A 55570-nucleotide genomic window follows, 5' to 3' on the forward strand; every position below is an offset into this window, starting at 1 on the left:
CTGGTGGTGGAGGCACTGGCGGATGCATTCCTCCTTCTATTTGTGAAGAACAGCCTTATTAAACGATAAGAAACCGGGAGCATTACTGCTTCCGGTTTTATTTTTCACCTTAAAACAGATCCTTGTCAAAGCATCTCTGCCATTCATCAAATAAAATTTAATTCCATCCTTCATCGTTGTTGTTTTGCATCAGATTTTTAACAATAATAAAATTATGAAGCAGCAATTTTTCGCTTTAAGTGCATTGCTATTATGTATTTTTTGCAGTATGGAAACTAAAGCACAGCAGACTCCGGCTTTTCACATTGGGGTAAAGGGAGGGGCAAACTTTACAAAAACCTCCACGGAATCTTCTTTAGAAGGGAAATACGGATTCGGTTATCAGGCAGGTGTAATGACAAGAGTGGATATCGGAAAACTGTATGTGCAGGGAGAAGCTCTGTTCAACAAAAGAAAAACATCATACCAGTCCCAAGACGGAAGCTCTTCAAAACTTTCATGGAACGCTATTGATATTCCAGTGGTAGTAGGATATAAACTGATTAAAGCAGATGACTTTAATGTAAGGGTATTTGCCGGAGGTGTTTACAGCTATGCTTTCAACAATAAAGTGTCTGCGCCTCAGGCCCTTCAGGAGGGATTTAAAAAGTTTGACAAATCCAATATTGGCATTACGGGAGGTGTAGGATTAGATTATAAGAACTTCACGGTAGATTTGAGATATGAAACCGGCCTTACAAGCATCAGTAAAGAATTTAAGTCCAAACCCCACAGTTTCTCCCTTGGGATAGGTTATTTCCTGTTCTAAAAAACTTAAATTATCTTTACCATTAGAAACTGTTTTCCCTGCAGTTTCTAATTTTTTTATCAACCTATTTCCAATTCCATGACAAAATCTTTTATTGTAAAAGAATACATATTTACTTTTATTTTCTGGCTTGTATTAGCGATTGTATTGTGGTTTAATTTCCAGAGTACAACAGAAAGTTACCTTGCGATGACCCAGGCTGCGATCATTGCGGCATTCTCGTTTACATTTACTCACTTTTTAACCAATAAGCTTCTTCCTAAAGCACTTCGGGAAAAGAAAATGAAACTGTTCCTGATACAGCTGGTCATGGTAATTTTCATGCTTAGTCTGGTTTTCTCTGTTATATTCACCTATCTTGAAGTGGAACCCAAAGATGAGCTTCCGGACAACTTCAGAGATCATTTACCCTTTTTGTGGAAAGGCTTTTATATGTCCCTGCCTGCCTCTTTTCTGATCAACGGAGCAGCGTGTGGTGTAAAATTTTATAATGAACATGGAAGAATAGAGCGTGATCATATTCTCCTTCAGCAGGCTCATCTGGAAAACCAGCTCAAGCTTCTGCAGGATCAGATCAACCCGCATGTGGTATTTAATATCCTGAATCATATTCATATCCTGATGAAAACGGATACCCAGCTTGCCGATTTTTTACTGATGAAATTTTCGGATATTCTACGGTACCAGCTGTATCATTGCAATCAGCCACTGGTTCCTTTGGATAAAGAGATTGAGTATCTCCAAAACCTTGTTGAGGTAGAAAAACTGAGGTGGGGAAACGAGCTGGACGTAAAAGCCCAATGGCAGATCAATAACAGAAAAGCTTCTATTGCTCCACTACTTTTGGTACCTTTCATAGAAAATGCATTTAAATACGTTTGCAGGCTTCCGGGACATAAAGGTTATGTGAAAATCTCCTGTAAAGAAAAGAATAACAGTCTGTATTTTTATGTCGAAAACTCCTATTCGGATATGGCAACCTATAAAAAGAAGGACGGAACGGGCGGAATCGGTCTTCAAAATGTAAAAAAACGTTTAAAATTACAATATCCGGACTCTTATGATCTGAAAATCGAATCCGATAATCACATCTTTAGAATAACATTAATACTAACATTATCTGACAGTTATGAGCTCTAATATTCCTAAAATGAAATGCCTTATTATTGATGATGAGCCTCTGGCGAGATTCCATCTTAAAGAACTGGCCGGTCAGATTGATTTTTTATCGGTTGAAGGAACATGCGCAACAGCATTGGAAGCCGACGCGAAGGTAAAGGAGAGTGAAATAGACCTTCTTTTCCTCGATATAAATATGCCTTATCTTACGGGCCTTGAATTTCTGGAACAGCTTGAAAATCCTCCTTTATGTATTCTCACTACCGCTTATTCCGAATATGCGCTGGAAGGATTTCGGCTGCAGGTGGTTGATTATCTGTTAAAACCCATTGCCTTCAACCGGTTTTACCAGGCGGTAAATAAGGCTCAGCAGCAATTTATCATCAGTGAAAAGCTGAAAAAAAACACTTCACTGGATGATCCTTTTCTGTATGTGAGACAGTCTGATACTTTCATTAAAGTTTCCTGGGTTGATATTCTGTACATTGAGAGTATGCAGAATTATACCAGGCTTCATTTTAAAGATAAATCATTGATTATCCATCAGACGATGAAAGCAATTGAAGAATCACTTCCTTCGGATCATTTTTTCAGGATTCATAAATCATACCTCATCAATATTACCCATATTGATATGATTTCCGGAGGACGTCTTTTTATTAATAAAATTGAGCTTCCCATCTCCCGGACCCGCAAAGAAGAACTGCTTAACCAAGTGGTTTACAAGAAATTAATCAGCAAGTAACTGAAAGAAGCCGGAAACCGGAATTATTACATTCCCCGTTTCCGGCTTTTTTTAAGGCAGATTCCAGCGTAATGATACTGCAGCGTAAAATGTGCTCGAAAATCTTGGATCGGCTATTTTTTTGTCTCTGAAAATGCTGCTGATTTTCCGGTCATTTTCACTAAAGCTTCTCAATATTGCTGTTCCTCCCGTGAGACGTACGGTGAGCCTGTCATTGATTTTTAATTCCGGCCTGAGCCCTGCGGTGATCTGCTGATACCCTAACAACATCGATTTTCCGTTTATATTTCTCTCTGCCGTCATTCCGTTCAGTTCCACAACAGCTTTTAAAGCAAATTTATCCGAGAAAAGATATCCGGCTTCCATGCCTTCCGGGAAGTTGATCTTGAATTTAATCTTTCCGTTGGTTTTCCAGTCGAAATAAATCCATGGTAAAATCATAGGGACACCAAAAGCAGTGGTAAGCACCGGCCCGGCTCCTAACGAAAGATTTGGATTAAAATGCCTGATAAATAAAATTCCACCCTGCCCCAGTACATCATCGAAATCTATTTTCTCAAGGTCTGTATACACTCCTACGGATGCCGTCATCATCATACTCCACTTTTTACCTATAGGTCTCATATGCTGTATGCCGACCTGTGCGTTCAGCATCTGATCCGGAAATAATGCTGTTTCATAATTTTTGTGATTCATCTTTGCATACGATCCGCTCAGCAGCATAGACCATGCTCTTACTTTTCCATCAGTATCTTTTTTTACAGATAAAGGAATGCTTAGATTCAGATCTACTCTTTTAAAATCACTTTTGGAATTGGTCTTTGTACTGTCTTCCGGACGGATGTAATTGGACGCAGGAATATACTCGGTTTTAAGCTCTGCAGAGAGCCCGGACTGTGCATTTACCCAGTATCCTAATGGCAATATACAGCATAAAGCTGTCGAAAGGGTTCTTTTCATATTTTAAATTTTATGCAAAGAGAACCCTTTGACCATTTTTTACAAAAATTACTTGATTAAGTGCCCGGATTGTATGACAACAGGATCAAATACGAGGATTAATTTCCAGGTTGGGCAACCAATGCCGCAGTCACTTTTTGAGTCTTAAAAATACGATACCCGAACCATACAGCAATCAACGCCATAGCAGAACGCGTTACCACCATTGGAATAATAGAATCCGCTTCCAAAAAGCCAAGTAAAGCTGACATTAAAAATGTAACCATCAGCTGCATAAAACCAAGTAATGCAGCAGCTGTTCCTCTTCCCTCTTTGAATGGCGATAAGGCATGAGCTGATGTGATGGGAAATAATATACCAATGGCCAGTAATGACAGATACAACATTGCAATTTCCAATGCTACAGAAAGGTTTTCAGCCGTAATAAAAATATGAAGAGTACATACTACCAGTAAAACAATGGTAGCAGCAAACAAAAGGGTGGAATTGCTTATTCTTTTGATCAGTTTGGGTGTAATATAAGCTGCCGTTATCAATGCTAAAGAATTAAAAGCAAAAATAAAGCTGAATGTACTGCTCGAAAATCCATGAATCTTCATGAATAAAAACGGGGCATTGGAAATATAAATAATCAAAGAGGCAAAAGCAATGCTTCCTACCATCGTACTGTTGATAAAATCCCTGTTGGAGATGATCATTTTCAACTGATCTTTTAATCCTTTTTCATCCGGTATCTCATCATCAGAAAGCTTGATTCTGGTATTAGTTTCAGGCACATACTTGTAGACCATGAAAAATGTGATCAGTCCCATGATGCATAAAAAGGCAAAAGAACTGTTCCAGCCCCAGAATTTAAGGAATACACTTCCCAACAGCGGTGCCACAATCGGTGCTATTCCACTGATCTGCGACTGCTGTGAAAAGATAGTAACTGCTTTATGCTTATCATAGAGATCAATGATAATAGCCCTTCCGATCACAATCCCGGCACTTCCACCAAATGCCTGCAGAAAACGCATCCCCCACAAAACATAAATATCTGAGGTAAAATAGATGGCTGTAGCTCCAATAATAAAAAGCAAAAGCCCGCAATACAGCATTGGTTTACGCCCTTTTTTATCAGATAAAGGCCCCCACAAAAGCTGCCCGAATGCAAATCCGGCAAAGAATACCGAAATAGAGATCTGAATATGCCCGATATCCGTTTTAAAGATTTCGGCCATACTTGGGAAAGCGGGAAGATAAAGATCTATACTTAACGACTCCAGTGTGTTGAGCAGTGCAAGAATAAACACTACAATACTTAAATTCTTCTTCATAAATAACAATAAGCCTTCGCAGGCGATTTTTTCAGCTGCAAAATTGCTGTAAAAAGCATCGTTTTTCAATAAAAGAACTGAAGGAAGTATAGGACAAACTGAAGATTTAAATAGAATAACAAATGAAAAATATCAGTTTTACTCTATTATTGTAGTAAATATTGAGGATTACCCTTTTTCATTATTCTTAAAATTGTCGGGATTTTGCCCCGTATGTTTCTTGAAAAACCTTGAAAAATATGAAGCATCGTTAAATCCTAGTTTAAAAGCAATTTCCTTCACCGTGAGCGCTCCGAAGCTAAGCTCTCTTTTCGCCTCGAGGACAAGACGCTGAGAAATCATCTTTTTTACAGTCGTTCCTCTCAGATGGCGCACAATATCATTAAGATGATGGGTACTTATCTTTAACTGATCGGCATAAAAACCAGTCTCTTTATGCACGATATAATGTTTGTCAATAAGTCCCACCAGCTCCTGAATACGCTGGCGGTCATTCAATAAAGGCTCCTGAGGAATAATCTGCTCCCCGATGATGATACAGAATGCTTTCAGATAAGCCTTTAAAAGCGCTGTTCTTGATGTTGTTGTATACTCCTGCTCCATCAGAGATATGATTGTACTGCAGGTTTTTTCATTTTTCGGATGTAAAAAAAAGGGAAGCTCACCTCCGTTAAGTACTGATTCTATATCACATACTTCGTTGAAAATTTCCCTGCTTATTGCCATTGCATACCCTTCCTCTCCTTCCAGCTTCATATTAAAAGCCTGCCCTGGTGCAATGATACAGATTTGATTATTTTCCAGTTTATAGCTTTCAAAATCCAGTTCTAAGCGGCTGTTTTCATACACTTCCCTGAACCAGATGATTTCAAAAAAGTTATGTCGGTGAACATCATGAAAATTCTCCGGGCCTGCTGCACTCAGTGTACTCATCTGAAACTCTTCAGAGGTCAGATGGTGAACGGGAATTTCTTTTTCAGGCATAATCATTATTATGGTGTAAAATAATTAACTGGAAACAAAAACCACAGCAAAAAAGGTGCTGCGGTTCTCTTACAATATTTAAAATTAAATATAATTTTTCAATTTTATTGGTATGCTTTTCCAGCCTACCTTTCGTTCAGCTGAAAACAAAATAATAAATTAAGGTCCAGATGCTCACAAAAAATAAGACAAAAACGAAAGACTCTTTCAAGTTCTGATTTCGTTTTTTTATGTAATGTTTATATAAAGTAACTATTACAAACGTTATAATTACTAAACATGGTAGTACTGTAAAAGTATACATTTTATTGGTTTAAAAAAGCATCCCATCCCTGAGCGGTGAGCGCTACCAGCTGGTTTGATCCTCTAGCTACCATAAAGTTTCCATCTTCTTTTTCTACGGCATGTCCTATAATGGTAAAATCCGGGTGGTTTTTAATTTTATCAAAATCATTCGGTGAAATCGTAAACAGAAGTTCATAATCTTCACCACCGCTTAAAGCAGTCATTACCGGGTTTAAATTCATTTCATCTGCCGTAGAGATGGTAAGATTATCCAACGGAATTTTTTCCTCATACAATCTGAAACCTACCTTTGACTGGTCTGAAAGGTGAAGGATTTCGGAAGCCAGACCATCTGAAATATCAATCATAGAAGTTGGTTTAATATCCAGTTCTTCCAGGATCTTTTTAACGTCTGTTCTTGCTTCAGGCTTCAGCTGTCTTTCAAGGATATAATCATAGCCTTCCATTTCAGGCTGCATATTGGGGTCAGCAAGGTAAACCGCATGTTCTCTTTCCAGAATCTGTAGCCCCATATAGGCTCCACCTAAATCTCCTGTTACAACAAGAAGATCATTTGGTTTTGCACCGCTTCTTTTTACGATGTTTTCTTCATTTTCAATTCCTACAGCCGTAATGCTCATCACCAGCCCTGAATTGGAGCTTGTTGTATCACCTCCAACCAGATCAACTTTGTACCTTCCGCAAGCAGCCTGAATTCCGGAATAGATTTCTTCTAAAGCTTCCACAGGAAAACGGTTGGATACCGCAAGGGAAACCAATATCTGTGTAGGTGTCGCATTCATCGCAGCAATATCACTTAGGTTCACGACCACCGCTTTATATCCTAAATGCTTTAAAGGAACATAACCCAGGTTAAAATGAACTCCTTCCGCCAATACATCTGTTGTTAGAACTACTTTTTTGCTGCCCGGATTAATGACCGCCGCATCATCTCCTACTCCAAGTTCTGAAGATTCATTGGATAACGGAAAATACTCTGTCAAATGTTTAATAAGACCAAATTCTCCTAATTTTGAAATGGGCGTCAGCTCCTGTGATTTATCTTCAAACATGATTTTTTGTATTAATGTCCAATGTAAAAAGTATAAATGATGTAAAAATTGCTTCTCAAACTTTAAACATTAAACCTTGAATTTTAAACTTTGAATTATTGGGTAAGTTCTGCCGGGTCAATATTGTGCGGATGGAAAGGAAACTTTTTGAAGTCTTCTTTCGATAATACAACAGTGTCCGCGGTCTTATACTTATTCATTGCTTCCACTACATCATCCGGTGGTGTGGTCATTTTTCTAAGCATCATATCAATCCATACGCCTGTAGCTTCTGCCGTGGCACAGTGCATTCCGTCAGGTGTATAGAATTTGTGTACGAAACGGTAGATGGAAGAATCTTCTGCACATCCGTCTATTTCCACACTTACGATTACCGTCTGATCAGCATAGATCTCTTTGAAGAAAGAATATCTTTCATGCAGGATCACCGGGCCGATTCCCCATCTGCTCAGCTGGGTAACCCCCATTTTTTCTTTAGTCATAAAAGCCATTCTGGCCTGTGCACAATATTGTACATATGATGAATTGGCAAGGTGCTTGTTGGCATCAAGATCGCTCCATCTTACTTCAAATTTATGGTAGAAAATCATATGAAAATCGTTTTTATATAATTAAAATTATAATCTTCAAAAATACTCAAATAAGATGGTTTATAAAAATTGTACTTTTGAAAAAATAATCTTCCGCATAGGATTACCCATACATGAAACAGATCATTATTATCGGAGGCGGTGCTGCAGGCTTTTTCTGCGCATCTAATCTTGACGAAAAGAAATATACAATTACGATTTTAGAACAGAACTCAGATGTCCTTCAGAAAGTTAAAATTTCCGGAGGCGGACGCTGTAATGTGACGCACGCATGCTTTGATCCCAGAGAACTGGTTCAGTTTTATCCCCGTGGAAATAAAGAATTGCTAAGTGTCTTTACTAAATTTCAGCCTGGTGATACCATGGAATGGTTTGACCAGCGTAATGTTCCGTTAAAAATTGAAAATGATAGCAGAACTTTTCCGGAAAGCAATTCTTCCCAGACTATCATCAATACTTTCCTGAATGAAACTCAAAAGAAAAATGTCACTGTGCAGACAAGATGTACAGTAAAAGAGATTGAAAAACAGGACGAAAAATATATAGTGAAAACCAATTCAGGTGATTTTGAAGCCGATTATATTGTTTATACAACCGGAAGTTCGCCAAAATCGTTGAAAATTTTAGAAAATCTGGGCCATAAGATTGTAGACCTTGTCCCTTCACTTTTTACCTTCAATATTAAAGATGAATTGCTGAAAGACCTTCCGGGAACAAGCTTTGAAAATGCAGGAATTTCAATTCCTAAGCTGAAAACTGAAGAAAGCGGACCTTTGCTTATTACTCATTGGGGGCTTTCCGGGCCTGCTGTTCTGAAAATTTCTGCATGGGAAGCGATAAGCCTGGCAAAGTTGAAATATAACTTTGAAATTGAAGTGAATTTCGTTTCTATTGAAATAGATGAAGCGGAAGAAATGTTCCAGAATTTCAAGCAAAGCAACCCTAAAAAAACCATCGGACAATCAAAGATCTTTGATATTACCAACCGGTTCTGGCAGAAAATTTTAGAGATCTCAAAGGTTGATCTCAACAAACAGGTAGCTAATATTTCCGGAAAAGAAATCCATAAAATACTGGAAAATCTTTGCCAAAAAAAGTTTCAGGTAACCGGAAAATCAACATTTAAGGATGAGTTCGTAACGGCCGGAGGCGTTGATTTAAAGGAAATTAACTTCAAAAACATGTCTTCAAAATTACTTCCCAATTTCTATATCGCCGGAGAGGTTTTGAATATAGATGCCGTGACCGGAGGATTCAATTTCCAGGCATGCTGGAGTGAAGGATGGCTGATTGCACAGGATCTCAACAGCTTATAAAAAATTATTACTTTTAATAAAAACTAAATACATGAAAAAAAATTTCGGTTTCTTTCTTTTACTCTGGTTCTTTTTAGGATACAGCCAGAAAAAAACAATCGTCTCTGACTGGACATCATTCACACAAGTTGTCAATATAGAGCATAAACAGAATTGGAACTTCCGTATAACGGCAAAAATCAGAAAAGATAATGAGGATAATGGCTCCAATTGTGGATTATGGTGCAGAATAAATAATAAAGATAACTCTACAAGTTTCTTTGAAAATCAATATTATGGAATCCAGGTAACCCATGAATGGAAAACCTACGAAATAAAAGGAACCATCAATCCATCTGCGAAGACCATGACTATCGGAGCTTTTGCACAAAACAACGGCGATTTTTATTTTGACGATTTTAAGTTGGAAGTCAATGATGGAAAGTCAAAAAAGTGGATTGAAATCCCTTTGGAAAACTCAGGCTTTGAGAAAGATCTCACATCCGGCGGCTGGTTTGAAGGAATCTATTCTCAGAACATAAAGCACGTAAAACATTTTACCATTGAAGCTTCGGATTATCAACCATTCAGTGGCAGCAAGTCTTTGTTGATCAAAGGTCGTGGCATTATCGGAACAATGTCGGAAGGAAAATTTATGGATGTTAACGGTATCAAATTATATTATGAAACCTATGGAGAGGGAGAACCTGTACTTATGCTTCATGGTAATGGCCAATCTATCAGTGCTTTTATGAATCAAAAAGACACCTTTGCTAAAAAATATAAAGTGATCATTGTCGATTGCCGTGAAAGAGGAAGATCTACTTATGACAAAACGAAAGAGCTTACTTTTGATATTCAGACAGAGGATATTAAACAGTTTTTAGAGAAGCTGAACATCAAAAAAACAAAGATTCTGGGCTGGAGTGACGGAGGAATTCTCGCACTGTCTATGGCCATGAAATACCCCGAAATGGTAGACAAAATTGCCTGTTCAGGAGCCAATATTTTTCCGGAAGGAGTGAAAGATCATGATTTAAAATCCATGAAAGAAATGCTTGTAAGCCTTACTAAAGACAATAAAGACCACAAAAATGATATCTTTATTGATCTTCTGAATCTGGATTTGAAGTATCCCCAATGGAAGTATGAAGACCTGAGTAAAATTCAGTGCCCATCATTAATCATTGCTGGTGATAATGATCTTATAAAAACAGAACATACGGTAAAAATCGCAGAATCTATCCCAAAAGGACAATTAGCTATTATCCCCAATGCCAATCATTATGTTCCCGAAGAAAAACCGGAATTATTCAATGAATTAGTCATTGATTTCTTTGAAAATAAATAACCTGAATACGATAATATTAATCATGAAAAAAACACTAGCATTCATTTTGTGTCTTGGATTTGGGTTCGCCTTCTCACAAACGCAGAAAACCAAAACACCACCCACAGAAGATCATTCCAGAGATAAGTTTATTCCTGAACAAAGTAAGCAGGCAGAATATCCCGGAGGACTTTCAGCATTTATGCGTGAGGTATCTCAAAAAATAAATACGAACCGAATAAAAGGAGCCAAAGGAAGAACAAGTTCACAAGCAAGGTTTTCTGTCAATGCTAAAGGTTATATTGAAACGATTATCGTAACCGGAGACAATGAATCCCTTAATCATGAAGTAGAAAGAGTGATGAAATCAATGAAAACCCAATGGAAACCCGGAGAATATAAGGGGAATACTGTAATGATTTGGTTTAATCTTCCTTTCGTTATTAATTTTGAATAATCAGAATGCTTTCTGCTAAAAGAAATACATCTATCTTTTTTAAAACCCTTTTAGTTTTAGGGTTCGGGTATTTCTTTTGGCTGATGCTTAAGATTACATTAGAATATATTCCTTATAATCCTGAAGTCAGCTTTCTGATGATTAAACAGACAGAAGTATCGGAAAGACCGGAATATCTTTCTTTTTTCTATACTCATGTTTACACGAGCATTTTTGTGCTTCTTTCTGGTTTTCTTGCCATGCTCAGAAAGAATTTTGGATTCAAAAATTTCCACAGGAATATGGGAAAAGTTTATATTTTTCTCATTCTGATCTTTGCAGCACCTTCAGGAATTTACATGGGAATTTTTGCCAACGGAGGACTTCTTTCAAAAATTTCTTTTGTTATTTTAGGATTTTTATGGTGGTTTTTAACATTGAAAGCGTATCAATTAGCCAGAAAGAAAAGGTTTAAAGAGCACAAACAGTGGATGTGGCGGAGTTTCGCTTTTACGTTATCTGCTGTTACCCTGAGAATGTGGAAGGTAATTATTGTATATTTATTTCATCCCAATCCTATGGATGTTTATCAGATCATTGCATGGCTGGGCTGGATTCCCAACATCCTTATTATTGAATATTTAATCACAAAAAAACTTATATGAAAACTCTAAATTACACATTGATTTCCCTGCTTACAGTTTCTCTGTTAAGCTGCAAAAAAGAGGGAAAGACTACTGAATCAGGAAAAGATTCTCTGACTGCAAAGAAAGACTCTGTGATAATCCCCGAGGTTCACAAAGAATATTACGGAATTTATACCGGTGAATTTGCCGGCATGGAAAAGGTTGTTGACCCAACAGACGGCTCAGAATATGATGTCAGCAACTACAAAAGAATTTCTTTAAAGATCAACAGAATCACCAAAGACAGTGTTTACGGACAAAGTATTGTAAATGGGAATCAGCGCCCGTTCAGAGGTGTTTTCAATGAATCCACGGCATCTTTTGTACTGGATGAACCCGGCAATGACAAAACAGACGGAAGGTTTGAGGTAAAATTAAAAGGTGACAGCTTAACCGGAAAGTGGAATGCTTTTGATAAAACAAGTGTTAAAGCACCTTCAAAAACACTTAAACTGACCAAAAAAGAATTTGTTTACAACCCAAATTTCATGCTGGATAAGGATTCTGACCTCGTAGACTGGTCAAACCCGAAAGAGTTTACCGAAAAATATACCGATGAGGAAACCGGAAAAACAGAAAGCTATAAAACCTCTAAAAACCGTATAGCCTCTGAAGCAATTTTCAGGCTGAATGCATCCAAGCAGAAACTCACAGAAAAAGATCTTAAAAATTTAAGAAAACTGGATCTCGAGATCATCAAAAACTCTGTATTTGCAAGACATGGTTACTCTTTCAAAAAAGAAACCTACAGAAATTTCTTTGAGCAGACAGATTGGTATATCCCTGTTTTTAATAATGTGGACAATGATCTTTCTCCTCTGGAAAAAGAAAATGTGGCTTTACTGAACCGATTTACCAAATATGCAGAGGATAAATATGATAGTTTTGGGAGATAGAGAATAGGTTTTAGGAATCAGGGATTAGGGGTTGAGGTTAAGCCATCATTGTTTGTCATTTTTACGAAAATATAGAGAATGAGGCAGCCTATGGCATAGCAAAGGTTATCAATCCAGGAAAAAGAGTTTCCAATGACAATATACATCAGGCTTCCAGGATGGAAGCCTAATTTTTCTGCAATATTGAAATATTGTGCAAATTCTACCATCAATGAAAAAATCAGAATTCCAAAAATCAGTTTCTGATCATTTACTTTTATAAAACTCTTTACAAAAGTATAAAGAAGCATGACCACAATAACATCTCCAAGATAAGCTCTCACAAAGAAAATATCACTGAGCTTGGTGGCAATCAGCACTTCCACAAGAAAGAGAAAGAGGGTCAAAAGAAAATATTTCAGACTGAATTGGATTTTCATTTCAAATTGGGATTAGCCATAAAAAATCGGTGTTTAAGGAACACTGATTTTTTATACAGACAAATATATTATTTCTTTACTTTGATTGTACATCCGATGGCTACAGTTTTCACTGTTTTTATCGGTTCTCCTTTGATCAAAGCATTGACGGCATCCTGTGCATAGTATTCTGATACATCATTCGGGTTATCATAATTATTGTCGATAGCACCAATGTATTTTACGATATTCTTTCCGTTTTCTTTTTTCAGTACAAAAACATGGGGTGTCTTTGTTGCTCCGTACTGCGGATAAACTTTCTGTCCTTCATCTACAAGATAAGGAAAAGTGAATCCTTTCTGCTTTGCTCTTTCAATCATCTGCTGATAACCGTCTTCCGGCTGTACATTTGGATCATTAGGATTGATGGCAATTACAGGATATCCCTGAGCTTTATATTTTTTATCCAGCTCAATAATCCTGTCTTCATATTTCTTTGCGTACGGGCAATGATTGCAGGTAAATACTACAATGAATCCCTTTGCGCTTTTGAAATCACTTAACGAAACCATTTTCCCGTCAATATTTTTAAGCTTAAAATCAGTGGCTTCATCCCCTATTTCGTAGCCTTTTACAGATGAAACATTCACGCTCTTATCTGTAGTCTTATGATCATCTTTCGTTGTAAAGCTCAGTAATCCCAGCCCAACGACAAATGCGGTCATTACAATTTTCAGGTTTTTCATAATCGATTATTTATTACAGGTTTTCTTTAATTGTTTTTTCGAGATCTTCTTTGCTCATTTCACCGCAATTGAAATAGATTTTTGATCCGTTTTTATAGAACAGCGTTACCGGAATATTCCCGTCCCAGTCTTTTTCAAACCTTGGAATCCAGGTATTCATTCTTTTGATATCATCCAACAGAAGTACTTCTGCAGTAAGGTTTTTATTTTTAATGAATTTTATTACTCTTTCTTTATCAGCCAGCCTGTCTAATGAAACCAGAATCATCTTATACATCTGATTACCTGCATATTTAGTATTTACTTCCATAAAGTGAGGCAGCTCTTTTACACATGGACCGCAGGTTGTAGACCAGAAGTTCACAACAAGCAATTTATTTTGTTCCAGCTCAATACGCTTCTCCAGATCTTCATATTTTACGACAGAAACTTCCATCTGCTGGGCTTTGAAAACCGAGCAGCATACAAACAGGGCTAATATTTTTACTATATTTTTCATTTTTAAAATACAAACAACTACAAATCATCAATATACGAAAATAAAATTCACCCATTGGATCAATTTCTTATAAAAGAATAATTTATTTGTCCATTGATTCATTTTTTTGATATTTTTACGGCTTAAATTAAAACCATGAAAAAAGCTTATTTACTACTGCCAGTATTCTTTTTGGCATCCTGCTCAAGCAGCAATGATGATACAGATTCATCCAACAACAATCAAAACAATAATGATAACAGCCCCGTTTTAGTAACAAAAATGGTTGCTGACGGCGAGACCTCAACCTATACTTACAATGGCTCAAAAATTTCCCAGATTAAAAACATTACCAATGGTGAAGTGACCTCTTTCAGCTATTCAGGAGATCTGATTACCCAGCAGGTAACAACGGGTTCAAGCACCAGCTATAAAACAACATATGTTTATGATGGAAGCAGCAGATTGAGCAAAAAAACATACAGTGAGACTTACCTTACGTCCGGAACTATTTCTACGGTAGAAACCAATTATAACTATCTTTCCGGTAATAGTGTAAAGATCACCTATACAGCAAGCTTTACCGGATCTTCAGCCGTAAGAACAGGCAGCAAAACGGCCACATTAAATGCCGACGGTTCTCTTAGCAGCTGGACAGAAACGGCATCAGTACCCAGTAATACAGGCGGTTTTCACAGTGCAACAGGTGCTTTACAACCTATTGTGTATGATACCAAAAATGTCCCTTTTAAAAATATAACAGGGTTTTTAAAAATTATTGATACGGAAGATGAAAACGGGTCCGTACACAATATACTAAGTTATAATCATGTTCTTAATTATAACAACGGAGCAGGAAGCGGGGAATGGGGAATCTTTAAATGCGTTTATGAGTATAATAGCAGCGGATATCCTACAAAGAATGTCAAAACGTACTATAATAAGACAGGAACGGGGGTAACAAATAGTGAAATGATCACTTACGAATACAATCATTTATAATACAAGTGAGCGCTTAAGGCGCTCTTTTTGTTTTCATTAACACATATGTTAATTTTATCACAATTGATGGAATTATATGAATGGTTTTGTATATTTGGGTTGAATCAAAAACTAAATTACCATGAAAAAACAAAACATTCAGCCCAAAAAGCTTACAAAAAGTGAATTAAAAAGAATTAACGGAGGAGCATTTTCTCCAAGGTGTCTGCGCGGATTCTGCATGCTGCCTGACTCTGTCGAACCGGTACCGGGTCTTGTAGGAAAAGACGGTTTCTGCTGTTAATGCATACAAATTAAATAAAACAACAACCCTAATCAAATCATCATGAAAAAATCAAACGCTCAGAAAAGAAAATTAACAAAAAGCGAACTGAAAGAAATTAACGGAGGTAACGGACCTATTGTATGCCCGGAAGGACTTTGCGACAGAGGGGACGGTGAATATGTAATCGGGCCCGTAGGAAGAAACGGATACTGCTGTTAATAGCAAAAGCTTTGTTAGATACTAAAGATTGAGGTGCGGCCTCAATCTTTTTTTGTGAAGGAGGAATCTTTTGCAAAAAGTTAACAATTTGAATCACAATATTTTGTAGCTATTAAAATAACTTGTAAATTAGCTTTTACCAAATTAAAATTATTATGAAAAATTCAAAAAATCAGAAAAGAAAATTGAGTAAAAATGAGCTGAAAGAGATCAGCGGAGGAACCAACAGACCAATCTGCCCAAGAGTGATAAGCTGCACAGATCCGAATACCGGAGAAGAGCGATACGGAGTTCCCGGTATGCAGGATGGATTTTGTTGTTAACCAGGTTTATACTATTTAAACAAGGAATATGAAAAATTCAAACCTGAAAACGAGGAAACTCAACAAAGCTGAGCTCAAGAAAATCAACGGAGGGGCAGCTGCCTGCGCTGAAGGTTTATGCAAACTAAGAGGAGTCAGCCACTTCCTTATTATCGGCCCGAGGGGCAATGACGGTTACTGCTGCTAATCAGACTTTTAGCATTAAAAAAAAATGATTGGATTACCCTCCAATCATTTTTTTTATCGCATTCAGCTTCATTAAAGCTTCAATCGGTGTTAACGTATTAATATCTATTTTTGTCAGTTCTTCACGAATATTCTCCAGAACAGGATCATCGAGCTGGAAGAATGAAAGCTGCATATTTTCTTCTGTCACTCTTTTGATACTTTCAGAAGTACTTCCACTTCCCTGAGTTCTGCTCGCTTCAAGTGTTTTAAGAATTTCATTGGCCCTGTTTACCACTTTAGCAGGCATCCCGGCCAGTTTTGCGACGTGGATACCGAAACTGTGTTCGCTTCCGCCCGGAACAAGCTTTCTCAGGAAAATGATATTTCCTTTATTTTCCTGAATAGAAACGTGGAAATTTTTCACCCTTTCGAAATTGACGGTCATCTCATTCAATTCATGATAGTGCGTAGCAAATAATGTTTTTGCCTGCGTTGGATGCTGATGAAGATATTCTGCAATCGCCCATGCAATAGAAACTCCGTCATAAGTAGAAGTTCCACGGCCGATTTCATCTAATAAGATCAGGCTTCGTTCTGAAATATTGTTCAGAATATTGGCTGCCTCGTTCATCTCCACCATGAAAGTAGATTCTCCGGCAGAAATATTATCGGTAGCTCCTACCCTTGTAAAAATTTTATCCAGCATCCCGATCTCCGCATGTTTTGCAGGGACAAAACTTCCGATCTGTGCCAGAAGGCATACAATAGCTGTCTGACGCAGAATTGCCGATTTACCGGCCATGTTAGGCCCTGTTACCATAATAATCTGCTGGGAGTCTTTATCCAGGAAGATATCATTCGGGATGTATTTTTCTCCTAACGGAAGTGCATTTTCAATGATCGGGTGTCTTGCTTCTTTTAAATCGATAGCATAACCGTCATTCAAAACAGGCTTTGTATAACTCTCAGATACAGCAAGTTCAGACAATCCCGCTGCCACATCAAGCTGGGCAACGATATTGGAATTCCCCTGGATCTGATCGATGTAAACCATTGTTTCTGCGCATACATTTCTGTACAGTGACGTTTCCAGAACGCCTATTTTTTCTTCGGCACCAAGAATCTGGTTTTCATATTCCTTTAATTCTTCGGTAATATATCTTTCAGCATTTACTAAAGTTTGCTTTCTTACCCAGTCATCGGGAACTTTATCTTTGTGAGTGTTCCGAACTTCAATATAGTATCCGAACACATTATTAAAATCAATTTTAAGGCTGGTAATTCCTGTTCTTTCAATCTCTCTCTGGCACATTTCATCTAAGAAACCCCGTCCTTTGCTCTGAAGATTTCTCAGTCGGTCCAGTTCTTCAGAAACCCCTTCTTTGATTATATTTCCTTTGGCTATATTTACCGGAAGTTCTTCATTAAGATGATTCTGCAGGAATTTAATCAATTCTTCCAGATCAAATAAAGGCTCTAACCACGCCAGCACATCTGCATGAGGATGCAATAACGCTTTGATTTTATGGATATTAATTAAACTTTGGCGTAAATACCCAAGTTCTTTAGGTGAAATTTTCTCTGCGGCCAGTTTTCCCATTAACCTGTCAAGATCTGAAATTGATTTCAGAAGCTGGCAGATTTCATATTTCAGAGGATCATTTTCGTTTAAGAAGTCAATCAGGGAAAGTCTCCTCATAATCTCATCCACAGATTTTAAAGGAAGGATAATTCTCCTTCTCAATAATCTTCCTCCCATCGGAGTAGATGTTTTATCAATGATATCCAGCAGAGATTTCCCTTGAGGATTGCTTGGATAAACAATTTCAAGGTTTCTCAGGGTAAAATTATCCATCATCAGATAATCTTCCTGAGGAATGATCTGTAGTTTCGTAATATGAGCCAGCAGATTATGATGGGTATCTTCTACGAGATATGCAAAAATAGCTCCTGCTGCTGTAATCGCCAGCGGAAGACCTTCCACTCCAAAACCTTTTAAAGAATTGGTTTTAAAGTGATTTGTTAATTTTTCGTAGGCAAAATTATATTGGAAAGCCCAGTCTTCAAGCTTAAAGGCATTTTTATTTTTGATCTGCTCCGGAATCTGGGTGCTTCTCTGGAAAATAATCTCACTCGGATCAAAAGTATTGATAATGTGCAAAAGCTTTTCCAGGTTTCCTTCGCTTACCAGAAACTCTCCTGTGGAGATATCCACTAAAGCAATTCCGTACTTCTCTTTTTCCTTGTGTAATGAAAGAAGGAAGTTGTTCTTTTTGGAATTCAAAACCTGATCATTGAAAGTAACGCCAGGCGTAACCAATTCAGTAACACCACGTTTTACAATCCCTTTCACCATTTTAGGATCTTCCAGCTGATCACAGATTGCAACCCTCATCCCGGCTCTTACCAGCTTGGGAAGATAAGAATCTATTGAGTGATGCGGAAATCCTGCAAGCTCCACACTTCCTTCGCCGTTATTTCTTTTGGTAAGAACAATACCCAGAATCTGGGATGTTTTCACGGCATCCTGCCCAAAAGTTTCATAAAAGTCTCCCACTCTGAAAAGTAAAAGCGCATCCGGATATTTACCCTTGATGGTATTATACTGAGTCATTAATGGAGTTTCCTTCTTCGTTTTTGCCATAGTAAAAAATGAGCCCCAAATTTAAAAAAATAAATTCAGGGTAATAGAATTGTTTAAGGGTTAATCTTCCCGACTTTTCTTTATCAGTAATTAATCGTACTTTTCGCCTGTCAAATCACATTATCTATGGAATTTCCTGTCTTAGAGACTGAAAGGCTTATTTTGCGCCAGCTTACTTTTAATGATACCCAGGACCTGTTTGAATACTTTTCTCTGGATGAAGTTATGGAATATTATGACCTGGAAACCTTCAAAACCGAAGATGATTCCCGGCGCATTATCCAGCATTTTAACAGTGAATTCGAAAAAGGAAAAGGTTTCAGATGGGCTCTGGAACTGAAATCGAATGGAAAAGTTATTGGAACCTGCGGGTATCACAACTGGTACAAAGAACATTTCCGGGCTGAAATTGGTTATGAACTCAATCCCAAATTCTGGCTGCAATCCTATATGAAAGAAGCGATTCTTCCGATTCTGACCTATGGATTTGAAATTATGAGGCTCCACCGTGTAGATGCTTTCATAGATCCTTCCAATATTTCTTCTGAAAGACTGTTGACTTCTTTAAATTTCAGCAAAGAAGGGACGTTGAAAGATTATTTCTTTGAAAAAGGGAAATTTGTAGATGCAACCATCTTCGGCCTTATTAATAAATAAGCTGGAAGCACGAAGCTGGGAGATGGAAGTTTCTATTCGTCATGTAATGACTGATCATCTTTTAAAAGGCATTTAAGTTGTAACAAGGCTGTCAAGAGTCTTCCAACTTCCAGCCTCCCTCTTCCAGCCCATTTTATTTTCCTGCTTTCATATATTTCTCCAAAGCTTCGGAGCTTTTTCTGTAAGCCCATTTCTGCTTGTAATTCACCCATTTAGCTTTGAAAAGTTTTCGCATCAGCTTATCTGTATACCTCATAATGAAAACATGATAGAGCATATTGGCAAAAACGTTTGGCTTATTTGGAAGCGCTCTTAAAGAAAGGGAAAACCCAGGTTCAAGATATCTGTTGAAGTGCCAGAATGCTCCTGGAATAAAGAGGGCATCACCATGCTCCATGAAAATTTCGTATCCTTTGGCATATTTCAATGCCGGAAACTTTTCGTAATCCGGATTTTCATAATCAACCTCGTAAATGGTATGAACGGATAAAGGAACTTTATATAAAAAGGGCGACTGCTTCTGATCAAATAATAAAATCCTTTTCTTTCCTTCAAAATGAATATGCATAAAATCACCTAAATCCACATCATAATGCATTAAAACATGAGCCTCACTTCCACCGAAAAATAAAGTCGGCAGTCTTTTAAAGAACTTTATTCCAAGATCAGGATAGGTGAAATTTTTCAGTAACTCGGGAAGCCTGTCTGTGATGATATAGAAAAAAATTCGCAGATCTGAAGGTTTGCTTTTGATGGTATCAATATAGTCCTTCATTTTCATCCGAGTCACCGGAGCATCGGAACTTTTGGCGGCATCAGCCGGTTTGTTATCATATAAAGGAACTTCCTGATCTCCTGCTTTTTCTTTGATATAGGCAAGATTCCATTTGTCAAAAGCTTCCCACCGGCTGGCAAAATTCTTAATTAAAAGAGGTTTCTGCTTTTTAAAATAATTTTTCTGAAAATCTTCTTTACTGATATCATCTACAATATCTACGTTTTCGAGGATCATTTACTTTGTATTTAATGCGAAATAAAAATAGTGTTTTTTTGAAACCTGAGAAAATTTAGATTAAAATCGGGGGAAGCTGGAGGATGTATGCTGGAAGTTAATATTTGTTTGTAAACGCCTATACATCATTTCATAAAAAGATTTTATGAAATGACTTAGACCTTCGGCTTCAATAACTTCCCTCTTCCTGCTTCACACTTCCTTATTTTATTGGCAGAGCTCATATGAAAAATTTATATTTGTAGTAATAAGTGAATTTATGAGAGTCTACAATACCAAACATTTCATTAAAATCCTTTTCAGCTTACACAAAAGTGATACTTTAAAAATTCTTTTTCCGAGTATGGTTCTTGTAGGGCTGTATTCATGGGGAATTCAGTATCTGGAAGTTGAATATTTGCACCTTACCACAAAATCTGGAGTGAGCAATGTAGGTATGATCCATTCTTTGCTGGGTTTTGTGCTTTCACTTTTGCTGGTTTTCAGAACGAATACGGCCTATGACAGATGGTGGGAAGGTCGAAAACTTTGGGGAAAACTGGTGAATGACACGAGAAACTTTGCGATAAAAATCAATACTATTCTTGGTGATAACCGCCAGGATGCTGAGCAGATTGCCAGATATTTAAAATATTTCCCGCACTTTTTAGCCAAACACCTTTCCAAGGAATCTACAAGGCTGGCTTTGGATGAAGATTATTCTGAAATTGAAAGCTCGTTGAAAAACCATGGACCAAGTGAAATTGTTATTCTATTAAGCCATAAACTGAATCAATTAAAAAAAGAAGGAAAAGTTTCTGAAGTTGAAATGCTGTACTTAGATACCCAGCTTTCAGGATTTCTGGATGTATGTGGAGGTTGTGAAAGAATCAAAAATACTCCGATTCCTTACTCCTATTCTTCTTTCATCAAGAAGTTTATTATTCTGTATGTTTTTGCGCTGCCAATTGCGTACGTTATTACGATCGGGCTTTTTATGATTCCGCTTACTGTTTTTGTGTATTATGTTTTGATGAGTCTGGAGCTTATTGCAGAAGAAATTGAAGACCCGTTCAATAATGATGAAAATGATATTCCTATGGAAACCTTAGCTCAGAACATTGAGAAAAATGTACAGCAGATTATGATCAGAAAATAAAAAATCAAGCTTTTAAAGCTTGATTTCTTTAAGTTCGCCATCCTGTTTTATCTCTACAAATTTGCTTTCCCTGTTGGCAGCAGAATATCCGTAGAAAAATGTGCTGTATATAGGAGTGGAATACAGATAGGCTCCATAGCCGTTATAAGCATCTGAGGTTCCTGTCTGCTGCTGGTAACTTGCCGTTGCCGTAAAGTTGACAATGGTTTCAAGATAATATTTACCGGGTTTGAGTTTTTCAAATTTAAATCTCCCATGGTCATCGGTTAAAGCTTCCACTCTGTATTTAAAAGCCTCTTCTGACATATATACGGTGGTTTTTTTATTTTCATATTTCTTTCTCATGTTATAAAATTCCTCAAAATAAGGAGTAACAGGAAAAAGCATGACAACCGTACCTTTGGGAGCATAATGCTTTTCTCCAAGTAACGGTTTGATTCCCCAGTTGTTTTTTTGTTTGGTAGAAGCCACTCCTTCAATGGTAGAGTTTCCAAATCCAAGCATGTCTCTTGCGAGCTTTTTATCAAAAAAAGCTTGAGGATAATAAGTATTTTGTGCACTCAGGTAAATAAATCCCCATATTAATATGAATAATGTGAATAATTTTTTCATAGTATATTTTTGAGTCAAATATAAGTATTTTACTATTTTTGAATTAAAAATAGCTATGAAGTACATGTTTCTATTGTTTTTTTCCACTTCTGTCCTGATCACGGCACAGAAACCTTGTGGATATAAAGACGGATTACAGGAAGGGGCCTGTAAAGAATTTTATGACAATGGCCAGGTAAAAAATACCGTGGAATGGAAAAAAGGGAAACTGGATGGCGATGCTGTTTTTTATTATGATAACGGAAAAGTGCAGTCGAAAGGAGAATATAAAAAAGGATACAAAGTAAAAGAATGGTCGTATTTTGATAAAAATGGAGTTCTTACTTCCAAGGAAGTTTTCAGAAATGGGGAGAAGAATATTTATGATAACAGTCTTACCGCCACTTTTTATTCTCCTGCAGGTAAAATAACTGAAATTTCCAATTATAAATTCAATAAATTACAGGGTGAAAGCAAGACCTTTCATGAAGATGGAAAATCAATAAAAGATATTGGCCATTATGACAACGGGCTGGCTACCGGAAAGTGGAAAGTTTTTTATCCATCTGGAAAATTACAGCGTGAAACTGAACTTGCCAACGATAAAAGAAACGGCAACAGAGTTCATTACCGTGAAGACGGAAGCATAGAAAAAACAGAGGTCTATAAAGACGGAAAATTAATCTCAACAAAATAATACAATTGGTACAGAAACTAAAACTGGAAGAACTTAACAGAATAGATGTAGAAACATTTAAGAAGGTTGAAAAAATTCCGTTGGTCATCATTTTAGATAATATCAGAAGTATGCACAATGTAGGTGCAGCTTTCAGAACGGCAGATGCGTTTTTAATTGAAAAAATAATCCTTTGCGGAATTACACCGCAGCCGCCCCATCGGGAGATTCATAAAGCGGCATTGGGAGCCACGGAAAGTGTAGACTGGTCTCATGACGCAGATACCAATAACGCGATTGCTGATCTGAAAAGCAAAGGATACGAAATTATCGGGATTGAGCAGACTACAGGAAGCCGGCTTATTACCGATTTCACCATCGACAGATCAAAAAAATATGCCTTAATTTTAGGAAACGAAGTGGAAGGAATCAGCGATGAGGTTCTCCCGAATATTGATGTATTTTTAGAAATTCCACAGCTTGGAACAAAGCATTCTCTTAACGTAAGTGTGTGCGCCGGAATTGTGATGTGGGAATTTGCAAAAGCATTAAAATAAAAAAACTGCATATGTCCTTAGTAGACAGTGCAGTTTGAAATAAATCTAATAAAAAGTAAAAATGAAAGGCGACAAAGGTACTTTATTTTTTTTTACAAACAAATTTTGACGGCACTTTTTTTGTTTCATCTTAAAAAAAGTCGTGTTTTCAGAAAAAGTTTCATTTAATTTTTTATAAATTAGCACAATGTTTATCAAGGACTATATCTCAAAAGACTTTCCGTGTTTTAGCCTGTCTGACTCTATAGAGTCGGCCAGAAATATGTTGGAAGACTTTGGATATTCCCATGTTTTCATCAAAAAATCCCATCACTTCTACGGAGCTCTTGCCATGGATTTCCTGTATGAGGAAGATGGCGGAACACTGAAGGATCTGGAGCACCAGATTGAACGTTTTGCCATTCTGGAGGACAATAATATTATGGACAGTATCCGTCTGTTTTATACCTTCAGCAGCAATGTGATTCCGGTGATTAATAAAAATGAGAAATATCTTGGGTATATTACCTGTGAAGATGTTTTTCAGGACCTTTCCCGTTATCCTTTATTTTCAGAAACAGGAGCTATTCTCACCGTAGAAACTCCGGCCAGAAAATATTCTATGACGGAAATTACCAACATTGTAGAAAGCAACAATTCGAAGTTTTACGGAGGGTTTATAAGCTTTATGTCTGAAGAGGTAGTTCAGGTCACCATAAAGATCAGCAATGAAAACCTGGCCTCGATAGACGCTACTTTTGACCGGTATGACTACAGAATCGTTGAAAAATATTATTCTGATGAGAAAACCGATCTGTTTAAAGACCGTTATGGTTTTTTACAAAAATTCATAGAAATATAACATGAAGGCAGCCATATATTCTCAGAAAAAGGATCTTGATACTTTTCTATATTTAAGTAAGTTTATCTCTGAACTTGAAGCAAGAGATGTAAAATCTGTTCTGTATGATGAAATGGCTGAAGCACTTCAGTTTTCAAAAATATTCGAAACTTTCAATTCCAAACAGGATCTTCTGGATAAGGAAGTGGATCTGTTTTTCACTTTTGGTGGAGACGGAACCATTGTCAACTCTCTGACATTTATTGAAGATCTTGAAATTCCGGTGGTAGGAGTGAATACAGGAAGACTTGGATTTTTAGCTTTTTTCACAAAAGAAGAAGCCTTTAAGGAACTGGATTCCATCTTAAAAGGAAATGTAAAAACAAGCCGCCGTTCTGTCATTGAAGTGGTTTCTCCAAAACTGGAGGGAGTTTTTCCTTACGCATTAAACGACGTTACCGTTTCCCGAAAAGAAACAACCTCCATGATTACCGTTGACTCATATATCAATGACGAATTTTTGAATGTATTCTGGGGTGACGGCGTGATCATTTCAACACCTACAGGTTCTACCGCCTACTCTCTGAGCTGCGGAGGCCCTATCATTTCTCCCAATAATGAAAATTTTGTCATTACTCCTATTGCTCCTCACAATCTGAATGTGAGGCCGTTGGTTGTGAATGATAAAGTAGAAATAAAATTCAGGGTGGAAAGCCGTGTACCACAATACTCTCTTTCTTTAGACTCCCGACTGATACATATAGAAACCGACAAGGAAATCATCATTAAAAAGGCAAAATTCCAACTTCTTCTGGTGCAGCCCAACAGTTTGAGTTTCTATGAAACCATCCGTCAGAAGCTCCTTTGGGGCAGAGATAAAAGAAACTAGTAATTTCTTAAAAATGATTACCTTTACACGAAATTAAAACACCTAATAAATTTATAATAAAAAGTAAAACATGAGCAGAATTTTTCCGGCAGGAGTTGCCACAGGTCAGTTAGTTACTGATATCTTTCAGTATGCTAAAGAAAACAAATTTGCATTACCTGCAGTAAACGTAATTGGATCAAGCAACGTAAACGCTACGATGGAAACTGCAGCGAAATTAAACGCTCCTGTAATTATTCAGTTTTCAAATGGAGGGGCTGCTTTCAATGCAGGGAAAGGATTAAGCAATGACGGACAAAAGTCTGCAATCTTAGGAGCAATTGCTGGAGCAAAACATATTCACACTCTTGCAGAAGCTTACGGAGCAACGGTAATTCTACACACAGACCACTGTGCAAAGAAATTACTTCCCTGGATCGACGGATTGATGGATGCTAACGAAGAATTCTTCAAGCAGACAGGAAAATCTCTTTACTCTTCTCACATGTTGGACCTTTCTGAAGAGTCTTTAGAAGAAAACCTTGAAATTTCTGCTAAATATTTCGAAAGAATGGCTAAGCTTCAGATGACTCTTGAAGTAGAAATCGGGGTAACAGGAGGTGAAGAAGATGGTGTTGACAACTCAGATGTTGATAACTCAAAATTATATACTCAGCCTGAAGACGTAGCTTATACTTATGAAAAATTAAAAGCTATTTCTGATAACTTCACAATCGCTGCTGCTTTTGGTAACGTACACGGAGTTTACAAACCAGGTAACGTAGTTCTTACGCCGAAAATCCTTGACAATTCTCAGAAATATGTTCAGGAAAAATTCGGAACAGCTGCCAAGCCTATCAACTTTGTATTCCATGGAGGTTCAGGATCTACTTTAGAGGAGATCAGAGAGGCTATCGACTACGGAGTTATCAAAATGAACATTGATACTGACCTTCAGTTTGCATACACAGAAGGTATCAGAGATTATATGGTAAACAATATTGATTATTTAAGAGCTCAGATCGGAAACCCTGAAGGAGAAGAAAAACCTAACAAAAAATTCTATGACCCAAGAGTTTGGGTAAGAAAAGGTGAGGACACATTCTCTGCAAGATTGGTGAAAGCATTTGAAGATTTAAATAACGTAGATACTTTAAAATAAGAACTGTACATTTGTACCAATGTAAAAAGTATTCATAGAAATGCATTTACATTGGTACTTTTTACATTTATACATTAATACAAGCAAAAATGGCATTCGACTGGTTTAAAAGAAAAGCAAAAAACATTACCACTTCTACTGATGAGAAAAAAGACGTTCCCAAAGGCCTTTGGCATCAGACTCCATCCGGAAAAGTAGTGGAACATGATGAACTAAAGAGAAATAACTATGTTTCTCCTGAAGACGGATTTCATGTAAGAATAGGAAGTGCAGAATTTTTTGACATCCTTTTTGACGGTGGTAAATTTACCGAACTGGATGCCAATGTTGAAAGTATTGATATCTTAAACTTCAAAGATACAAAGCCTTATAAAGACCGTCTGAAAGAAGTAAAAGCTAAAACAAAGCTTACAGACTCTATCAGAAACGCTGTAGGAACCGTAAAAGGAACTGAAATGGTAGTTTCATGTATGGATTTTGCTTTCATCGGTGGATCATTGGGTTCTGTAATGGGTGAAAAGATCAGAAGAGCAGTAGATTACTGTATTGCACACAAACTTCCGTATATGATTATCTGTCAGTCTGGAGGAGCAAGAATGCAGGAAGCGACTTACTCTTTGATGCAGCTGGCAAAAGTTCAGGCTAAATTAGCTCAGCTTTCTGAAGCTGGACTTTTATACATCGCTTACCTTTGCGACCCTACATTCGGAGGAATCACTGCTTCTTTCGCAATGACCGCTGATATTATTATGGCAGAACCGGGAGCACTGATTGGTTTCGCAGGACCAAGAGTAATCCGTGAAACGATTGGTAGAGATCTACCGGAAGGATTCCAGACATCAGAATTCTTACAGGAAAAAGGATTTGTAGATTTCATCGTAAAAAGAACTGAAATTCAGGATACTGTTGCCAAAACAGTTAATTTATTAACTGTAAAAGCATAGCATCTGTAACAAAAACAATACAATCTCTCTCTAATTAGGGAGAGATTTTTATTTATGAGGACTTTTAAGATATTTTTCAATACCATCAGAAGCATGAGTTTTAAAAAGATTATCCGTCTTTTATCACTTGTTCTTCCCCATCCTCTTTTCGCTTTACTGAGTTTTTATGCAACAGTAAAAGCGTTTACCATTGCACAGAAAAAATTTCCTGATACAGCCTCCAACAATGGAATTGGAAACGCATTCAGACATGCGCTTTGGTGCTGCTTCATTATGATGTACTGCTGTAAAATTTCTTCTCCGAAAAAAGCACTTGATTTCTGCAAAAGAATAACAGATATGCATGAAGAGCTTTTCCCGAATGAGCCTTTGGAAACCAAAATGGATCTCCATAACAACAAAATCGGAATGGATTATTTCATGGAAATTTTACCGGGAATTCACCGCCAGTTTTTTGAAAAAAGCTTCTTTGTAGATGCATTAATCAAAAAAATGGATGAAGCTAAGGTTCTGAAAAATCTGGATGATGATTTTGAAGGACACCTTGTTTACCTGAAGGAGTAAATAAATCATCTTATCTTAAACGCTGAGGATCGCAAGGAAAATTTAAAAACTTTATGCATATTTCCGTCCGCAAGGGCATTTCATTCAGCAATATTACTTAAATCAATGCCTTTGCTTAGGGCGAACGCCTTTGCGAACGAAAAATCAAACTTCATCATTAAAAACCTTTGCGTGCATTGCGTTAACAATATACTTTAAGATTAGAAGCCATCATTATTTCTCTTTGGCAACAGAATAACAAAAGACTTTAGTTATTTTTGTGGTTTAAAGTATTTTTGATAAGTTTAAACAATTAAATCAATCAGATGGTTCTCAGCAGAATTTGGTCGGCTTTCATTATCATTGCCATTGCCATTGCCAGTATAAAATACGTTTCGTCAGGTAACTACAAAACCATTTTCAATGATATGGTGGTGGGAAAAGGAGGTGATACAGTGAAGATTGCATCACAACCTGTGAGCAGCCTCTCTCCTATTGTAAGAGACAGCCTGATGAAAAAGAATGATTTTGCAGACAGCAGAATTCACTATAAAACAGATTCTTTAAAACAAAATGTAAATGTTTATCGTGTTCAGGAAGCCGATGGTGTCATCGGAACCTCTGAAACGGCGGTGAAGATCTGTCTTGGTCTTATCGGAATCATGACTTTATTTATGGGATTCATGAGCATTGCTGAAAAAGCAGGTGGCATCAATCTTCTAAGCCGTCTGATTCAGCCGTTTTTCTCTAAGTTATTTCCTGATATTCCTAAAAATCACCCTGCATTCGGGCATATGCTGATGAACTTCAGCGCCAATCTTCTGGGATTGGATAATGCAGCAACCCCTTTTGGTTTAAAAGCCATGGAAAGCCTTCAGACCTTAAATCCCAATAAAGATACCGCCAGCAATTCACAGATTATGTTTCTGTGTCTTCATGCCGGAGGGATGACATTGATCCCGGTCTCGATTATTGCCATCAGAGCCTCTATGGGATCAAAAACCCCTACAGATATTTTCCTGCCATGTATGATTGCCACTTTTGCCGCTACACTAGCTGCGATGATTATTATTTCTTTATACCAGAAAATCAATCTTCTCCGTCCGGTAGTAATCGCTTATGTAGGCGGAATTTCGGCTATTATTGCCCTTTTGGTACTGTATCTTGTACAATTGAGTAAAGATGAACTGGATGATTTCAGTAAAGTATTAAGCAATGGTCTGATTCTCTTTATCTTCCTTGCGATTGTATTAGGAGCCGTTTATAAAAAGATCAACGTTTTTGATGCCTTTATTGAAGGGGCAAAAGAAGGTTTTACAACTTGTGTTAAAATTATTCCTTATCTCGTTGGGATGTTAATTGCGATTTCGTTATTAAGAACTTCCGGTGTATTTGATGTCATCATTGACGGAATGAAGTGGGTAGCCAATATTGCCAATATGGACCCGAGATTTGTGGATGGACTTCCAACTGCATTGATCAAACCTTTATCCGGTTCAGGAGCCAGAGGAATGATGGTAGATACGATGACAACATTCGGAGCTGATAGTTTCCAGGGGAAATTAGCCGCAGTGCTTCAGGGAAGCTCAGATACGACGTTCTACGTGATTGCAGTATATTTTGGCGCCGTAGCCGTTAAGAATACAAGATACACGGTAATTGCCATGCTTATGGCCGATTTAGTCGGCGTTATCACTGCCATTGCATTAGCTTACTTATTCTTTGCTTAATGAAATCTGCAGGTTGAGCAGATGCTATTAACTTTAAACATTAAACTTAAAACTTTAAATCCATTATGATCACAGATAAAGAATTCACCTTAAGACTCATCCGCCAATTAACTCAGGCATTAGAAAAATTGATTCTCGACAAACCTGAAGAAAGTTTAATGCAGAAAGAACTGGATTTTGATACGTTGATGAGAGATATTTTCAAAATGAACTTCACAGAGGTTGCTTCTAAAACCAAGGAAGAAATGATCGCGATTGTGAATGAAAGACAGGAAAGAGATCACAAAGATTATTATGAAATGCTGGGAAATCTATTTTATTTCAACAGCAGACATGATCAGAACAAAGATTTTCAGGATAAAGCAAAGACATTCTACGAGCTTTATCTTCAGACCAGTGGTATTTTTGCCCTTCCGGTCATCAACAGAATAAATGAATTGAAAAAAGCACTTGAATAAAGTGCTTTTATATTTTTAGAAGGTAATTTTGTAAGTTCCGGTTGAAGATGTATTGGCTTTTTCTGCTTTTACATATTTCTTAACCCAGGCCACAGATGTGGATGAGACACAAGGATCCGAAATCCCGCCGGCTCTTCTTGCGGACACTACATTTCCCGCTTTATCTACGGTGTAAGCAATGGTAATCGATCCGCTTGCCGTACAACTGTGTGAGGGCTGCGCTCCGCCTCTTCCCATTGTTCCCGGAATATAACCAACCAGTTTTCTGTCGATTCCTACTTTACTGTCACCGTTTCCATCACCGCCTAAAGGATCTCCCGCATTTCCGATACCATCACCGGTTCCCTGGCTTCCGGCTTTAGTTCCTCTGCCTTTAATCAGGTTGCCTATCGCTGCGGTTCCTTTTCCGTCACCATTTCCTGTTTTTGAATTGGCAGTGGTCGCTCCGGATTTTTTAGTATTTTTAGAAGCACTTGTGCTGGTTGCTTCTTTTTTCTCAGCTTTTTTGGATTCCTCTTTTTTAGGAACGGTTGTTTTTGAATTGTTTCCTGTAATAACCTTCTCTTTAACCTCTGTTTTCTTTGGCTCCGGAGTTGGTACTGGTTCTGGTTTTATAACTGTTTTTGTTTCCGGAACCGGAGTTTCTGCAGGTTCGGGTGCCACTTCTTCAGTTGCAGCGGCAAGGCTTCCCGGCTGTTCGGCAGGTTCTTCAATTCCCTTTCCATTTCTGTTATCACCAAAATTAACCAGCATGGTAGTAACCACTTCAGGATCTTTATCCAGTTCAGGTTTTAATTTATACAAAAAAACAAAAAGCAGAATAGCAGCCCAGATGAGAATAGAAAGCAATGCGCTCTTTACTCTGTCTTTATTTTCTTCGTTTCTGTTTGCTGTATAGCTTTTCATCTTAAAACGTAATTCTTTCCGGAAATCCGGATATGTTATTTGTCTTTAACGGTTGCAATAGCAATATTAAATTTATGTTTCTCAGCAATTTCCATCACAAAAACAACATCTTTATGCAATGTGTTTTCATCAGCTCTGATCGTAAATGATTTATTGGTCTGGCTGGCTAATTTATCTACAATAATTTGCTCCAATTCTCCTTTATTGGCAGGATTATCATCTACAAAAAATGAACCGTCCGGCTTGATGCTTACCGTTAAAGGATTGGGAATATTATCATCAACTGCCCCGGCTTTCGGAAGATTCACATCGATGGCACTTTGATTGGCCGCCGAAGAGGTAATCATAAAGAAAATCAGCATCAACAGGATAACGTCTGTCATCGCTGCTAAACTGAATTCCGGATTCGCTTTATTTCTTCTTTGAATTTTCATCGTAAGAAAGATTTATAAAGGTTTGTTGATAAGGTCTAAAAATTCTCCTGACATATTCTGGGCTTTCAGGACAAATTTATCAATTCTTGTCAGTAGAATATTATAACAGAAGTTGGCAGGAATCGCTACAGCCAAACCTACAGCGGTCTGCCCTAAAGCGGTATAAATACCTTCTGAAAGTGTTTTCGGAGAGAATGATCCTGTTGCATGAGATAGATTAAAGAAAGCAATAATCATCCCGATTACTGTTCCGAGAAGTCCCAGCATTGGTGCGATACTCGGTACGACAGCCAAAAGGTTCAGGTTTTTTTCCATATTGGCAACCTCTACCTGTGCCTGTGATTCCATAGCACTTACAATATCAGAAACGGGACGTCCTAATCTTGAAATTCCTTTTTCTAAAATTCTTCCTTCCGGAGAGTTCTGGGTTTTGCAGTAATCTGCTGCTGCCTCTATTTTTCCAGCCTTGATGAAGTCTTCGATATTGTTCATGAAGTTGGAATCTGTTTTCGATGTCAGCCTTTTGATAAAGAAAAACCTTTCAAAAAACAGGTATAGAGAAAACACTCCCAATAGTAATACAGTGACCATCACTATTTTAGCGAAAGCTCCTCCATGGAACATAATTTTCCAGAATGAGAACTCCAAGTTGTCTGCAGCAACTGCAGGGGTAGTGATTTGTGCGAATAAAATCTGAGAAAGTTCCGTTAACAGCATTAAATGTAAATTTTATTAAATTTCAACGACAAATGTAGGAGAATATTATGAATTGAACTCTTAAAAATTGCTTAAAAACAACTTAAAATTTGTTACAATTTTACAAACAGCAAATTTCTTTCCAAAAAATAATTTGAAAAGAAATCTACAGTTAAAAAGGCAGAAGCTCGGTTAGTCTTCTTCTACCTCAATATCATCTTGTTTAAATTCGCATTTTAATCTAAAAGGGATCGGTGTATCTGATCCGGTATAGAAGTCATCAATAGTTCCTTTCCAGATAACCTGAAGCTCCCCTTCTTCGTTTTTTTCAAAAAGAAGCTCATTATCATAGATATAGGCATCTTCGTCATCAAAAAGATCTACTTCTGTATAGGTTTCTTCATCAGAGTCATTGATGATGATGGTCTTCCCTTCTATTTCCGCCGATTCGATAGGAAAATCAAAAACTTCAAGTGAAAGCTGCGGAAAGTTGTACTGTAATGAATCATCGTCCACGTGATCCAAACTGTCATCCGTAATCACTTCAACCTCTAAAAAATGTTGCTGGTTGCTGTAAACGGCCTTACAATAAGTATTTCTGATATTGTATTTTAGCGTTTCGTCCGGATGGTAAATTTTTAAAATCCCTTTCATTTTTTCTTAAAAAAGAGCTGTAATAATATGATTGTTAAACGTTTTAGACAAAGATAAAAAATTGATTCAAAGTTAAAAGGATTTTGAAAATAATTTTTTAAAATCAATGCATACCATAAGCATGAATATCCCAATAATACTTACTTTTGTTTTCATAAAGATTGTGAAATGAAAAACATTTTATCAAAAAGTATTCTGGGATTAGGGTTGATGATCGGTCTTGCTTCCTGCAAAAAATCGGATTCTCCCCTTACAAAAGTGACACCCAGCAACCTGGATTCTATCGCTTCGAACTATTATGAGCAATATCTTAAGCTATACCCCTTAGATGCTACAGCACAGGGAGATACAAGATATAACGACCAGCTTCCTATCAATATTGATAAAGATTTTATCTCAGGAGAAGTAACATTCTACAATTCTGTACAGAAACAGCTGGAACATGTAGATTACAAAAGTCTTTCTGATGAGGATAAAGTGGTATATGATGTATTGGATTATACTTTAAAAGATAAAATTGAGGCCTATGCCTATCATCCGGAATATATTCCTTTCACTCAGTTTGGAGGGCTGCCACTTACTTTTCCACTGTATGGAAGCGGACAGGGCAATCAGCCTTTTAAAACCGAAAAGGACTATAGTGACTGGCTGAAAAGAATGGAAAAATTTCCGGAGTGGATGAATGCTGCTGCGGACAACTTCCGTGAGGGAATCAACAATAAAATAGTGCTTCCTAAAAAACTGGTTATCAAAATGATTCCTCAGATGAGAGCTGAGGAAATCACTACTTCCGATATGGAAAAGAATATTTTCTACGGACCTATTAAAAATTTCCCTAAAAACTTTACAGAGGCTCAGAAAGAAAAATTCTCAGCACTTTACAAAGATGCTATTACGAAAAAAATCATCCCGGCTTATACTAAAATGGGAACATTTTTAGAAAAAGAATACCTGCCAAAAGCAAGGGATACAGACGGATACAACAGCCTTCCTAACGGCAATGAGATCTACAACTATTATGTAAAAAGCTGGACTACCACAAAGAAATCACCTGAAGAGATCAATAAGATCGGGCTTCAACAGGTTGCAATGCTTCGCGCAGAAATGGAGAAAGTAAAACAGCAGGTAGGCTTTACCGGATCTCTGGAAGAATTTATCACTTTTGTTAAGACGGATCCAAAGGCAATGACTTTTAAAACATCTAAGGAAGTTTTAAATGCATTCAACGGGATCTTAACTAAAATAACTCCGAAGCTGAAAACAATGTTTAATGTAACGCCAAAAACAAAGTTTGAGATCAGACAGACGGAGAAATTCAGAGAGGCAAGTGCCAGCGCAGAATATATGCCGGGAACTCCGGATGGAAAAAGAGCAGGTATATTTTATGTTCCGCTTCCTGATCCTACCAAATTTAATGTTACTTCGGGAATGGAATCTCTTTTCCTTCATGAGGCGATTCCGGGGCATCACTATCAGGTTTCTCTTCAGCAGGAAAATACAAGGCTTCCTAAATTCATGAGATTCGGATGGTTGGGAGCATATGGTGAAGGATGGGCTCATTATTGTGAAACATTAGGTCCTGAATTCGGTTTATATACTGATCCTTACCAGAAGATGGGATATTTAAGCGATCAGATGCTGAGAGCAGTAAGACTTGTAGTAGATACGGGACTTCATACCGGAAAAATGTCAAGAGAAGAAGCGATCAGATATTTCTTAAGCAACATTTCTTATGATGAAGCATCGGCCACTGCAGAAGTGGAAAGATATATGGCAATGCCGGGTCAGGCCTTAGGCTACAAAATAGGGTCTTTAAGAATCCGTGAGCTGAGAGAAAAATATCACAAAGAACTGGGAAACAAATTCAATCTGGCAAGCTTCCATGATGAAGTTTTAAGCCAGGGATGTCTTCCGCTGGACGTTCTGAACAGAAAAATGGAGCTTTGGGCTCAAAAACAAAAATAGTTTCTTATGAAACTATTTTTGTTTTTTTCAGGTATTTTATTGATGGCTTTGAGTTGTCAAAAAGAGCAGAATTTTGGGAATTTAACTGTTGATAGTAGCTTACCTAACCATGATAGTATTCTAGTTCTCTCAAAATATCCGGAACTGAAGCTTTATAATAGTGAAGTTGTTGAAAGCAAAACAAGAACAGCATATATTGTTCAAACTGCAAGTTATTCGGATGGCTTTCGTAAGGGAACGTTTTTTTTCAATGATTATAAATGTAAAGCTCAATACCTGAATGACACTCTTACTATCAAATTGAATAACAATAATGGATATTTTGGAAATGGCATTTTGATTAAAGTTTTTAATAATCAATTTTACATCAGAAATATTGATCCTAAAACCTTAAAAAAGGAAGAAAAATTCATAAAATCTGAAATTTTTAGTCAAAAATTAGTTCTTAACAGCCATAAATTCGCCACAAATGACAGCATATATGGTTTTATAGATTACAAATGCAATATTGACAGTTTGGTTGACAAACACTTTAAAGGATATTTTAAAACTATAATACAATAATAACTGGTATGATCACAGAAAGTCTAAGTTCTCTTTACAACAGAGATTTAAATAAGTTAAAAACGGAACTGGAAGCCTATCAAAGCGAAGAAAATCTTTGGAAAACGGATAAAAACATTGCCAACTCTGCGGGTAACCTCGCCCTTCATCTGGTGGGAAATCTTAATCATTTTATCGGAACGCATCTTGGAAACACAGGATATGTAAGGCAGCGTGACCTGGAGTTTTCGTCAAAGGATATTCCCAAAGCGGAACTTATTGAAAAGGTGAAAGCCACTGCGGCAATGATAGATTCGGTACTTTCCCAATTGTCCGATGAAGACCTGAAAAAAGAATATCCATTGGTTGTTTTTGAAAGTGCCATGACCACCGATTATTTTCTGATCCATCTGCTTGCTCATCTGGACTATCATCTGGGGCAGGTTAATTATCACAGAAGGCTGTTGGACATTTAATCTGATTTATTTATTTTTATTAAAACTAATTTATCCTGAAAACCCAATCATTATGAAGAAAATATTTGTTTTATCTTCAAATCCTGAAAAATTTTCTGGTGCCTTAGAACATTATGCAGAGAGAAATTTTACACCTGAATTTATTGTCACGGACAAGCATTTAAGTTTCATAGAAGGAATACAAAAGGTAATAAAAGAAAGTGATGATGAAGACTATATCATTATTTCAACCTCTCAACATCGGTTTTGTCCTGGTTTTTCACAAGATCATCTTGAAAAATGTATTGAAAAGGTAAAAAGACTTGACGGTAATTTATTGCTTGGAGGTCTCCTAAGCTTTGAAAAAGTGATCGAAGTTTCTGATCATATATTCTGGGTTGATGGTTTCAAGGGATCACAGTTCATGATTATTTTCAAAAAAACATATTCTCTTTTCTTCCAAAGGAATTTCAATACTAAGCTGCCTCTTGATGTTTTTTTATCATCACATCTGGAAGACGTCTTTGTAATACATCCATTCATTTCTCAGTTTGAAGATGACGGAAACCTTCAATCATTCGAAAACACCACTGATTTTCAATATTTATATGACAATCCGGAAGTTTTTCTTGATGAACTTTCCCAAATAAAAAAATACTACAGCTATGAGCCATAACAACTTTTCAGAAATTATGATCCCCACTTACATTATCAATCTGAAACATAGAGAAGACAGAAGGGAAAGTGTGTTAAAAGAGTTTGAAGGCAGACCGGAATTTGGCTGCCAAATTGTAGAGGCATGTATGCATGAGACAGGGAATGTAGGCCTCTGGGAAAGCATAAAAAAAACGGTATCTCTTGCTATTGAAAACGAAGATGATGTGATTATCATTGTAGAAGATGACCATGTTTTTACAGAACATTATGACAGAGATGCGTTTATAAATAATATTATACAATCTAATGAGCAGGGTGCTGATATCCTGGCCGGAGGCATTGGAGGAGGCTTTAGATTTGTTGTTCCTATTACAGAAAACAGGTTTTGGATCAATCATTTCTGGTGTACCCAGTTTATGGTGGTATACAGTCGTTTTTTTGATCATATACTCAATGCAGACTTTGGCCCGGAAGACACTGCAGATAACTTTTTATCACAACTGTCAGCTCATAAAATGGTATTATACCCTTTTGTCTCTGTTCAGAAAGATTTCGGATATTCTGATATTACTGCAGAGAATAATATTAATGGAAATATTGAACATTATTTTAAAACAGCAGATCTTACCCTTGGTATCTATCAAAAAAAGTACAAACAATTGGTTTTAAATAATAAAAAAGAGAGAACAATATAAGGTTCTCTCTTTTTCTTTTCATAAAATGATTAGCAACAGATCACTCCTGAAGGTCCACAATAAGCCTCGATACTCCCATGGACTAGACACATCACTGCCTGGCAGTTACATGATGTTGGGCCCGATCCTGCTTTAATAACTCTCATTTCCTTTCTGCTCATGTTATTCTTTATAACATTCATGCTCATTTTTTGTAATTTTTTCATGCTATTATTTTTTAATTAGTAGTACAGTAACTACCAATAAATTCTAGTGGGGCTTACATTATACCTGTTGGGGATTTTTGCAGGTACTTTTTCGGGGTTGTATACTTTTTTAAGCCAAAACATATGAAACATAATTGCCTCATATTTGTTTTTATAAATAACTTTTCCATTATCAAATTTTACTCTCCCCGTATAGCCCTCCATAAGAATAAAATCAAAATGAGTTCTGAGAATTCCTTCTCTTTCAGCATTTTTCATGATATGGGTAAAACTTTCAATTTCTGTTTCAATTTCGAAAATAGGAATACCTTCTGCTAGATCGTCCCAAACAAAATTACATTCATCAAAACAGAAGTGATCCGGCATAGAAAATACCTTTTTATAGTCTTTACTTCTTTTAAAGAATGTATTCATCAGTTCATTATTCCTGTACAGACCAAAGCATCCGGTGGTATAATCATCTCTTACACTTATATAATCATAGCTATCGAGAAATTCATTGGTAAAAAAAGCTCTTATATCTCCGTAAATAAGATCGAGATCACAGTGCCCCCAGAAGTCATACTCTTCTATAAGTTCAGGAAACATAAAACCATATGCAGGCTTAAAATCACACAGCTTATAAGGATAATCTATGTTGATTGGAAACCCAAGTTTATCAGATGTATCGCAGATGATATCTTTCAGATTTTTATGGACTATTTTTACATTTGAGGGTAAGTTTTTTACCTCCTCTGTATTATCAGTTATAATCACAAAATCTACACTTGGATTAAAAGCACAAGAATGCAGATAATAGGGCATATACCATGGATATTTACCATACCAGCATGTAATTAAAACTAAACTTGGTGTATTCATAGGTTAAAAAAATTCTGTAATTGCAGAATTGCAATTACAGAAAAAATATAAGTTATTTTTGATTGATTAGCAGCATTTTGCTGGCCATCCACCGCCACATATAGCTCTCATACCATTCATATAGCAGTACTGTGAGTTACAGTTACAAGTTCCTGGCTCACCTCCTGAACCCGCTTTAATAACTCTCATTTCGTTTCTGCTCATTTCGTTTTTCATAGCATTTAAGCTCAGCTTTTGTAATTTTTTCATAGAAATTTGTTTTAATTTGTTTGCCTACTCTTTAGATTTTCGGCTTCCTCTTTGTATAATTATTATAATAATTTTCTTCTTTTATCTGTATTCAACCTCCAATTCCTTTACAGAATCATGCTGTTCATTCCATTCGTCCTCAATAAGATCCGGCATAAATACTTCTATATACTTTTTATTAAGTCTTACAGGATATGTATAGTCGTTGATAAAGTAATGTGGTGTGAAAAACAGGTTATTCTGTAAATTTTCATAAGAAACAGAAACCAGTTTATTCAGTAGAAAGGTTCTGTTATCAAGAGTTGTACTGTATTTTTTCAACCATTTCTCTGCCTGTCTGTGACTATACCAGTCATGAAGAGCTTCAATAAATTTGCCTTCGCCTTTTGTTTGATAAATGTTCAGGAGCTGGATCAGCATCTCTTCTACTTCAGCAGTTACGACTCCTGTCATATTAAATCTGATTTTGATGTTGACCTGATTTTTATATTGGTTGTAAATTCTCTGCAAGAAATCATGCGCTTCTCTACAGTATCCGCACAAAGGGCTTGTAATAAAAGTAATTGTAACAGGAGCATTTGGATTTCCCAGCAGGATTGGCTCAGCTTTTAAAACAAGGGGGTCTGTGCTTGTAAGAATATTTTTAAAGTAAGGATAATGCCTTATATATCTTGAGTCAAACTCCGCATCCTTTTTCAGCACTGCATAGGTTATCAAAGCTTTTTTAATAAAAATATAGGTTCCGGAAAAAGCGATCACTACTGATGACAAAAGCAAAACTGTTAGGAGGTCAAGATGTACATTATTCAGTATCTCCGTCATGTTAAATGACAAATAGATAAGCTGTGCATAGATTACTCCTATAATACTCAAACATATTGGACACCACTTCTTTTCTACTTTCATCTGAAAATAAACAGAATATAATGTAAATGGTATACATCCCAGCAGAGAAAAACCAATTAAAAAATAATAATTATTGATAAGCTCCTTATTAAAAACAAGCAGTGAAAAAAGCTGAATCCCAAAAAGAAAAACACTTAGATCACTCAATTTGAACCCTGCAATTTTTCCTTTTTCAGAGTTGATAATCTGGCTGCAGCTTGACTTCTCATTTCCATCACAAAACTGCGCAGAAAAACCAGACTCCAGCCCCAGCTCTGTTTTTATAGCTTCAAAGGCTAAAAGCAACCCCACCATTGTAATCGCACCGAAACCACTTATAAACCAGCCTCCGATAAAATACAACACTACAAATACTGCACAAAAGATGAATGCTGGCAGGAGTTTATTGTAAAAGACATTAGACGGTTTTGTGATTTCTCCGTTATTTTCAGCGGCCAGTACCGCACCAGTCCACAAACTCTCCATTTCAGGAATGGAGATAGTCTTCTGCACACCCTCATGATCTGTATATAAAACCGATTGCTCCTTTTTTTCAATATATGATAAAATCAAATGCCCGTTTCCTATATCTAATATGGTTAGAAATGTTTCCGGTAAATGATCAAAATCCTGAAAATCAATCATAAAGGCACCATTTGGAATACCAAAAAAACCAAGAGCATCACTAAAAGCCAGAAGACTAGGTGTCTCCGGATGCGATTCTACCTGATAGATGTAATCATTCTTATCAATTTTTACATCAATCGATTTCAGATATAAAAAAACAGCGTTAATTTCTTTTCTTAATTCCATGGTTATAGTTGAATTGTTGATACTATCTTTCGATGGTATTATCGTTTTCCCGGTGATATTTTTTTATTGCTTCGGCCTGTTGATTCATCTTATTCATGATTTCCAGACTTTTACTAACATCTGCCATACTTTGCATCAAAACAGGCAAGGGATCATTTATGAAGTTTTCTTTATTTTTAATGTAGGCTTCTTTAGACATCAAACTCTCATCCATTAATGATTCTGTTTGCAATGCAGACCGGACATTTTTTTTACTGCCTTTCAATTTCCATTGATATTCATTATCAGCATCTTTCAGCTCTATAATCAACCCTGGAAGCCCCATAAAAACATAAGGACCATCAAAAACCGGAATATCCTGAGTAAACCATGCTATCCAATGTCTTCCTCCATAATTGGCTTCTGCTTTTTGTACTTGAAAAGTCCCGGTATTTCTTTTTTCCGGTAAAAGCTTCCAATGAAGATCAGGATATTCTTTATAGGAAATAACACCTATAAATAAATCATCTTTCAGAATAACTGATGAATTACCAAGATCTTTTATTACCTTAAAATTCATTGTTCCTAATGATAAAACCGGGGATTGTGTTGTGAAAAGAGAATCAGATTCCCACTTTTCTTTTCGAATGAATACAGACCTTTTGTCAATGCTGTCCAAATAGAATATATCTTTCTTTAGCTTATTATCTTTTGTAGATGGTTTATAGGTAAGTTCATAATAAAAACGATGAACCTGCCCTTTACAGGTATAGGAAAATAAAAATAAAACTACAAATAAAACGAAAAGATTAACTTTTTTCATTTTGGGTCTTCATGGTACTGATCCAAATATATCTCTTTTTATGGAAATACAATACTTCTGTAACAATTTACAGTAAAGAAAATTACGAAAAAGAAAACTATTGTCTCTAAATGATATTATAAATCAGGCAGATAAAGTTTTCTTTATGAAATAAAAGAATTATCGTGAAATTTTACAAATATCCTTTATTGGTGAAAAAAAAATTTAGAATTTAAATTATGAGATAAAAAAAAACACTATAAAATAGTGCTCTTCTTGTTCTATTTGTAACTGAAAATAGTTCTTAAAATCCTAAATAATGTTAAATTCTATTTTTCAAATAACATTTTTGTAATAAAATCTTTCTCTCCTTTTCCTCTTGCCGGAGAATATTCTCTTCCGTAGAAAATAATCTGAAGGTGAAGTTTATTCCATACTTCTTCAGGGAATAATTTCTTGGCATCGCGCTCTGTTTCCACCACGTTCTTTCCTGAGGTAAGTTTCCACTGTGTCATCAGACGGTGAATGTGGGTATCTACCGGAAAAGCAGGAAATCCGAAACCCTGGCTCATCACCACTGAAGCAGTTTTATGCCCTACGCCCGGAAGGGCTTCCAATTCTTCATAAGTTTGCGGAACGATACCATTATGACGTTCCAGCAGAAGTTCTGCCATTCTTTTAAGGTTTTTGGCTTTGGTATTGGAAAGTCCGATTTCTTTGATGAGTTCTTTGATTTCAAATTCTTCCAGCCTGGCCATTCTTTGTGGAGTTCCTGCCACGGCAAAAAGATCAGGCGTAACCTGGTTAACTTTTTTATCTGTGGTCTGCGCGGAAAGTGCTACGGCCACCATTAATGTATACGGATCGGTGTGATCTAACGGAATAGGTGTAGTCGGATATAATTTATCCAGTTCTATCTGAACGAGCTCAGCTCTTTGTTTTTTTGTCATGTAACCCTTAAATTTGAACAAAATTAAATCATTATGCTGAAAGTTGGAGATAAATTACCTGAATTTGAAGGATTCAATCAAGACGGAGAAACGGTAACCTCATCAAAGTTAATAGGAAAAAAACTGGTGGTTTTCTTCTACCCGCAAGCGAATACCCCAACGTGTACCGTGGAAGCCTGCAATCTGAGTGATAATTATTCCAAGCTTGAAAAAGCAGGATATCAGTTACTGGGAGTAAGTGGTGACAGTGTAAAGAAACAGAAGAACTTTCACAGTAAATTTGCATTTCCTTATGATCTTATTGCTGATGAAAACCGAGATATCATTGAAAAATTCGGGGTATGGCAGGAGAAAAAAACGTTTGGAAAAACGTATATGGGAATTGTAAGAACGACTTTTATTTTCGATGAAAATGGTGTCTGTACAAGAGTGATTGAAAAAGTAACGTCAAAGACTGCTGCTGAGCAGATTCTGGAAGGTTAATTCTTTTTGAAACACAAATATCACAAATGCTTTCACAAATAACACGATTTACGATCTATACGTTATTTGTGAAAGCATTTTTAGAAGTTTTATTCGGTTTCGTAATAGTTGAGTTCTTCGGTTTCGCCTGGAAGTATGACGTGTTTTTTAAACCTCAACCCTAATTTTTCGATCAGTTTTTGGGAAGAAATATTATCCTTTGAAATAATGGCTGATATTTTTGTTAATCCGAAATCATCCATTCCAATAGACTTCACTTTCTGAGCTGCTTCGTAGGCATATCCCCTACCTTCGAACTCTTCCAGCAGAGAATATCCTATATCCACGATATCAAGACCTTCTCTTTCGAAGATTCCTACTGCCCCTACTTTTTCATTGCCTTCTTTGGTTATTAAAAGATAGTTTCCAAATCCAAGTCTTTCAATCTGGGGAGCAAATCTGTTGAGAATATAATTTTCGGCATCTTCAACAGAATTAACATTGCGATTGCCGATATGTTGAATGAATTTTGGTCTGTTATAAAGGTCAAAGACGAAATCTTTATCTTCACGGGACATGGGACGAAGGATTAATCGCTCAGTCTCATAGATATTATCTGCGTTTGGGTGTTTTTTTAGACTCATCTTTCTTGGGTTCTTCTTTTTTTTCGATTTTCAACAATCTTGGGTTATTAGCACATTTTTTATTGTAAAGCTCAATATATGTTCCATTGTCTTTTACATTGCTTACAGTACCTGTAGATTTATTTACAGTGACTGTATAATGTGTTTTCTGGTAAGGACATTCCTTTGAGGTCAGTTTTCCAAGATCCAGATAGTAATTCGATTGATCTTCATGGTAATTGCCGGCAAGATCCTTGAATTCTTCATCCACCATATATCCCTCAGCAGCTAATACAACCGCAGCCTCCTGAGCATTATCAATTCTGTCAACAAACTTCTTCAATCCCACTACATCTGTTACATAATTTACTTTACCTCCTTCTGAGTAAGCAATATAATAAAAGCTGTCTTCACTAGGGAAAAGATTGAATCCTGAGAACTGAGGAGTGTAATTTACCTTACCCGAAGTCTTTATTTCTTCACCTTTACCGTAGCTGTTGTATATCAGCACCCACGAGTCTACTCTGCTTCCTGGGTTGATCTGCTGCAAAACAGAAGGTATATTTGAAAACTTTTTCTTCTCCTGAGAATATCCTAAGATTCCCAGAAGTAAAAATGTAAGAATTGTAAATCGGGTTGCAGTGTTACTCATAATTTAAAAATCAGCAGAAATATACCAAATATTACATGAACTTCTCGCCTTTCTTAAAGTTTTTCAGATCAAGAACATAGTCTTTAATGAGCTGGTCATTAGCACGCGGACAGATCAGAAGTGCCTTATCTGTATCTACAACAATATAGTTTTCAAGACCATCAATGATTACGGCCTTGTTATTATTCTTTAAACGGATGATATTTCCTTTTGAATTATAAGCAAGTAAATGTTTCAGTTTTACCGCGTTTCCGTCTTTATCTTTTTCTGTATTTTCATATACGGAAGTCCATGTTCCAAGATCGCTCCATCCCAAATCTGATGGAATCACATAAACATTCTTTGCTTTTTCTAAAATTCCGTTATCAATAGAAATCTTCTGAACCTTCGGATAAATGGTTTCAATACAGCTATTTTCTTTTTCTGAGTTGTACTCACAAGCCATAAAATGCTGCATCATTTCTGGAAGATAAAGATCAAAGGCATGATGGATACTTTTCACATTCCATACAAAAATTCCTGCATTCCAAAGGAAATCACCGCTTTCCAGAAAGCTTTGGGCAATTTCAAGGATAGGCTTTTCTGTGAATGTTTTCACTTTAAAATATTCCGAACCCTTTTTTTCTACAAACTGAATATATCCATATCCGGTATCAGGCCTTGTAGGGGTAATCCCTAATGTTACCAGATAATCATTTTTTGAAGCCAGCTCAAATGCCAGCTCCACTTTCTCCAAAAATACATCTTCTTTAAGGATCAGATGATCTGCCGGCAATACAATCATCGTTGCATCCGGATTAATCTCAGCAATTTTGTTGGCCATATACAGATTACAAGCGGCTGTATTCTTCATCAAGGGCTCGCCCACAATATTCTCTTCAGGAATTTCCGGAAGCTGCTGATGGGAAACAGGAACATACTCTTTATTCGTAATTACGAATATCTGCTCTTTAGGAATTACCTTGCTGATTCTGTCATAGGTCTGCTGAATCATAGTGCGCCCGGTTCCTAAAATATCCTGAAACTGTTTTGGAAATTTTTGCGTACTCATCGGCCAGAACCGGCTCCCGATTCCTCCCGCCATTATAACGCAATATCTATCTGATTTTAACATTATTAGCTACATTTTTCTACCCTCGCTAAAGGCTTGAAAGAATACTTCCTTCCAGTAGCCAGGTTCTTACAAAGATAGTTTTTTTTAACCAGACCTTCTAATAAATACTTTTCGTTGCGATAGATAAAGAATTCTCCCTTTTTAAGCTCCTCGATAAAATGAAGACTATCATCCTGTTTCTCAGTATGAAAATATCTTACCAGATCAGAGCTTGCCATGAAATTGGCTTTAGGCGATTTTGAAAATTTTACAATGATAGGTTTGAGCTCTTCATCATAAACCTCAAGGCTTTCCAGAAGCATATTTCTGAAAGTTTCTTTCCATTCGTTGCCGTGGGGCGAGATTCTCCGTCCATATTTTTCGAAAGCAATCAGATGTGCGAGCTCGTGAGTGAGCACAAAGAAAAAAAGTTGTGGGGTAAGGGTTGAATTTACCGTAATTTCATGCGAATTATCCGGAAGTTTTCTGTAATCTCCCAGTTTTGAATTTCTGTTTCTTGTAACTTTTATATGTATATAGTAATCTGCAAACCAGATCCTTAAATATTTAAGTGTATTTTGAGGTAAGTATTTTTCTAATGATTGAATTGGCATTTTACAAACTTAATGGAATTCCTGCATAGAAATTCAATAGTTTAAGACTAAAAAGATAATTATATTTTGCCTGCGCTACTGATCCCTGTGCATTTGCATAATTATTTCTCGCCACATTGACGTCGTAGATGGTGGTTCTTCCGGCAGCATAACTTTTATCGGCAAAATCAAGAGCCAGTTTTGAGCTTTTTTCAGCTTCCACTGCAGCCAGATAGGTTTCATAATTAGCATCAGCATCAAACTGAGCTTTCTGAACATTTTGTCTTACCGTCTGCTTCTGTTGTTCTAACGTATTCTTGGCTATACTTTCATTTATTTTAGACTGTTCTACCTGAAGTTTTGTTTTTCCTTTATTAAAGATAGGAATATTCAATGATAACCCAACATTTTGCCCGAACTGATCTTTATATTGTTCAAAAAAAGTTCCCTGCACAGTACCTGGCATAGGATCAAACTGCCTGTTATAGAAAGTGTTAAGACCCGCACTTGCTGTTAACGTTGGCCAGAATGCTGTTTTGGTTACTTCAGTTTGTGCTTCGGCAGATCTTATCCTGCTTTCGGCTGCTTTGATCTGCGGTTGTATCTCATACGCCGTTGTAAGCACTTCATCTACAGTATTGAGTTGCAAATCAAGTTTTTCCGGAACGTTTACATCTTCCACATCGAAACCTTTGTAATCTGAAAGCTGTAATAGCTGAGCGATGGCAAACAAGGCACGACCAACGTTTACCTCTGCTGTTTTAAGGTTTTGTTTCTCTCTTGCCAGCGCAGCTTCAGCCTCAGCTAAAACCGTCTGGGCAGTTGTTCCAACCTGGGTTGTGATCTTAGCTCTGTCAAACTGTTTCTGGGCATTATCCACAGCACTCTGAGAGATTTTAACGATCTCTTTATTCAACAAGGCAGTCAGATATTGCTGAGCAATCTGAAGGGAGATATCATTTTTAATGGTTTCAATGTCATATTGGCTTGCTTCTACATCAAACTGGGCTTTTCGTACATTTTTCTCTAATCTTCCATTATTATAGAGCAAAATATCGGCTCCCAGGCCAACACTGTTATTGAATCTGTCGTTTCTAAAACTTCCCGCTCCTAATGACCCTTGCCCGAAACTCACCCCATTCGTCATACTCCCCGATACAGATGGTAAATATTCTTTTTGGGCTGCTTTAAGATTATATTCCTGGTTTTGTTTGTTATACTGATTTTGGATAACCTGAAGATTATGCTCCACTGCATAGCTTACACATTCTTTTAAGGACCATTTCTTCTGAGCGCTCAAACCCAGATAACCTAATCCAAAAACGATGATCCAAACTTTTTTCATATGTATATGTTTATTTGTTTTTAATGGTCATATGGAACCGTGTCATCTTCATCAGTACTGTTACCTGTGAATCACAGCGATTTCATATTAAGATTTTTCAATATTAGACGAATTAAATATAAAAAAGTTACAGATTGAAAAATTATATTTTATTTTAAAAAAACTTTTGGGAATTTTGCACCATGACAAATGAACAATATCAGGAAGCTATCGACTGGCTTTTCGTACAGATGCCCAACTATCAGATAGATGGACAGAAGGCTTATAAACCTGGACTTGATAATATAACAAAGCTTTGTGCTTTCTTTGGAAATCCTCAGGATAAAATAAAGTGCATTCATATTGGCGGCACCAATGGAAAAGGTTCTTCAAGCAATATGCTGGCATCTGTTCTTCAGGAAGCCGGTTATAAAACAGGATTATACAATTCTCCCCATCTGATTGATTTTACGGAGCGTATTAAGGTCAACGGAAAAAACTGCAGTAAAGAATTTGTCTTTGATTTTATTCAAAAATTAAAGAAACTTCCTGAAGATATCCGTCCTTCATTTTTTGAGTTTACCACCATTATGGCTTTTGAATATTTTTATCAGCAGCAGGTAGATTTTGCTATTATTGAAGTTGGATTGGGAGGAAGACTTGATTCTACCAATATTATTAATCCTTTGATTTCGGCTATTACCAATGTTCAGCTGGATCATCAGAATATTCTTGGAGATACCATCGAAGAAATTGCATCAGAGAAGGCCGGAATTATTAAACACAATACGCCTATTATTTCCGGTGACGAAAATGAAGCTGTAAAAAATATCATTAAGGAGAAAGCAGCGAAAGAAAATGCTCCTTTGACAGATGCCACTCTTATCAATACAGATCTGGAATCTGATCTCAAAGGGAATTACCAGAAGAAAAATATCAGAATTGTATTGGCCGCAGTAGAAGAATTAAGGAAACTTAAAGTAAATATTTCTGATGAAGCATTGGAAAAAGGACTTCTCCATGTTCACCAGAATACAGGATTTATTGGCCGTTGGTTTGAATTTTCACAACATCCGCTTACCATTTGTGATACGGGACACAATCAGGCAGGTTTGGAGTATGTTTTTTCACAATTAAATTCGATTGACAGGCACAAGCATATTATTTTGGGGTTTGTGAACGACAAAAAAATAGATGATGTGATGAAATTACTTCCCGAAAATTCTGAGTTCTATTTTGCAAAACCATCCATCAACAGGGGAAGACACCCGGAAGATTATGAAAATCTGCTTCAGGAGGCGAAAATTTTTTATAAAATTTTTGATTCTGTACAGGAAGCGTATCTCTCTGCAAAAGAACGATGTACAAATGAAGAAATGATTTTTATCGGCGGAAGCAACTTTGTAGTGGGAGATTTTTTGGAAAAAAATTTGGAGATTAAAGAATAAGTCGTATATTTGCACCACTCTAAACAAGAGAACAAGTCTAGAGGGTTCTTAGCTCAGTTGGTTCAGAGCATCTGGTTTACACCCAGAGGGTCGGGGGTTCGAATCCCTCAGGACCCACAGAAAAGGAAACGAAACCTTTCAAAAAAATTCGGGTTCTTAGCTCAGTTGGTTCAGAGCATCTGGTTTACACCCAGAGGGTCGGGGGTTCGAATCCCTCAGGACCCACAAAAAATCTCTCAGATTTCTGGGAGATTTTTTTATTTTATCCCTAAGTATTTAAATGTCTCCTGCAGTTTTCCTGATATTTATCTACCTTTGCCTACATCGAATAGCCGAATTTGAAGCAGCTCCACATCATATCATTTAATTATCCCTACCCTCCTTCTTATGGCGGAATCATTGATGTATATTATAAAATCAAGGCCTTATCTGATCTGGGAATAAAAATTCACCTTCACTGTTTCATAGATAAGATCCCTTCAACCATTGACAGAGAAATTAAAGAGATTACAGAAAATGTATTTTTTTACAAAAAGAAGAAGAATCCTCTGCTTTATTTTTCATCAACGCCTTTCGCTGCTGCGATCAGAAAATCTGAAGAACTTATTAAAAATCTGGACAGGAATAAAGCTCCCATCTTGTTTGAGGGTTTACAAACCACCCAAATTATACGGTTTTTGAGAGAGAATGATCACAAACTCTACCTCCGTCATCACAATAACGAATCAGAGTATTATAAAGGCCTCTCTGTGTCTGAGAAGAATCCATTTAAAAAGATTATTTACAAAATTGAATCTGTGAAGTATTCCGGATATCAGAAAAAATTTTTAAAGCAATTTGAAACCGTATTCTGTCTTTCGGAGAAAGAATATCAGGAAGTAAAAGCCTGTTCGGAGAATGCGCAGCTTGTTCACATTTTTCACGGTAATACATCAGTAAAGGTATTGGATACAAAAGGAAAGTATTTTCTTTTTCACGGCGATCTCACCACTGCAGACAATAAAAGAGCATTAAATGAGACTATCGGTTTATTTAAAACGCTTCCGCAATATCAACTGATTGTTGCCTCCGATCGTGCCAGTGAAGATATTAAAAACAAAATCTCAGCAGTTGAAAATATCAGCCTCACTCCTATTCAAACCACAGAGAACCTTTATCGTCTTCTGGAAGGTGCTCATGCCAATATTTTAATTTCTTACCAGAATTCAGGAACCAAGGTGAAGCTTTTTAATACGCTTTACAACAGCCGTTTCGTGATTATTAACGGGAATATTACAGATGATCCGGTTTTAACAAATTTATGTCTGTATGGCGATGATATGAGCCAAATCCGCCAGCAGATTATCACCTCAGCTGAAAAAAACTACCATGACAATGAAAAAAGAAAGAGTATTTTAGAAGCAAGTCACTCCGATAAAGCTAAAGCAGAAGAAATAGTAAAGCTAATTTTTAAAAATTAACCCTGTCCACCACTTTCTGGATATTAAATTCTTCAAGACAGGCCCAGTCACCTCTGTAACATTCCTTATCTCCAAAGACAGAACATGGTCTGCAGCTCAGGTCTTTTACCTGAACAACATCTTCCTCACTTTGTCCAAATCCCAGAAATCCGGCGTAAGGATGAGTAGCTCCCCAGATAGAAATACATCGGGTTCCCACAAGACTTGCGAGGTGCATATTGGCAGAATCCATAGATATCATCAGTTCCAGTCCGGCAATATAATTGAGCTCTTCCGTAAGATTTAATTTTCCGGCAAGATTTTTTGTATTAGGAATCTCTGCTTCCCATTTTTCCAGAGTTTCCGTTTCTTTTTTACCTCCTCCAAAGAAATACACCGTATGTTTCTGAGCAAGAATTCTTACCAGTTCATACGATTTCGCCAAAGGAAGCATTTTCCCTTTATGCTGGGCAAAAGGGGCAAAACCAATCCCGGATTTTTGCGCCGAAACCGGCCTTAATTGATGGGAGAGTTCAACTTTGAAACCCATTTCACGGAAAACATCTGCATAACGTTCCACTGTTTTTTTCAGCTGTACCTTTTCCAGATTCCAGATATCCGTAAGATGCTCTTTTTCTTCTTTGCCTTTATCAATTTTAAAGACCTTGAGCCCTTTCCTTCTGTATATTCTGTCTAAAACCTTGGTTCGGATTACATCATGGAGATTGGCAATACAATCCGGATTAAATTCACGGATCAGTTCGTTACTCAGTTTTCTCAATCCGAAAAAACCTTTGTAATCATCCAGGTCAATCCCTTTAAAAGTTACATTAGGAATTCCTGCAAACAGCGCCGCAAAATTTTTCCTGGAAACCATAATAATTTCCACGCCGGGATTCTGTTCCAGAAATTCTCTGAAAACAGGCACGGTCATCGCAACATCTCCGAATGCGGAAAAACGATATGCTAAAATTCTGCTCACGATTATGATTTCAGTTGATAAGCAACTGCATAAAACTTGATCTGCTTGGTCATCGCCATCAATCCGTTGGCTCTGGAAGGTGAAAGAAATTCCTGTAGTCCTATTTCTGCAATAAAATCAAAATCAGAATCCAGGATTTCCTGAGTGGAATGCCCACTATAAATACTTACTAAAAGAGAAACGATACCTTTGGGTAAAATACCATCAGAATCAGCATTAAAGAAAAGTTTCCCATCTTTGAATTCAGCATCAATCCAAACTTTGCTCTGACAGCCTTTAATCAGATTTTCTTCTGTTTTCTTATCTTCCGGTAAGCCTTTCAGTTCTTTTCCAAGATCAATGATGTACTCATACTTTTGCTCCCAATCGTCAAGAAAAGCGAATTCGTCTATTATTTCCTGCTGTTTTTCTTTAATGGTCATTTTAAATCAAATTTCTTTTGCAAAGATAACCAATTTTGTAAAATTTATTTACGTGACGCTTTTTCAAAAAGCTGAAGAATTTTCGTCTCTTCATTCTCCCAGCAAAATACGTCTGCTGCCTTATTTAATTCGCTCTGATAATACTGTCTTCCATTCTGAAGAACAAGATTAATTGCTTTTTCAATGGTTTCAGGCCGGTGATCCGGAATAATTTCTCCTACATCAAACTGATTTTTTATCCTTTGCATTTCCGGGAAATTAATCATGACCAGTGGCACTCTCGACTGGATATAATCGCAAACTTTATTAGGAAGTGAATAATAGTAGCTTACTCCGTTATTTTCTTCGAGACTGAATCCTGCGTCAGCGGTTTTTGTTATTTCCCTGAGATTTTCCGGTTTCAGCTTACCCAGGAAAAATACTTTATCCTGAAGTTTCTCCTGAATCACAAGTTCTTCGTATTCTTTTTTCTTCGGGCCGTCGCCTGCAATTTTCAGAACAGCATCTTTAATATGATGCATGGCCACAATCATTCTTTCAATTCCCCTCGACTGATTAATCGCTCCCTGATACAGAATGATCTTTGGATGATTTTCAGGAATTTCCGGTGCAAAAAGAATTTTTCTGGGAATATTTCTGACCACAACCGGATTGACATTATATTGTTCATGGAACCATTCCGCATAGCTTTCACTTTCTGTCATCATCAGTTCCATATGGGGAACCAGCTTTCTTTCCAGCACTCTCCAGAATTTCTGAGAAAACCTGTTTTGAACCGATGGCATTTCCGTGAAAATTTCATGGCTGTCAAACACCAAAGGGATGTTCAGTTTTCTGGCAATGAGATAATTTGGCAGAAGTGCATCAATGTCATTGGCATGGAGAATCGTATCTTTGTCCGCTTTTTTCTTCAGTTCTTTGTATAATTTCCAGTTGAATTCAAAATAAGCGGTCTTCAGGCTTTTAGACTTCAATCCTATTCTGGAAAAGGGATAAGGACGTTCCATTTTTTCATTTCCTTCCCAATCGTTACCAATCAGATCTATGGAATACCCGTTATCAAAAAGGGTTTTGCACACCTTCTCTATCCGTTGGTCAGTATACAGATTACTAAAAGCAGAAGTAATAATTTTTTTCCTCATCAATCTTTCTTGTCTAGTATTAAATAATAGATTTGAATGAAACAAATAAGCCCGTTTGGTATGATAACCGGCCAAAGCATTCCATTAAAGATACCATAAATGACAAAACAAATACAGCCAATCATGTTAACCACTCTGATTTTTTTTACATCTTTCAGTATGAAACTCAATACGATAAAAAGAGAAGCAGAATAGCCAATGTAAGTGGTAAGTTCAGGATTCATGGGGAAAATTTAAGGTTACAAACTTAATCATTTTCAATAAGATAATAAATTTTTTTCTGCCATAAAGTCATTAATTGATTTTTGGTAAAATATTTGTAATTTAGATAATGAATAAAAGGTAATGTTGCCTTTGTTCTAATGAGATATATTATGGATTATAAGTTTTCACAAGGTTTGAGCCAGGTGTTCAAACAAAGCAAAAGCGAAGCTAAGAGGCTGAAAAGTGAATTTCTTAATACAGAACATCTACTTTTAGGTATTATAAAAACGGAAAACTCTGCAAAAGAAATCCTTCAAAACCTTAATGCGGATTTAACACAAATCAGAAGAAAAATTGAAACTCTAAATACAGCAAGTCTTAATCCTATTTCTGAGGAGGTTACCAATATTTCTTTCACTAAGATGGCAGATCATGCGATCAAACGTGCAGAGTTAGAATGCCGACAGTATAAAAGCAATGAAATTAATACCGTTCACCTGCTTTTAGGTATTCTTTATAAATATGAGGACCCTACTTCAAATATTCTGGGAGCTTATGACATCGACTACGAAGGAGTTTCAAGAGAGTACCAGACTATGCTTAAAAATTCAGGCCAGTCTCCACAGATGAGTGCTTACGATGATGATGATGAAAGAGAGGAATTTGAGCAAATGAGAAAACCTGCAGGAAATCTAGGTTCTGCAAAAAGTAAAACCCCTACATTGGACAACTTTGGTAGAGACCTTACTTCTTTGGCCAGAGACGGAAAACTGGACCCTGTAATCGGGCGTGAAAAAGAAATCGAGAGAGTTTCTCAGATCTTATCGCGTAGAAAGAAGAACAACCCGCTTCTTATCGGGGAGCCGGGAGTTGGTAAATCTGCCATCGCTGAAGGTTTAGCATTAAGAATTCAACAGAAAAAAGTGTCCAGAGTTCTTTACGGAAAACGTGTGATCACTTTAGACCTGGCAAGTTTAGTTGCCGGAACTAAGTACCGTGGTCAGTTTGAGGAAAGAATGAAGGCCATCATGACGGAACTGGAGAAAAACAGAGATGTCATCTTATTTATTGATGAGCTTCATACCATTGTAGGAGCTGGAAGTTCTACGGGAAGTTTAGATGCTTCCAATATGTTCAAACCGGCTTTGGCAAGAGGTGAAATTCAATGCATCGGAGCAACTACTCTGGATGAATACCGTCAGTACATTGAAAAAGACGGAGCGTTAGAAAGAAGATTCCAGAAAGTAATGGTGGAACCAACTTCTATTGATGAAACCATTCAGATTCTGAACCAGATCAAAGATAAGTATGAAGAGCATCACAATGTCATTTATACACCTGAAGCGATTGCGGCGTGTGTCAATTTGACATCAAGATATATAACAGACCGTTTCTTACCGGACAAAGCAATTGACGCAATGGACGAAGCCGGATCCCGTGTTTATATCAAAAACATGAAAGTTCCTACTGAAATTATTGATTTTGAAAAGAAAATCGAAGATATCAAAGAACTGAAACAGAAAGCGGTAAAAGCTCAGGACTATCTTGAAGCAAGAAAACTGAAAGATGAAGAGGAACGTCTTCAGATGGAACTGAATTCGGCTCAGGAAAAATGGGATAAGGATGTAAAAGAGAAAAAAGAAACCGTAACAGAAGAAAATGTAGCGGAAGTAGTTTCTATGATGAGCGGAGTTCCTGTAACGAAAGTTGGTAAGAACGAGCTTGATAAATTGGCCCAAATGGATGAGAAGCTTAACGGAAAAGTAATCGGCCAGGAAGATGCTGTGAAGAAAGTAGTGAAAGCTATTCAGAGAAACAGAGCTGGTCTTAAAGATCCTAACCGCCCTATCGGTACCTTTATTTTCCTTGGAACAACCGGGGTTGGTAAAACCGAATTGGCGAAGGTAATGGCCAGAGAGCTTTTTGAATCCGATGAATCTCTGATCAGAATTGACATGAGTGAATACATGGAGAAATTCGCGGTTTCGAGATTGGTTGGTGCGCCTCCGGGATACGTTGGATACGAAGAAGGTGGTCAGCTGACAGAAGCGGTAAGAAGAAAGCCTTACGCAGTAGTTCTTTTGGATGAGATTGAAAAAGCTCACCCTGATGTATTCAATATTCTGTTGCAGATTTTGGATGAAGGACACGTTACAGACAGCTTAGGAAGAAAAATTGATTTTAGAAATACCATCATTATTCTGACTTCAAATATCGGAACAAGAGATCTTAAAGATTTCGGAGACGGTGTAGGATTCGGAACTTCTGCGAAGAAAACCACTTCAGACTCAAGAGCGAGAAGTACCATTGAAAATGCCCTTAAAAAAGCATTTGCACCGGAATTCTTAAACAGAATTGATGATATTGTGATCTTCAACTCTCTTGTACAGGATGATATCAAGAAAATCATTGATATTGAACTGAATAAGCTTTATGGCAGACTTGAAAAATTAGGATATAAAGTGGATCTTACTGAAGAAGCAAAAGACTTTATTTCTGAAAAAGGATGGGATAAAGATTTCGGAGCAAGACCACTGAAACGTGCAATTCAGAAATATATTGAGGACTTATTGGCAGAAATGCTGGTAAACAAGCAATTGAGCGAAGGAGAAACCGTAATTCTTGATCTTAATGAAGCAAAAGACGGACTGATCGGGAAAACACAGAAAGCTAAGAAATCGGCTGAAAAGTCTTCTCAATCTTAATTAAATAAATAATTTAATTTCAAATAGAAAATCCCCGGGAAGTTTCCCGGGGATTTTTGTTTTGTAAGCTTTGGCTGAAGCCGGATGAATTTTGTTTTCTGACTAAACGGGCTAAAGCCCGTTCCTCTTGATAAATGAACCCTTAAAGTCCCACCACAAAACCAATAGTCGGAATCAGACCGCTGGAAAATACACTGGAATTCTGTTTCCAAAGCACATTGTACATTAAACCCAGCTGCATGAAGGAATTATTCCCGATTCGCTGCATATATCCTCCTCCAAGGTATAATGCATTCTCTTCCGTGTTATATTTATAATCGTAATATTTATCTTTGTAATCAACAAAATAATGCTGATAGTTGGCTCCCACGTAAAATGATCTGGCAAAATAATAGTTGACAAAAGGACCTACTCCAAACATAGTAGATTTATAGTAATCAGAAGTCTGCCACGACACACTTCCTACCACACCGCCTTCAAAATCATCTGTAAACCTGTAACCTACTCTTGGTGATGCGGACAGATTAAAAGCGCTGTTACTTCCAAATCCTAATCCAATGCCTCCTCCGAAAGTCCATTTGCTGTTTTCCTGTACCGGCGTACCTACTGAAATTTGGGAAAATGCTGATCCTGAGCTGATCAGCATCATAGAAATAATAAACTTTTTCATATATACTATTTTTGTTTTTAAAGCTATGTTCTCGTCTGTTTCCGTTTGCAGAGAAACTGATAAAAAGGGAATCAATATGCTATCGTTTTTATCAATGTTTAAAATTATGGTTTTTTTACGAATTTTTTAATTGTAT

Annotated in this window: 63 protein-coding genes and 2 tRNA genes (1 of these 65 running past the window's edge); 35 read left to right on the top strand and 30 right to left on the bottom strand. The window is 36.9% G+C overall.

The features are described 5' to 3' along the window. The 4 genes from FFS26_RS05640 to FFS26_RS05655 all read left to right on the top strand — a co-directional run. Nucleotides 1-62 carry the 3' end of a hypothetical protein gene (locus FFS26_RS05640; protein WP_041461961.1) on the top strand. It extends 190 nt beyond the left edge of the window, so 62 of the gene's 252 nt are visible here — the last part of the coding sequence; its start codon lies beyond the left edge, outside the window; it ends in the stop codon at nucleotides 60-62. Nucleotides 63-214: 152 nt separating this feature from the next. Further along, complete coding sequence (locus FFS26_RS05645; RefSeq protein ID WP_137904513.1) at nucleotides 215-808, top strand: porin family protein; 594 nt, start codon at nucleotides 215-217, stop codon at nucleotides 806-808. 78 nt (nucleotides 809-886) lie between these two features. Continuing rightward, nucleotides 887-1948 (top strand): sensor histidine kinase, encoded by a 1062-nt coding sequence (locus FFS26_RS05650; RefSeq protein WP_110009039.1) that lies wholly within the window; start codon nucleotides 887-889, stop codon nucleotides 1946-1948. Further along, nucleotides 1938-2672 (top strand): LytR/AlgR family response regulator transcription factor, encoded by a 735-nt coding sequence (locus tag FFS26_RS05655; protein WP_110009038.1) that lies wholly within the window; start codon nucleotides 1938-1940, stop codon nucleotides 2670-2672. Before FFS26_RS05650 ends, FFS26_RS05655 begins: the two co-directional genes overlap by 11 nt. Nucleotides 2673-2723: 51 nt before the next feature. Here the strand turns inward: FFS26_RS05655 and FFS26_RS05660 are convergent, their stop codons facing one another. The 5 genes from FFS26_RS05660 to FFS26_RS05680 all read right to left on the bottom strand — a co-directional run bounded on the left by FFS26_RS05660 (nucleotide 2724) and on the right by FFS26_RS05680 (nucleotide 7883). Beyond that, nucleotides 2724-3632 carry a DUF6268 family outer membrane beta-barrel protein gene (locus tag FFS26_RS05660; protein ID WP_110009037.1) on the bottom strand — a complete coding sequence of 303 codons (909 nt, stop codon included), beginning with the start codon at nucleotides 3630-3632 and terminating at the stop codon, nucleotides 2724-2726. 98 nt (nucleotides 3633-3730) lie between these two features. Further along, on the bottom strand, nucleotides 3731-4951 hold the full coding sequence (locus FFS26_RS05665) for a multidrug effflux MFS transporter (protein WP_137904514.1): 1221 nt from the start codon (nucleotides 4949-4951) through the stop codon (nucleotides 3731-3733). 168 nt (nucleotides 4952-5119) lie between these two features. Next, a complete protein-coding gene (locus FFS26_RS05670) occupies nucleotides 5120-5935 on the bottom strand; it encodes a helix-turn-helix domain-containing protein (protein ID WP_171006248.1) in 816 nt (271 codons plus the stop codon). A gap of 305 nt (nucleotides 5936-6240) precedes the next feature. After that, entirely contained in the window at nucleotides 6241-7293 is a 1053-nt protein-coding gene (gene thiL / locus FFS26_RS05675) for a thiamine-phosphate kinase (RefSeq protein WP_110009034.1), read from the bottom strand. Nucleotides 7294-7388: 95 nt separating this feature from the next. Continuing rightward, nucleotides 7389-7883 carry an acyl-CoA thioesterase gene (locus FFS26_RS05680; protein ID WP_110009147.1) on the bottom strand — a complete coding sequence of 165 codons (495 nt, stop codon included), beginning with the start codon at nucleotides 7881-7883 and terminating at the stop codon, nucleotides 7389-7391. A 113-nt stretch (nucleotides 7884-7996) separates the two neighbouring features. Here FFS26_RS05680 and FFS26_RS05685 point away from each other — a divergent pair, with 113 nt between their 5' ends. The 5 genes from FFS26_RS05685 to FFS26_RS05705 are packed head-to-tail and all read left to right on the top strand — an operon-like array spanning nucleotide 7997 to nucleotide 12526. Next, nucleotides 7997-9199, top strand: coding sequence for an NAD(P)/FAD-dependent oxidoreductase (locus tag FFS26_RS05685; protein ID WP_110009033.1), 1203 nt, complete (start codon nucleotides 7997-7999; stop codon nucleotides 9197-9199). 31 nt (nucleotides 9200-9230) lie between these two features. Then, a complete protein-coding gene (locus tag FFS26_RS05690) occupies nucleotides 9231-10529 on the top strand; it encodes an alpha/beta fold hydrolase (protein ID WP_137904516.1) in 1299 nt (432 codons plus the stop codon). A gap of 22 nt (nucleotides 10530-10551) precedes the next feature. Next, entirely contained in the window at nucleotides 10552-10965 is a 414-nt protein-coding gene (locus FFS26_RS05695) for a hypothetical protein (RefSeq protein ID WP_110009031.1), read from the top strand. Between the two features lie 5 nt (nucleotides 10966-10970). After that, entirely contained in the window at nucleotides 10971-11609 is a 639-nt protein-coding gene (locus tag FFS26_RS05700; protein ID WP_110009030.1) for a DUF2306 domain-containing protein, read from the top strand. After that, a complete protein-coding gene (locus tag FFS26_RS05705) occupies nucleotides 11606-12526 on the top strand; it encodes a YARHG domain-containing protein (protein WP_110009029.1) in 921 nt (306 codons plus the stop codon). Before FFS26_RS05700 ends, FFS26_RS05705 begins: the two co-directional genes overlap by 4 nt. Nucleotides 12527-12543: 17 nt before the next feature. Here the strand turns inward: FFS26_RS05705 and FFS26_RS05710 are convergent, their stop codons facing one another. From FFS26_RS05710 to FFS26_RS05720, 3 genes are all read right to left on the bottom strand, one after another. Continuing rightward, nucleotides 12544-12945, bottom strand: a complete 402-nt coding sequence (locus tag FFS26_RS05710; protein ID WP_110009028.1) for a DUF2809 domain-containing protein — start codon at nucleotides 12943-12945, stop codon at nucleotides 12544-12546. Nucleotides 12946-13013: 68 nt separating this feature from the next. Beyond that, complete coding sequence (locus FFS26_RS05715) at nucleotides 13014-13670, bottom strand: thioredoxin family protein (protein ID WP_137904517.1); 657 nt, start codon at nucleotides 13668-13670, stop codon at nucleotides 13014-13016. A gap of 13 nt (nucleotides 13671-13683) precedes the next feature. Continuing rightward, nucleotides 13684-14169, bottom strand: coding sequence for a TlpA family protein disulfide reductase (locus tag FFS26_RS05720; RefSeq protein ID WP_137904518.1), 486 nt, complete (start codon nucleotides 14167-14169; stop codon nucleotides 13684-13686). 135 nt (nucleotides 14170-14304) lie between these two features. Here FFS26_RS05720 and FFS26_RS05725 point away from each other — a divergent pair, with 135 nt between their 5' ends. The 4 genes from FFS26_RS05725 (at nucleotide 14305) to FFS26_RS05730 (ending at nucleotide 15957) form a co-directional block, all read left to right on the top strand. Next, nucleotides 14305-15150 (top strand): hypothetical protein, encoded by an 846-nt coding sequence (locus FFS26_RS05725; protein WP_137904519.1) that lies wholly within the window; start codon nucleotides 14305-14307, stop codon nucleotides 15148-15150. A 121-nt stretch (nucleotides 15151-15271) separates the two neighbouring features. Beyond that, a complete protein-coding gene (locus tag FFS26_RS22420; protein WP_171006249.1) occupies nucleotides 15272-15433 on the top strand; it encodes a hypothetical protein in 162 nt (53 codons plus the stop codon). A 42-nt stretch (nucleotides 15434-15475) separates the two neighbouring features. Next, nucleotides 15476-15634 (top strand): hypothetical protein, encoded by a 159-nt coding sequence (locus FFS26_RS22425; RefSeq protein WP_171006250.1) that lies wholly within the window; start codon nucleotides 15476-15478, stop codon nucleotides 15632-15634. Between the two features lie 155 nt (nucleotides 15635-15789). Further along, nucleotides 15790-15957 (top strand): bacteriocin, encoded by a 168-nt coding sequence (locus tag FFS26_RS05730; RefSeq protein ID WP_110009024.1) that lies wholly within the window; start codon nucleotides 15790-15792, stop codon nucleotides 15955-15957. A 220-nt stretch (nucleotides 15958-16177) separates the two neighbouring features. Here FFS26_RS05730 and mutS read toward each other — a convergent pair whose 3' ends face one another. Beyond that, nucleotides 16178-18769, bottom strand: coding sequence for a DNA mismatch repair protein MutS (mutS, locus tag FFS26_RS05735; RefSeq protein ID WP_137904520.1), 2592 nt, complete (start codon nucleotides 18767-18769; stop codon nucleotides 16178-16180). A 126-nt stretch (nucleotides 18770-18895) separates the two neighbouring features. Between mutS and FFS26_RS05740 the strand changes: the two genes are divergently transcribed. After that, nucleotides 18896-19426: a GNAT family N-acetyltransferase gene (locus FFS26_RS05740; RefSeq protein WP_110009022.1), complete on the top strand. Its 531-nt coding sequence runs from the start codon at nucleotides 18896-18898 to the stop codon at nucleotides 19424-19426. 133 nt (nucleotides 19427-19559) lie between these two features. Here FFS26_RS05740 and FFS26_RS05745 read toward each other — a convergent pair whose 3' ends face one another. Further along, a complete protein-coding gene (locus tag FFS26_RS05745) occupies nucleotides 19560-20438 on the bottom strand; it encodes a cupin-like domain-containing protein (protein ID WP_137904521.1) in 879 nt (292 codons plus the stop codon). 259 nt (nucleotides 20439-20697) lie between these two features. Between FFS26_RS05745 and FFS26_RS05750 the strand changes: the two genes are divergently transcribed. Further along, nucleotides 20698-21576 carry a bestrophin family protein gene (locus FFS26_RS05750; protein ID WP_110009020.1) on the top strand — a complete coding sequence of 293 codons (879 nt, stop codon included), beginning with the start codon at nucleotides 20698-20700 and terminating at the stop codon, nucleotides 21574-21576. Between the two features lie 12 nt (nucleotides 21577-21588). Here the strand turns inward: FFS26_RS05750 and FFS26_RS05755 are convergent, their stop codons facing one another. After that, entirely contained in the window at nucleotides 21589-22188 is a 600-nt protein-coding gene (locus FFS26_RS05755) for a hypothetical protein (RefSeq protein ID WP_227941281.1), read from the bottom strand. A gap of 55 nt (nucleotides 22189-22243) precedes the next feature. Between FFS26_RS05755 and FFS26_RS05760 the strand changes: the two genes are divergently transcribed. From FFS26_RS05760 to FFS26_RS05800, 9 genes are all read left to right on the top strand, one after another. Beyond that, nucleotides 22244-22864: a toxin-antitoxin system YwqK family antitoxin gene (locus tag FFS26_RS05760; RefSeq protein ID WP_110009019.1), complete on the top strand. Its 621-nt coding sequence runs from the start codon at nucleotides 22244-22246 to the stop codon at nucleotides 22862-22864. Nucleotides 22865-22869: 5 nt separating this feature from the next. Next, nucleotides 22870-23400 (top strand): RNA methyltransferase, encoded by a 531-nt coding sequence (locus FFS26_RS05765; protein WP_110009018.1) that lies wholly within the window; start codon nucleotides 22870-22872, stop codon nucleotides 23398-23400. Nucleotides 23401-23587: 187 nt separating this feature from the next. Beyond that, nucleotides 23588-24241 (top strand): CBS domain-containing protein, encoded by a 654-nt coding sequence (locus FFS26_RS05770; protein ID WP_110009017.1) that lies wholly within the window; start codon nucleotides 23588-23590, stop codon nucleotides 24239-24241. 1 nt (nucleotide 24242) lies between these two features. Continuing rightward, nucleotides 24243-25109: an NAD kinase gene (locus FFS26_RS05775; protein WP_110009016.1), complete on the top strand. Its 867-nt coding sequence runs from the start codon at nucleotides 24243-24245 to the stop codon at nucleotides 25107-25109. A 70-nt stretch (nucleotides 25110-25179) separates the two neighbouring features. Beyond that, complete coding sequence (gene fbaA, locus FFS26_RS05780) at nucleotides 25180-26250, top strand: class II fructose-bisphosphate aldolase (protein WP_137904522.1); 1071 nt, start codon at nucleotides 25180-25182, stop codon at nucleotides 26248-26250. 89 nt (nucleotides 26251-26339) lie between these two features. After that, a complete protein-coding gene (gene accD / locus FFS26_RS05785; RefSeq protein WP_105700341.1) occupies nucleotides 26340-27194 on the top strand; it encodes an acetyl-CoA carboxylase, carboxyltransferase subunit beta in 855 nt (284 codons plus the stop codon). A 54-nt stretch (nucleotides 27195-27248) separates the two neighbouring features. Further along, nucleotides 27249-27758 (top strand): DUF6973 domain-containing protein, encoded by a 510-nt coding sequence (locus FFS26_RS05790; protein WP_110009013.1) that lies wholly within the window; start codon nucleotides 27249-27251, stop codon nucleotides 27756-27758. A 305-nt stretch (nucleotides 27759-28063) separates the two neighbouring features. Then, on the top strand, nucleotides 28064-29467 hold the full coding sequence (locus FFS26_RS05795) for a nucleoside recognition domain-containing protein (protein ID WP_137904523.1): 1404 nt from the start codon (nucleotides 28064-28066) through the stop codon (nucleotides 29465-29467). Between the two features lie 65 nt (nucleotides 29468-29532). Then, on the top strand, nucleotides 29533-29925 hold the full coding sequence (locus FFS26_RS05800) for a hypothetical protein (RefSeq protein WP_137904524.1): 393 nt from the start codon (nucleotides 29533-29535) through the stop codon (nucleotides 29923-29925). Between the two features lie 15 nt (nucleotides 29926-29940). On the opposite strand, the gene FFS26_RS05805 is transcribed toward FFS26_RS05800, so the two are convergent. The 4 genes from FFS26_RS05805 to FFS26_RS05820 form a co-directional block, all read right to left on the bottom strand. Then, complete coding sequence (locus FFS26_RS05805; RefSeq protein WP_110009010.1) at nucleotides 29941-30831, bottom strand: ferric siderophore ABC transporter substrate-binding protein; 891 nt, start codon at nucleotides 30829-30831, stop codon at nucleotides 29941-29943. 35 nt (nucleotides 30832-30866) lie between these two features. Next, complete coding sequence (locus tag FFS26_RS05810) at nucleotides 30867-31265, bottom strand: ExbD/TolR family protein (RefSeq protein ID WP_062672905.1); 399 nt, start codon at nucleotides 31263-31265, stop codon at nucleotides 30867-30869. A gap of 12 nt (nucleotides 31266-31277) precedes the next feature. After that, nucleotides 31278-31982 (bottom strand): MotA/TolQ/ExbB proton channel family protein, encoded by a 705-nt coding sequence (locus FFS26_RS05815; RefSeq protein WP_110009009.1) that lies wholly within the window; start codon nucleotides 31980-31982, stop codon nucleotides 31278-31280. Between the two features lie 171 nt (nucleotides 31983-32153). Beyond that, nucleotides 32154-32615 carry a hypothetical protein gene (locus FFS26_RS05820; RefSeq protein ID WP_110009008.1) on the bottom strand — a complete coding sequence of 154 codons (462 nt, stop codon included), beginning with the start codon at nucleotides 32613-32615 and terminating at the stop codon, nucleotides 32154-32156. Between the two features lie 168 nt (nucleotides 32616-32783). Between FFS26_RS05820 and FFS26_RS05825 the strand changes: the two genes are divergently transcribed. The 5 genes from FFS26_RS05825 to FFS26_RS05845 are packed head-to-tail and all read left to right on the top strand — an operon-like array spanning nucleotide 32784 to nucleotide 36930. Continuing rightward, complete coding sequence (locus FFS26_RS05825; protein ID WP_137904525.1) at nucleotides 32784-34580, top strand: DUF885 domain-containing protein; 1797 nt, start codon at nucleotides 32784-32786, stop codon at nucleotides 34578-34580. Between the two features lie 6 nt (nucleotides 34581-34586). Further along, nucleotides 34587-35144, top strand: a complete 558-nt coding sequence (locus FFS26_RS05830; protein ID WP_137904526.1) for a hypothetical protein — start codon at nucleotides 34587-34589, stop codon at nucleotides 35142-35144. An 8-nt stretch (nucleotides 35145-35152) separates the two neighbouring features. Further along, entirely contained in the window at nucleotides 35153-35599 is a 447-nt protein-coding gene (locus FFS26_RS05835; protein WP_137904527.1) for a DinB family protein, read from the top strand. 52 nt (nucleotides 35600-35651) lie between these two features. Beyond that, a complete protein-coding gene (locus tag FFS26_RS05840; protein WP_137904528.1) occupies nucleotides 35652-36254 on the top strand; it encodes a hypothetical protein in 603 nt (200 codons plus the stop codon). Continuing rightward, nucleotides 36244-36930 carry a glycosyl transferase gene (locus FFS26_RS05845; protein WP_137904529.1) on the top strand — a complete coding sequence of 229 codons (687 nt, stop codon included), beginning with the start codon at nucleotides 36244-36246 and terminating at the stop codon, nucleotides 36928-36930. Before FFS26_RS05840 ends, FFS26_RS05845 begins: the two co-directional genes overlap by 11 nt. A gap of 236 nt (nucleotides 36931-37166) precedes the next feature. On the opposite strand, the gene FFS26_RS05850 is transcribed toward FFS26_RS05845, so the two are convergent. The 5 genes from FFS26_RS05850 to FFS26_RS05870 all read right to left on the bottom strand — a co-directional run bounded on the left by FFS26_RS05850 (nucleotide 37167) and on the right by FFS26_RS05870 (nucleotide 41675). After that, nucleotides 37167-37997 (bottom strand): DUF6625 family protein, encoded by an 831-nt coding sequence (locus FFS26_RS05850; RefSeq protein ID WP_110009002.1) that lies wholly within the window; start codon nucleotides 37995-37997, stop codon nucleotides 37167-37169. A gap of 66 nt (nucleotides 37998-38063) precedes the next feature. After that, entirely contained in the window at nucleotides 38064-38246 is a 183-nt protein-coding gene (locus FFS26_RS05855) for a TIGR04149 family rSAM-modified RiPP (RefSeq protein ID WP_110009001.1), read from the bottom strand. 81 nt (nucleotides 38247-38327) lie between these two features. Further along, the gene (locus FFS26_RS05860; RefSeq protein ID WP_137904530.1) at nucleotides 38328-39944 is read right to left on the bottom strand and encodes a vitamin K epoxide reductase family protein; all 1617 of its coding nucleotides are present in this window, start codon (nucleotides 39942-39944) and stop codon (nucleotides 38328-38330) included. Nucleotides 39945-39966: 22 nt separating this feature from the next. Next, the gene (locus FFS26_RS05865) at nucleotides 39967-40746 is read right to left on the bottom strand and encodes a GLPGLI family protein (RefSeq protein ID WP_137904531.1); all 780 of its coding nucleotides are present in this window, start codon (nucleotides 40744-40746) and stop codon (nucleotides 39967-39969) included. Nucleotides 40747-41054: 308 nt separating this feature from the next. Then, nucleotides 41055-41675 (bottom strand): endonuclease III domain-containing protein, encoded by a 621-nt coding sequence (locus FFS26_RS05870; RefSeq protein WP_110008998.1) that lies wholly within the window; start codon nucleotides 41673-41675, stop codon nucleotides 41055-41057. A gap of 33 nt (nucleotides 41676-41708) precedes the next feature. Between FFS26_RS05870 and bcp the strand changes: the two genes are divergently transcribed. After that, nucleotides 41709-42158, top strand: coding sequence for a thioredoxin-dependent thiol peroxidase (bcp, locus tag FFS26_RS05875; RefSeq protein ID WP_137904532.1), 450 nt, complete (start codon nucleotides 41709-41711; stop codon nucleotides 42156-42158). A gap of 89 nt (nucleotides 42159-42247) precedes the next feature. Here bcp and FFS26_RS05880 read toward each other — a convergent pair whose 3' ends face one another. From FFS26_RS05880 to FFS26_RS05900, 5 genes are read right to left on the bottom strand one after another with little or no spacing between them, the layout of a single operon-like run. Next, complete coding sequence (locus tag FFS26_RS05880; RefSeq protein WP_110008996.1) at nucleotides 42248-42781, bottom strand: GNAT family N-acetyltransferase; 534 nt, start codon at nucleotides 42779-42781, stop codon at nucleotides 42248-42250. After that, the gene (locus FFS26_RS05885) at nucleotides 42750-43412 is read right to left on the bottom strand and encodes a hypothetical protein (RefSeq protein WP_110008995.1); all 663 of its coding nucleotides are present in this window, start codon (nucleotides 43410-43412) and stop codon (nucleotides 42750-42752) included. The genes FFS26_RS05880 and FFS26_RS05885 overlap by 32 nt, the downstream gene beginning before the upstream one ends. A gap of 31 nt (nucleotides 43413-43443) precedes the next feature. Continuing rightward, nucleotides 43444-44526 (bottom strand): mannose-1-phosphate guanylyltransferase, encoded by a 1083-nt coding sequence (locus tag FFS26_RS05890; protein ID WP_228406452.1) that lies wholly within the window; start codon nucleotides 44524-44526, stop codon nucleotides 43444-43446. 2 nt (nucleotides 44527-44528) lie between these two features. After that, nucleotides 44529-45119, bottom strand: a complete 591-nt coding sequence (locus tag FFS26_RS05895; protein ID WP_137904533.1) for a SprT-like domain-containing protein — start codon at nucleotides 45117-45119, stop codon at nucleotides 44529-44531. Nucleotide 45120: 1 nt separating this feature from the next. Continuing rightward, entirely contained in the window at nucleotides 45121-46443 is a 1323-nt protein-coding gene (locus FFS26_RS05900) for a TolC family protein (protein WP_137904534.1), read from the bottom strand. Between the two features lie 182 nt (nucleotides 46444-46625). Here FFS26_RS05900 and FFS26_RS05905 point away from each other — a divergent pair, with 182 nt between their 5' ends. From FFS26_RS05905 to FFS26_RS05920, 4 genes are all read left to right on the top strand, one after another. After that, the gene (locus tag FFS26_RS05905; protein WP_110008991.1) at nucleotides 46626-47870 is read left to right on the top strand and encodes a bifunctional folylpolyglutamate synthase/dihydrofolate synthase; all 1245 of its coding nucleotides are present in this window, start codon (nucleotides 46626-46628) and stop codon (nucleotides 47868-47870) included. 42 nt (nucleotides 47871-47912) lie between these two features. Continuing rightward, nucleotides 47913-47987: transfer RNA gene (locus FFS26_RS05910), tRNA-Val, on the top strand. A 33-nt stretch (nucleotides 47988-48020) separates the two neighbouring features. Next, nucleotides 48021-48095, top strand: a tRNA-Val gene (locus tag FFS26_RS05915). A 113-nt stretch (nucleotides 48096-48208) separates the two neighbouring features. Further along, nucleotides 48209-49330 carry a glycosyltransferase gene (locus FFS26_RS05920; protein ID WP_137904535.1) on the top strand — a complete coding sequence of 374 codons (1122 nt, stop codon included), beginning with the start codon at nucleotides 48209-48211 and terminating at the stop codon, nucleotides 49328-49330. Here FFS26_RS05920 and FFS26_RS05925 read toward each other — a convergent pair. From FFS26_RS05925 to FFS26_RS22750, 4 genes are read right to left on the bottom strand one after another with little or no spacing between them, the layout of a single operon-like run. Then, a complete protein-coding gene (locus tag FFS26_RS05925) occupies nucleotides 49320-50291 on the bottom strand; it encodes a glycosyltransferase family 9 protein (protein ID WP_228449397.1) in 972 nt (323 codons plus the stop codon). The genes FFS26_RS05920 and FFS26_RS05925 overlap by 11 nt on opposite strands. Before the next feature lie 2 nt (nucleotides 50292-50293). Next, nucleotides 50294-50713 carry a SufE family protein gene (locus tag FFS26_RS05930; RefSeq protein WP_137904536.1) on the bottom strand — a complete coding sequence of 140 codons (420 nt, stop codon included), beginning with the start codon at nucleotides 50711-50713 and terminating at the stop codon, nucleotides 50294-50296. A gap of 44 nt (nucleotides 50714-50757) precedes the next feature. Continuing rightward, on the bottom strand, nucleotides 50758-51855 hold the full coding sequence (locus FFS26_RS05935) for a glycosyltransferase (RefSeq protein WP_110008988.1): 1098 nt from the start codon (nucleotides 51853-51855) through the stop codon (nucleotides 50758-50760). Further along, nucleotides 51855-52079 (bottom strand): uroporphyrinogen decarboxylase, encoded by a 225-nt coding sequence (locus FFS26_RS22750; protein WP_110008987.1) that lies wholly within the window; start codon nucleotides 52077-52079, stop codon nucleotides 51855-51857. The genes FFS26_RS05935 and FFS26_RS22750 overlap by 1 nt, the downstream gene beginning before the upstream one ends. A 150-nt stretch (nucleotides 52080-52229) precedes the next feature. On the opposite strand from FFS26_RS22750, the gene FFS26_RS05945 reads away from it, so the two are divergent. Continuing rightward, nucleotides 52230-54764: an ATP-dependent Clp protease ATP-binding subunit gene (locus FFS26_RS05945; RefSeq protein WP_110009144.1), complete on the top strand. Its 2535-nt coding sequence runs from the start codon at nucleotides 52230-52232 to the stop codon at nucleotides 54762-54764. A gap of 142 nt (nucleotides 54765-54906) precedes the next feature. Here the strand turns inward: FFS26_RS05945 and FFS26_RS05950 are convergent, their stop codons facing one another. Then, nucleotides 54907-55434: a hypothetical protein gene (locus tag FFS26_RS05950; protein WP_110009143.1), complete on the bottom strand. Its 528-nt coding sequence runs from the start codon at nucleotides 55432-55434 to the stop codon at nucleotides 54907-54909. Nucleotides 55435-55570: the final 136 nt, after the last annotated feature.

This window comes from Chryseobacterium sp. 2VB (assembly GCF_005503635.1).
In the GTDB taxonomy this organism is placed as follows: Bacteria; Bacteroidota; Bacteroidia; order Flavobacteriales; family Weeksellaceae; genus Chryseobacterium; species Chryseobacterium cupriresistens.

What these genes read in the sequence shown, in the direction of transcription:
- FFS26_RS05655 (WP_110009038.1), top strand. Translation starts at nt 1,938, where the DNA reads ATGAGCTCTAATATTCCTAAAATGAAATGCCTTATTATTGATGATGAG.
- FFS26_RS05810 (WP_062672905.1), bottom strand. Translation starts at nt 31,265, where the DNA reads ATGAAAATTCAAAGAAGAAATAAAGCGAATCCGGAATTCAGTTTAGCA.
- FFS26_RS05715 (WP_137904517.1), bottom strand. Translation starts at nt 13,670, where the DNA reads ATGAAAAACCTGAAAATTGTAATGACCGCATTTGTCGTTGGGCTGGGA.
- FFS26_RS22750 (WP_110008987.1), bottom strand. Translation starts at nt 52,079, where the DNA reads ATGAATCCTGAACTTACCACTTACATTGGCTATTCTGCTTCTCTTTTT.
- FFS26_RS05650 (WP_110009039.1), top strand. Translation starts at nt 887, where the DNA reads ATGACAAAATCTTTTATTGTAAAAGAATACATATTTACTTTTATTTTC.
- FFS26_RS05830 (WP_137904526.1), top strand. Translation starts at nt 34,587, where the DNA reads ATGAAACTATTTTTGTTTTTTTCAGGTATTTTATTGATGGCTTTGAGT.
- thiL (WP_110009034.1), bottom strand. Translation starts at nt 7,293, where the DNA reads ATGTTTGAAGATAAATCACAGGAGCTGACGCCCATTTCAAAATTAGGA.
- FFS26_RS05790 (WP_110009013.1), top strand. Translation starts at nt 27,249, where the DNA reads ATGAGGACTTTTAAGATATTTTTCAATACCATCAGAAGCATGAGTTTT.
- FFS26_RS05880 (WP_110008996.1), bottom strand. Translation starts at nt 42,781, where the DNA reads ATGAGTCTAAAAAAACACCCAAACGCAGATAATATCTATGAGACTGAG.
- FFS26_RS05755 (WP_227941281.1), bottom strand. Translation starts at nt 22,188, where the DNA reads ATGAAAAAATTATTCACATTATTCATATTAATATGGGGATTTATTTAC.
- FFS26_RS05710 (WP_110009028.1), bottom strand. Translation starts at nt 12,945, where the DNA reads ATGAAAATCCAATTCAGTCTGAAATATTTTCTTTTGACCCTCTTTCTC.
- FFS26_RS05720 (WP_137904518.1), bottom strand. Translation starts at nt 14,169, where the DNA reads ATGAAAAATATAGTAAAAATATTAGCCCTGTTTGTATGCTGCTCGGTT.
- FFS26_RS05740 (WP_110009022.1), top strand. Translation starts at nt 18,896, where the DNA reads ATGGAATTTCCTGTCTTAGAGACTGAAAGGCTTATTTTGCGCCAGCTT.
- FFS26_RS05760 (WP_110009019.1), top strand. Translation starts at nt 22,244, where the DNA reads ATGAAGTACATGTTTCTATTGTTTTTTTCCACTTCTGTCCTGATCACG.
- FFS26_RS22420 (WP_171006249.1), top strand. Translation starts at nt 15,272, where the DNA reads ATGAAAAAACAAAACATTCAGCCCAAAAAGCTTACAAAAAGTGAATTA.
- FFS26_RS05885 (WP_110008995.1), bottom strand. Translation starts at nt 43,412, where the DNA reads ATGAGTAACACTGCAACCCGATTTACAATTCTTACATTTTTACTTCTG.
- FFS26_RS05705 (WP_110009029.1), top strand. Translation starts at nt 11,606, where the DNA reads ATGAAAACTCTAAATTACACATTGATTTCCCTGCTTACAGTTTCTCTG.
- accD (WP_105700341.1), top strand. Translation starts at nt 26,340, where the DNA reads ATGGCATTCGACTGGTTTAAAAGAAAAGCAAAAAACATTACCACTTCT.
- FFS26_RS05725 (WP_137904519.1), top strand. Translation starts at nt 14,305, where the DNA reads ATGAAAAAAGCTTATTTACTACTGCCAGTATTCTTTTTGGCATCCTGC.
- FFS26_RS05770 (WP_110009017.1), top strand. Translation starts at nt 23,588, where the DNA reads ATGTTTATCAAGGACTATATCTCAAAAGACTTTCCGTGTTTTAGCCTG.
- FFS26_RS22425 (WP_171006250.1), top strand. Translation starts at nt 15,476, where the DNA reads ATGAAAAAATCAAACGCTCAGAAAAGAAAATTAACAAAAAGCGAACTG.
- FFS26_RS05665 (WP_137904514.1), bottom strand. Translation starts at nt 4,951, where the DNA reads ATGAAGAAGAATTTAAGTATTGTAGTGTTTATTCTTGCACTGCTCAAC.
- FFS26_RS05775 (WP_110009016.1), top strand. Translation starts at nt 24,243, where the DNA reads ATGAAGGCAGCCATATATTCTCAGAAAAAGGATCTTGATACTTTTCTA.
- FFS26_RS05795 (WP_137904523.1), top strand. Translation starts at nt 28,064, where the DNA reads ATGGTTCTCAGCAGAATTTGGTCGGCTTTCATTATCATTGCCATTGCC.
- FFS26_RS05900 (WP_137904534.1), bottom strand. Translation starts at nt 46,443, where the DNA reads ATGAAAAAAGTTTGGATCATCGTTTTTGGATTAGGTTATCTGGGTTTG.
- fbaA (WP_137904522.1), top strand. Translation starts at nt 25,180, where the DNA reads ATGAGCAGAATTTTTCCGGCAGGAGTTGCCACAGGTCAGTTAGTTACT.
- FFS26_RS05820 (WP_110009008.1), bottom strand. Translation starts at nt 32,615, where the DNA reads ATGAAAGGGATTTTAAAAATTTACCATCCGGACGAAACGCTAAAATAC.
- FFS26_RS05800 (WP_137904524.1), top strand. Translation starts at nt 29,533, where the DNA reads ATGATCACAGATAAAGAATTCACCTTAAGACTCATCCGCCAATTAACT.
- FFS26_RS05865 (WP_137904531.1), bottom strand. Translation starts at nt 40,746, where the DNA reads ATGAAAAAAGTTAATCTTTTCGTTTTATTTGTAGTTTTATTTTTATTT.
- FFS26_RS05935 (WP_110008988.1), bottom strand. Translation starts at nt 51,855, where the DNA reads ATGAGGAAAAAAATTATTACTTCTGCTTTTAGTAATCTGTATACTGAC.
- FFS26_RS05825 (WP_137904525.1), top strand. Translation starts at nt 32,784, where the DNA reads ATGAAAAACATTTTATCAAAAAGTATTCTGGGATTAGGGTTGATGATC.
- FFS26_RS05660 (WP_110009037.1), bottom strand. Translation starts at nt 3,632, where the DNA reads ATGAAAAGAACCCTTTCGACAGCTTTATGCTGTATATTGCCATTAGGA.
- FFS26_RS05745 (WP_137904521.1), bottom strand. Translation starts at nt 20,438, where the DNA reads ATGATCCTCGAAAACGTAGATATTGTAGATGATATCAGTAAAGAAGAT.
- FFS26_RS05645 (WP_137904513.1), top strand. Translation starts at nt 215, where the DNA reads ATGAAGCAGCAATTTTTCGCTTTAAGTGCATTGCTATTATGTATTTTT.
- FFS26_RS05930 (WP_137904536.1), bottom strand. Translation starts at nt 50,713, where the DNA reads ATGACCATTAAAGAAAAACAGCAGGAAATAATAGACGAATTCGCTTTT.
- FFS26_RS05855 (WP_110009001.1), bottom strand. Translation starts at nt 38,246, where the DNA reads ATGAAAAAATTACAAAAGCTGAGCTTAAATGCTATGAAAAACGAAATG.
- FFS26_RS05950 (WP_110009143.1), bottom strand. Translation starts at nt 55,434, where the DNA reads ATGAAAAAGTTTATTATTTCTATGATGCTGATCAGCTCAGGATCAGCA.
- bcp (WP_137904532.1), top strand. Translation starts at nt 41,709, where the DNA reads ATGCTGAAAGTTGGAGATAAATTACCTGAATTTGAAGGATTCAATCAA.
- FFS26_RS05890 (WP_228406452.1), bottom strand. Translation starts at nt 44,526, where the DNA reads ATGTTAAAATCAGATAGATATTGCGTTATAATGGCGGGAGGAATCGGG.
- FFS26_RS05805 (WP_110009010.1), bottom strand. Translation starts at nt 30,831, where the DNA reads ATGAAAAGCTATACAGCAAACAGAAACGAAGAAAATAAAGACAGAGTA.
- FFS26_RS05845 (WP_137904529.1), top strand. Translation starts at nt 36,244, where the DNA reads ATGAGCCATAACAACTTTTCAGAAATTATGATCCCCACTTACATTATC.
- FFS26_RS05700 (WP_110009030.1), top strand. Translation starts at nt 10,971, where the DNA reads ATGCTTTCTGCTAAAAGAAATACATCTATCTTTTTTAAAACCCTTTTA.
- FFS26_RS05670 (WP_171006248.1), bottom strand. Translation starts at nt 5,935, where the DNA reads ATGCCTGAAAAAGAAATTCCCGTTCACCATCTGACCTCTGAAGAGTTT.
- FFS26_RS05945 (WP_110009144.1), top strand. Translation starts at nt 52,230, where the DNA reads ATGGATTATAAGTTTTCACAAGGTTTGAGCCAGGTGTTCAAACAAAGC.
- FFS26_RS05905 (WP_110008991.1), top strand. Translation starts at nt 46,626, where the DNA reads ATGACAAATGAACAATATCAGGAAGCTATCGACTGGCTTTTCGTACAG.
- FFS26_RS05870 (WP_110008998.1), bottom strand. Translation starts at nt 41,675, where the DNA reads ATGACAAAAAAACAAAGAGCTGAGCTCGTTCAGATAGAACTGGATAAA.
- FFS26_RS05685 (WP_110009033.1), top strand. Translation starts at nt 7,997, where the DNA reads ATGAAACAGATCATTATTATCGGAGGCGGTGCTGCAGGCTTTTTCTGC.
- FFS26_RS05840 (WP_137904528.1), top strand. Translation starts at nt 35,652, where the DNA reads ATGAAGAAAATATTTGTTTTATCTTCAAATCCTGAAAAATTTTCTGGT.
- FFS26_RS05695 (WP_110009031.1), top strand. Translation starts at nt 10,552, where the DNA reads ATGAAAAAAACACTAGCATTCATTTTGTGTCTTGGATTTGGGTTCGCC.
- FFS26_RS05835 (WP_137904527.1), top strand. Translation starts at nt 35,153, where the DNA reads ATGATCACAGAAAGTCTAAGTTCTCTTTACAACAGAGATTTAAATAAG.
- FFS26_RS05815 (WP_110009009.1), bottom strand. Translation starts at nt 31,982, where the DNA reads ATGCTGTTAACGGAACTTTCTCAGATTTTATTCGCACAAATCACTACC.
- FFS26_RS05895 (WP_137904533.1), bottom strand. Translation starts at nt 45,119, where the DNA reads ATGCCAATTCAATCATTAGAAAAATACTTACCTCAAAATACACTTAAA.
- FFS26_RS05690 (WP_137904516.1), top strand. Translation starts at nt 9,231, where the DNA reads ATGAAAAAAAATTTCGGTTTCTTTCTTTTACTCTGGTTCTTTTTAGGA.
- FFS26_RS05680 (WP_110009147.1), bottom strand. Translation starts at nt 7,883, where the DNA reads ATGATTTTCTACCATAAATTTGAAGTAAGATGGAGCGATCTTGATGCC.
- FFS26_RS05730 (WP_110009024.1), top strand. Translation starts at nt 15,790, where the DNA reads ATGAAAAATTCAAAAAATCAGAAAAGAAAATTGAGTAAAAATGAGCTG.
- mutS (WP_137904520.1), bottom strand. Translation starts at nt 18,769, where the DNA reads ATGGCAAAAACGAAGAAGGAAACTCCATTAATGACTCAGTATAATACC.
- FFS26_RS05850 (WP_110009002.1), bottom strand. Translation starts at nt 37,997, where the DNA reads ATGAATACACCAAGTTTAGTTTTAATTACATGCTGGTATGGTAAATAT.
- FFS26_RS05750 (WP_110009020.1), top strand. Translation starts at nt 20,698, where the DNA reads ATGAGAGTCTACAATACCAAACATTTCATTAAAATCCTTTTCAGCTTA.
- FFS26_RS05860 (WP_137904530.1), bottom strand. Translation starts at nt 39,944, where the DNA reads ATGGAATTAAGAAAAGAAATTAACGCTGTTTTTTTATATCTGAAATCG.